The following is a 57671-nucleotide window of genomic DNA, read 5'->3' as shown; positions in this document are numbered from 1 at the left end:
AAAAGCCCTTGTGGTTCTGCGAAAGCGCGAGCGATCCGCTCCACGTGTATTCGAAATCGACATCGGGCAGCATCGGGAAGCGCCGGTCGAAGGACAGACGATGGCGGTCTGCGAAACGCGAGAGATTCTGTTCTTTCGGGCGGCCATCGGGATTGAACGAAAAGCTGTTGCGCACGAGGATGCGGTTGTCGTGCGTGCGGCGCAGCGTGCTGCCGAACGGATCGGCGGGAATCACGCCCCAGAACGGCTTGCCACCCAGTGCAAACTGCTCGGCGGCCGTGAGCGGGCGCGTGAGGCTTGCGTAGAGGAACACCGGCAGCATGGTGCGCTGGAGGAAGCCGAAGCGCATGCCGAAGGCGTTGTTGGCGAGCACCAGCTTATCGGCGACGATGCGGCCGTTGCGATGCGCCAGCACGATCTTGTCGCCGTATTCCACATCGGTAATCGGCGTGTGTTCATAGAGCGTGACGTTGGGCGGCAGGCAGTCGGCCAGACCCTTCACGAGCCCCGAAGGCTGCACGAGCACGGTGCCCGGCGTGAACAGCGCCTTGCGATAGAACGACGTGCCGATGTGGTCGGGCAGCGCCGCGCCGTCGATCACTTCATACGGTTGCCCCAGCTTGTCGAGCCCGCGCCGATAGGCGTCGAGCACCGCCACGCCGCGCTCTTCCACCGCCGCCTGATATTTGCCCGATGCCGTCATGTGGCAGTCGATGCCGTGCTCGTTCACCAGGTCGCGCAGGATCGTCTGGCCGAGCAGGTTGAGCTTGAGCGTGATCCTGGCCGTGTCGATATCGCCGATGTAATCGTCCGCGCCGATGTCGTGCGGCAGGTCGATCGCGAAACCGGCATTGCGGCCCGACGTGCCATAGCCCACTTCCTGGGCGTCGATCAGCACGACTTCATCGTCGGGGAAGTTCAGCGCGAGTTGCCGGGCGGCGGCGAGGCCGGTGAAGCCGGCGCCGATCACGGCCCAGCGGGCTTTCGATTCGCCCGTGTGGGCGGCTTTGGGCGTGCGTGCACGACTCGTGTGATACCAGCCGCACATCTTGTCGTCCGCGGGGAGCGAGGTAACCGTTTGCATTTCTAATTCCAATATCGCCTTGAAACCCACTGCACCTCCGGATGCGTGCGCACACCTTTCATGCGCCGCCCCTCGGGGCCGTACAGCACGACGGCGTCTTCCAGAGCGTCGATTGAAACAGCGTCTTCTGCCGTCCAATATCAATGTATACAAATTGTAGACTGAGTATAGGTTTGAATTAGACCGAGCAAAAATAAGGGTTTACGCTCTACGAATGGGCATGAGCAGCGCCGAATTTTTGTCGAAATTGGCTAAGGGTTTACCCTGGTGAAGTCCGCTGGACAAGGGCGCGGAGCCCGCTGGCTGGGGAAACAGGGGGAATGGCGCGCACGCGGGGCTGTCGCGACCGTTCTATGCGCGGTCGGAATGGTTCTATGCCCGCCGTTTTTTGCGCCGGGATGATGAATGCGAACGAAGGCCTTGCCTGACGTTGTCCCCGACAAAAACCACGGAGGAAGACATATGCGACAGATAGAACGGCCCGCCCGCATGTTTGATGCTGCGACTGGCGGCTACGCAGAACTGACTGTCGATGCGATCGATCAACGCGCGGATACCGGCCCGAACTCGCGGCGTCTTGCCGACGGACTCAAGCAGCGCCACGTGGTCATGCTCTCGATCGGCGGAAGTATTGGCGCGGGGCTGTTCGTCGGCTCGGGCCACGCGATCGCCGAAGCCGGGCCCGCTGCGCTGCTCGCCTATGTGTTCGGCAGCCTGCTGGTGGTGACGGTGATGCGCATGCTGGGCGAAATGGCCTGCGCGATGCCCGATTCCGGCTCGTTCTCCACTTACGCTGACAAGGCGATCGGCTCCTGGGCGGGCTTTACCATCGGCTGGATGTACTGGTGGTTCTGGGTGCTGGTGGTGCCGCTCGAAGCCACGGCGGCCGCCAACATCCTGAACAGCTGGTTGCCTGATGTGCCGGTCTGGCAGCTTTCCGTGCTGGTGACCGCGGCGCTCACCATCGCCAATCTCGCCAGCGTGAAGAATTACGGCGAGATGGAATTCTGGTTCGCCATTATCAAGGTCACGGGGATTCTGATTTTTATCGGCTGCGGTATTGCGGCTTTGTCGGGCTTCGTGCCGACGGTGCATCTCACGCCCTGGCAGACCGTCACCGGACACGGCGGATTTATTCCGCGCGGCATCGCGCCGATTATCGGTGCGTTATTGACGACGATGTTTACGTTTCTCGGCACCGAAGTCGTGACGATTGCGGCGGCCGAATCGGAAAATCCCGCGCGGGAAATTGGCCGTGCGATTACCTCGGTCGTCTGGCGCATTTCGCTTTTCTATATCGGATCGATTCTGGTCATCATCTGCACCGTGCCGTGGAACGATCCTGAATTGACGCGAATGGGCGCCTATCAGGCGGTGCTTCAGCGTTTCCATATTCCCTATGCCAAACTCATTACCGATGGACTCATCCTCGTTGCAGTCGGCAGTTGCCTGAATTCCGCGCTCTATACCGCATCGAGAATGATGTATTCGCTCGGCACGCGCAAACAGGCGCCGGGTTTTCTCACGCGCACGACGGGCAATGGCGTGCCGGCGCGCGCGGTGATGGCATCGAGTCTCGTAGCCTTCGTCGCGTGCGGCGCGAATTATCTGGCGCCCAAATATGTCTTCGATGCCTTGCTTTCCACTACCGGCGCGATTGCATTACTCGTTTATCTCGTGATTGCGGTCAGCCAGTTGCGCCTGCACAAGCGCCTTGTGGCAGCGGGGCCTTTGAAGGTGAAGATGTGGCTGCATCCCTTTCTTGGCGCGCTGGTTGTGTTGCTGATTGGCGGCGCGTTTGTGGTGATGGTGCTCAGCGAAGATCATCGGCGCGAAGTGGTGGCCACGCTCGGCTGTTGCGCGGCGCTGGCGGCGGTGGGCTATTGGCGGCAGCGGCAACTGAAGGCGAGGGCGACCCGCATGACGCGTTGAAGCGTAATATATCGCTCGATATATCGAAGGGCGCGGGGCAAACTCGCGCCCGCGACCCCGCAACCCGAGGTACGAGCGATGTTCATACGGCAACTCAACTACCTGGTGACGCTCGCCAAAGAGCAGCACTTCGCGCGCGCCGCCGAGCTGTGCAATGTCTCGCAACCGGCGCTTTCGTCGGCGATACGCAGTCTCGAAGCCGAACTCGGCCTCATGATCGTGCGGCGCGGCCGCCGCTTCCTGGGCTTCACCGAAGACGGCGAGCGCATTCTCGGCTGGGCGCGCGAGACGATTGCCGCGCTCGAACATATGCGCCAGGACGCGCTCGCTTCGCGCATGCTGACCGGCACGATCAGGATCGGCGTGATTCCCACCACCATGCCCATCGTCAATCTGCTGCTGGCGGCTTGCCGCGAGGCGCATCCGCTGCTGTGCTATTCGGTGCGCTCCTTGAGTTCGGCGGCGATCCTGCGCCAGCTCGACGATTACGATCTCGACATCGGCTTCACCTATCTCGACGATCACACCCAGGCGGGCTTCGACGTGCTTTCGCTTTACTGCGAACGCTACGTGCTGATGTCGCCGGCAGATTCCGGTGCGGGCGCGTGCAAGGGCGCCGGTCGCTGGGACGATGTGGGCGAATTGCAGTTCGCGCTGCTGGATTCGTCGATGCAGAACCGTCAGGTGATCAATGCCGCGTTCCGGCGCGCGGGCGTGGAGCCCAAAGTGATTCTGGAGGCGGATTCGCTGCTTGCCTTGATCGCCAACGTGCAGCATGCGCGCCTGCATACCGTGCTGCCGCATAGCGTGCTGAGCATTGCGGATAGCGCGCGCCAGATGAAAGCGACGCCGCTCGAACCCGAAGTCACGCGCGAAATCGGCCTGATTACCCGCAATCTGCCTTCGCGGCCGCGCCACGTTGCGGCGATGTGGGAGGCCGCGAAGCAACTCGATCTGCAGGACGAGTTCGACGCCTTGCTCGATCGCCCATGAATCGTTGCGGGCGCATGGTTGATAAGCCGCGCTTATCAGCCAATCCGTCGAATCGATTGGACCCGTGTGCGCCTCATCGACAACACTCTGTCTGTCGCTGGAACACAAGCAACGCGACCGGAAAGCCGGCTGCCACAGTGCACCGGTTCCTGTTCAATCAGAGTGGAGACAGATATCGTGGCAAAAATCATTTGTGTGCTGTACGACGATCCGGTCAACGGTATGCCGAAGCAGTATGCCCGTGACACGCTTCCCGAAATCACCCGTTATCCCGACGGTCAAACCACGCCCACGCCGCGCGGCATCGACTTCACGCCGGGGCATTTGCTGGGCTGCGTGTCGGGCGAACTGGGCTTGCGCCAGTATCTGGAATCGAACGGCCACCAACTGATCGTCACCTCGAGCAAGGACGGTTCGGACAGCGTGCTCGACCGCGAATTGCATGACGCCGAGATCGTGATTTCGCAGCCGTTCTGGCCGGCCTATATGACCGCCGAGCGCATTGCGAAAGCGCGCAAGCTCAAGATGATCGTGACCGCCGGTATCGGTTCGGATCACACCGATCTGCAGGCCGCGATGGATCGCGGCATCACCGTGGCGGAAGTCACGTATTGCAACAGCAACAGCGTGGCCGAACATGTGGTGATGACGACCCTCGCGCTGGTGCGTAACTACATTCCTTCGCAGAACATAGCAAATAAGGGCGGCTGGAATATCGCCGATTGCGTCGAGCGTTCGTATGACGTCGAAGGCATGCATGTGGGCACGGTTGCGGCGGGACGTATCGGCCTGCGCGTGCTGCGTCTGCTCAAGCCGTTCGATATGAAACTGCATTATCTCGATCGTCACCGTTTACCCGAATCGGTCGAAAAGGAACTGAACCTCACGTATCACACGAGCCTGGAAAGTCTGGCGAAGGCGTGCGATGTCGTGACGCTGAATTGCCCGCTGCACCCGGAAACCGAGCATATGATCAACGCGGCGACGCTCAAGCATTTCAAGCGCGGCGCCTACCTGATCAACACGGCGCGCGGCAAGCTCTGCGACCGCGACGCCGTTGTCGATGCGCTCAAGAGCGGCCAGCTTGCGGGCTACGGCGGCGACGTGTGGTTCCCGCAGCCCGCGCCGGCCGATCACCCGTGGCGCAGCATGCCGCATCAGGGCATGACGCCGCATATCTCCGGCACGAGTCTTTCGGCGCAGGCGCGCTACGCGGCCGGCACGCGCGAAATTCTCGAGTGCTATTTCGAAGGCCGCCCGATCCGCGATGAATATCTGATCGTGCAGGGCGGGGAACTCGCGGGCGTGGGCGCGCATTCCTATAGCGCCGGCAACGCGACGAAGGGCTCGGAAGAAGCGGCGCGCTTCAAGGTGGCCTGAGAACCATGACCTCCCCGTCCGCCGTTAGCGCCGGAACCAACGGGGCCGCAACGTGGCGCGTTCAGGCCGGCAGCATTGCGCTGGCCGGTCTGGGCGCGTTCGTTGCGCTGGCTCTCGTCGGTACGCTGGCACAAAAGAGCGCGCAACCCTGGATGCTCGGTTCGTTTGGCGCGACCTGCGTGCTGCTGTTCGGTTTTCCGGCCAGCCCGTTTTCACAGCCGCGTAACATCATCGGCGGTCATGTGCTGACGTCCTTGACCGGCTTGCTCTGCCTGCACCTGTTCGGCCCCGGCTACATGCCGATGGCATGCGCCGCCGCCTGCGCATTGATGCTGATGATGCTCACGCGGACCGTGCATCCGCCCGCAGGCAGCAATCCCGTCATCATTTTCATGGCGCAGCCGGGCTGGTCGTTTCTGCTGTTGCCCACGCTGCTCGGAGCCGTTGCGCTGGCCTTGACCGGTTGGGTTTACTGGTCGATCGTCAAACGCGGTTCGTGGCCCGCGCCGCGAAAGTGACTGCGTTACCGGGCATGCGCCCTCAAGGTGCGCATGCCCGTTTCACTATTGCGCTATTAACTAAATATCGACTGAGTTTCGCTTCTAAAGATTTAATGCTGTTTGCATAAATCACGTTCTACAATCGTTCAGATCGTCAGAAAGCCCCTAAAAAAGCGGTCATTTCTACGTATTCGCTCATGTTCGCTTTTGCGTGATTCGGGTTCTGCCTTGCTATTGCGCGCAAAGGTTTCTATGTATACTCGATGTGATTGTTAAGACGAAACGGACGCCCGGGGAAGTGGTACTCGCGTCCTGGCTCGAGCCTCGCACAACGCAGTTCACACGAGTTGAACGAACATGACCGGCTACTACGATCCCTCGCTTGTCGCGCTTTCCTGTCTGCTGGCGATCTTCGCATCGTTCACGGCATTGGATATTTCCGATCGTCTGGATGTGATCGGCAAACGTCCGCTGTTGCCGTGGATTGCATTCGGCGGCTGCATCATGGGGCTCGGCATCTGGTCGATGCACTTCATCGCGATGCTGGCGTTCCATCTGCCGATCGCGGTCGGCTACAACATTCCCGCTACGCTGGCTTCGCTCGCGATTGCAATCGTTGCGTCCGCCATCGGTTTTCTGCCGCTGTGCCGCTATGAATTGCGCTGGCCGCTGCTCGCGGGCGCCGCCGTCGCGATGGGTCTCGGCGTCGCCGGCATGCATTATCTCGGCATGTGGGCGATGGATATCTGTCCCGCCATTCACTACCAGACCTGGTTAGTGATCCTCTCCGTCATCATCGCGATCATTGCGAGCGGGGCGGCGTTGCTGCTGGCCTTCGATCTGCGCCGCCGCAGCGCGATGCGCCGCACGCGCCAGATCAGCTCGGCGGTCGTGATGGGCGTGGCGGTATGCGGGATGCACTACTGCGGCATGGCCGCGGCGCATTTCGAGGCGGGCAGCTATTCGGTATCCGACTTGCGCAATATGCCGGTGCCCTGGCTGGCCGGCATCGTCGTCACGTTCAGCCTGTTGATTTTCGCGGCATCGATTGTCATCGCCATGCTCGACGCCCGTTCCAGCAAACGCGCCCGCGCCATCGCCGATGCGATCCTGGACGAGCACATCAATCGCCGTAATCCGGCGCATTGATCGGCCTATTCCGGCGCGCATAAAAAAGGGCGGCTCGAGGCCGCCCTTCGTGTTTCCTGGGTCACTTGTTTCTTAGGTCACTTTCTTCGCGGCGCGCTACCGCTTACTGCCGCATCAAAGCCATCATCGCGCCGAAGCCGACAAAAACGCCACCGGTCACGCGATTGAATACCTTCGCCACGCGCTGGCTCTTGAGCGTGACACCGATGCGCGTGCCGAAGCTCGCATAAACCAGATACCAGCTCACTTCGCACACCGCGAACGTCGCCACCAGCACGCCGAATTGCGGCAGCGTGGGACGGCTCGCGTCGATGAACTGCGGCAGCAGCGCGGCGGCGAACAGAATCGCCTTCGGATTGCTGCTGGCCACCAGAAAACCGTTGCGGAACAGCGTGCCGGGCGAACGTGCCGGGCGGGCGGCGAGCGCTTGCGCGCTGGCGTCGGCGGCTTCGTTGCGCTCGACCGGCGCGCTCCAGGCCTTGATGCCCAGATACACCAGATAACCCGCGCCGACAAAACGCAGCACGTTGAACATCGTCGGCCATGCCTGCAGGAACACGCCCAGCCCGGCGGCGGAGACGGCCAGCATCAGCACGAGCGCGGACAGGCAGCCGCCCATGGTCGCGCTGGTGCGGCGCAGACCGTACTGCGCGCCGTGCGACATGATGAGCAGCATATTGGGGCCGGGGATGGCGCAGACGACGAAGACAGTGGCGAGGAACAGCCACCAGGTATGGAGGTTCATTGCAACGGCCTGGCAAGGGGGAAGAAAAAAGGAACCAGGATTATGCCAGCGCATGCGTGGGCGGGGCGAGGCACTCCGCTGCGATGCGTGCCGCGTAAAAGAAAAAAGCCCGCGGGGAGGCGGGCTTGAACCACGTCAAAGGAGACATGGAGGAGACGAAGAAAGTATAGGTAAGTCATTGATGCATCGCAATAAACATCCGAAGATTGAATCGTTAACCATTGTCAGAAACAGCGATTTATGATTGCTGAGCCTGTCGCGCTCGCCCACAATGCATCAACGTTAGCGCCTCGATTCAGGTCGCATGAGGCGCATGCGGTGGGAGAACGGTGCGCCGTCGTCAGCACGATGTCGGCGGCACCTCGACAGGCAAAAACGCAGGGATCGTAGTGGTGGCATCGGCGGCGCAGCGGGCGGATTTTTTCGCCGCCCACGCGCCAACTCGCATGAACCGGAGGGGTCAAATGGGCATTCTGGACAAGGTGGGCGAAATCGCCGGCGCAGTGGCGGCCGTCGAAGCGGCGGAGAAGGTTGATCCTGACGCCGGTTTTCTGACCAAGGCGGCCGCAGCGGTCGCCGGTTTCGAAGGCGCGGGGGCGCTCGAAAAGATGGTCGAGAAGAAAGAGGATGAAAAGCCCGCCGACGACGGCACGCAGCAAGCCGACGCTGGTGACGCATCGGCAGATCCGCAAACCTGATGCGGTTTCTGCATACGAACTGACACAGGACAAGCACGGGGTTCCCGCGCGCGCCGTTTGAGGGAGCGGCGCGCGGCGGATGAGAGTGGCAGGACTTGATGAGCCGCGGTGTTCGAGCCGCGGCTTTTTTTCGTCTGCGGGTTGTGTGCGAGTTGTGTGCGGTTTGTGTGCCAATGCCGGCGTGCGCTTATTGCTTCACGAACACGAAGTCGCATTGTCGCGTGGTCGTGCGCGAGCCGGTGCCCGAAGCCGCGTCGAAATGGGCGCTGATGTTGTCTCGTAAGGCGTGCGCGGATCGAGATGGCCGACCGAATAGCCGGGTGCGCTGGTCAGCCCCTGACCGAGCAAGGTGGCGGCGCCATCGGGTTCGATCTTGCCGTCGAGTGTGAACCAGCCGCCGCGGCCTTTATCGCCGCGTTCGCCGTGCATCACGCCATCGACGACGGTGGCCGGAAAATGGAAGGTATAGCTGTAAGCGCCGTCCGGGCCGGTCGCGCAGGTGAGCGTGACGCTCCAGGTGCCGTCGAATTTTCCGGCTGCCAGGGCGTTTTGCGCGTCGAATGCGAACAAGGCCAGCGCCGCTAGCCATGCCGCCAGGCGAGTGCGCTGCCGGTTTGGGTTTGCAGGCATCGTCGGTCCTCCCGGAAACGCGTGCCGCTGGCGGCGAACCGATGCCGGATCGCCGCCGAATCCACGCTGAAACCATTCTGGATGCAAGGTCCATACCCGCGTGTGCGGCGGCTCACCTTTCGCGTTCTTTCGCCCAGGGCCCGCGACTCAAACCGGCATGATTACGCTCAGGCCGCCTGCCTGCCGATCGCGTCGAGCTTCGCGAGCACGTCCGCGCTCAGCGCGAGCGACTCCGCCTGCATGTTCTCGCGCAGATGCGCAACTGACGACGTCCCCGGAATCAGCAGCACATTGGGCGCGCGATGCAGCAGCCAGGCGAGCGCGACGGTCATCGGCGTTGCGCCCAGCGACTGCGCGATATCCGACAGCGCCGACGATTGAATCGGCGTGAATCCGCCGAGCGGGAAGAACGGCACATAGGCGATGCCCTGGGCGGCGAGCGTGTCGATCAGCGCGTCGTCGGTGCGATTCACGAGGTTGTAGTGGTTCTGCACGCAGACGATCGGCGCGATGCGGCTGGCGTCGGCGATCTGCTTTGCCGTCGCGTTCGACAGGCCGATGTCGCGCACGAGGCCGCGCTGGCGCAGCGTCGCGAGCGCGTCCATCTGACGCTCGATCGGGCCTTCGGAGGGCTGGTGGACGTCGCCCATGACGCGCAGATTCACGATATCCAGCGTTTCCAGGCCGAGATTGCGCAGATTGTCGTGAACGGCACGTTCGAGATCGGCGGGGTCTTGCGCGGGCAGCCAGGCGCCCTGGTCGTCGCGCACCGCGCCCACCTTGGTTACGAGCGTGAGATCGGCGGGATACGGATGCAGCGCCTCGCGGATGATCTGGTTGGTCACGTGCGGGCCGTAAAAATCGCTGGTATCGATGTGATTCACGCCCAGCGCGATGGCTTCGCGCAGCACCGCGACGGCCTGCGCGCGGTCTTTCGGCGGCCCGAACACGCCAGGACCAGCGAGTTGCATGGCGCCATAGCCCATGCGGTTGACCGCGCGGCCAGCGAGATTGAAGCGGCGTGCGGGGGACTGAGTCTGCGTCTGCGTTGCTTGCGTCATGGCGTTCTCCTCGAAAAGGGATGGCGCCGGTATGGGCGCAGTTGCGCTGTTGGATAATCCCATCTGATCCGCACGGGTTGTGCAAAATTTTGCACAATGGCGATGTCTGTACTCACACGCCATCGCCATGAATCAGGAAACGCGTCTGCAGCCGAATCTCGCCTTCGAGATGAACGACCTTGCCGCATTCGCCGCTGTCGCGCGGGCGGGCGGTTTTCGCGATGCGGCGCGCACGGGCGGCGTGTCGGCGTCCAGTTTGAGCACTGCCGTGCGACGGCTCGAAACGAAGCTCGGGCTGCGCTTGCTCAATCGCACCACGCGCAGCGTCGCGCCGACCGAAGCGGGGCAACGTCTGCTCGAAACCATCACGCCGCTGTTCGCCGAAATGAAAGCGGCGCTCGACGTGCTCAACGGTTATCGCGACCGGCCCGCTGGCGTGCTGCGCCTGAATGTGCCGGCCAATGTCGCGCGCAGCGTGCTGCCGCCGATCCTCGCGCCGTTCGCGCAGGCCTATCCGGAAATCCGCGTGGAAGTGATGGTGGAGGACGGTTTCGTCGATGTGTTGCAGGCCGGTTGCGATGCGGGCATCCGCTACGACGAGCGGCTCGATCAGGACATGATCGCGCTGCCGATCGGCCCGCGCACGCAGCGCTTTGCCACCGCCGCTTCGCCCGCTTATCTCGCGGCGCGCGGCGTGCCTGAACATCCGCGCGATCTGCTCGATCATGCGTGCCTGCGCATCCGTTTTGCGGGCGGCGCGATGGCGATCTGGGAATATCAGCGCGATGGCGAAACCGTGCGGCTCGATCCGCCGGGGCAAGTGGTGGTGAAGCCCGCCGGGTCGCTCGATCTCGTGACGGAAATGGCGCTGCGCGGCGCGGGCGTGGTGGCGCTGTTCGAGGACATGCTTGCGCCGCATTTCGCCAGCGGTGCGCTGGTGCCGGTGCTGGCGGACTGGTGGCCGGAATTCTCCGGGCCATTTCTCTACTATCCTGGGCGGCGTCATGTGCCCGCGCCGCTCAGGGCGTTTATCGATTTTCTGAAATCGATGGATGATTCGTAATCCTGTCTTTTTGCTTCGTGCGTATCGATCGCGCAAGCGGCGTTCGCCACGTTTGCGCGAGCAACACACCCGCGAGCGCCGTCACGCCGCCCAACAGGTGATACGCATGCAATTGCTCGCCGAATACGCCCACGGCCAGCGCCGCCGTGAACACCGGCAGCAGGTTCATATACATGCTGCAGCGATTCGGGCCCAGATGCTTGACGCCCTGCATCCAGAAAAACGGCAGCACGACTGAAGCCAGCGATCCTGCATAGGCGATCAGCGGCAGGCTGGCGCGATTGGGCAACGCCCCGGCGATCGGCAGACGCGAAAGCGGCACGAGCATGAACAGCAGCGCGGCGATCGCCTGACAATACGTCGATTGCCACGACGGCAAACCCACGTGCCAGCGGCGCAACAGCACGCCATAAAGCGCATACGCGAGCGCCGCGACGAGCATCAGCAGATCGCCGCTATGGACGCCGCCCGCGAGCAGCGCTGCGGGCCGCCCGGCGGTGATCAGCCAGAGCAGTCCCGCGAACGAAATCACGCCGCCGCAAGTCATCCCGGCGGTAGGCGTTTCGCCGAGCAAGGCGACGGAGAGCAGCATTGTGAGCAAGGGCACCAGCGCCGTCATGATCGACATATTGGTGGCCGTGGTGGTTTTCGCCGCCGCGTAGGACAAACACTGGAACAGCGCCATGGCGAGCAGGCCGAGCAGCGCGAGCTTCGGCAATTGCGGCACGATGGCGGCGCGGTTGCGCCAGGCGGCGGCGGGCACGAACAGGCTCATCAGCGCGACGGCCAGCACGAGGCGCCAGAACGTGATGGCGTACGGGTCGATGGTGTGCGCGGAGAGCCGCGAAACCATCACGTTGCCCGACCAGAGCAGGATGGCGACGAGCGGAAAAAGCGCATGGCGCGGGGCGGCGGTGGACATCGGATGCAATCTCATGAGGGCCAGAAGAACCCCGATGATGCGTGCGATGCCTCATGCCTGTCGCGCGCTAGAATGGCAAAATCTATCGCGAAACTGCCAAACTTCCGCAAGCCCGCCAACGACTATCGTGACAATCGCCACTCCGCCCGCAGACGTCCACGTTCCGTTCGAAGACACGCCGATGCCGGTTGCGGCCATGGCCGCCGATTATCCGCACGGTGCGTTTATCGCCACGCATCGGCATCGGCGTGCGCAACTGCTCTATGCGATCGAAGGCGTGATGCTGATCGAGGCGCAGGCAGGTCGCTGGGTCGTGCCGCCCACGCGCGCGGTCTGGCTGGATGCGGGACTGGAGCACACGGTACGCATGAGCGGCAACGTGCGCATGCGTACCGTATTCATCGAGCCGGGCGCGGCCGAGGGCTTGCCGCGAGGCAGTTGTGTCGTGGATGTGCCGCCGCTGTTGCGCGAGCTGATTCTCGCGGCCGTCGATGTGCCGCTCGACTATGCGGCGGGAAGCCGCCATGACCTGCTGATGCGTTTGTTGCTGGCGGAACTCGCGGTGATTCCGCGCTTGCCGCTGTATCTGCCTTGGCCCGCCGATGCGCGCCTGCGGCGCTTATGCGATGCCATCGTGGCCGCGCCCGAGGCGGCGCATGAAGTGGCGCAGTGGGCCGCGCTGCTCGGTATGGCCGAGCGCACCTTGCATCGCGCATTCCAGCGCGAGACCGGCATGACGCTCGGGCGCTGGCGGCAGCACGCGCGGCTTTTCCTCGCGCTGGAGCGCCTCGCACACGGGGAGAAGATCGTGGCGGTTGCGCTCGATCACGGCTACACGAGCCAGAGCGCGTTTGCCGCCATGTTCCGGCGGCATTTTGGCGTCGCGCCTTCGGCGTTCTATCGCTGACGCAGGCTGCTCTTACGCAGTCTTCTTCCAGCCGAACTCGACGAACACGCGGCACAGCTCGGCCATGCCTTTGGCGTCTTCGTCGTCGAAGCGCGCGAGCAGCGGGCTGTCCACGTCCCACACGCCGATCAGCGAGCCGTCAGCCGCGACCAGCGGCACGACGATTTCCGATTGCGACGCCGAATCGCAGGCGATGTGGCCCGGGAAGGCGTGGACGTCGGGCACCAGCTGGATTTCGCGCGTCTGCGCTGCCGTGCCGCACACGCCCTTGCTCAGCGGAATGCGCACGCAGGCGGGCTTGCCCTGGAACGGACCGACCACCAGTTCCTTGCCGTCGAAGAAGTAGAAGCCGGCCCAGTTGAGCCCTTCGAGCGAGTTGTACACCAGCGACGAGAAGTTGGCCGCGTTGGCGATCGCATCGGTTTCGCCTTCGATCAGCGAGCGCGCCTGGGCGGCGAGCGTCGCGTAGAGGGCGGATTTTTCTGCGGGCAGGGCGTCGGAAAGCGAAAACATGTCTGTGATACCTGAAAACCGGGTTAAGCGGCAGCGTTTGGACCGCCGCGAAGTGCGAGGGCGCCAGTTTAGGCCACTTTGCGCGTTTTTGCCGAGGGGCGCGTTGTCCCGGGGCAGGCGCGACATGTTTCGGCGGGTTTCAAATGCCGTCTGCGATGGTTGATTACCGGCGCATCGATTTTCCCGTGAGCGCATTTTTTTAATGGAATCGCCATCGCCGCGCGCGATCGAATTACCGCGCATTTCAACGCACACGTTTGCGCGCTGCAGGGCTTTCCCGCACAGTAAATCTTGCTGATTTCGTCAGCATTTCAGGGACTCATTGCGCGCTCAGCGAATGGCCGCGCGGCTCCGAACATGCGTGCCGCATGACGTCGATAAAAATCGATTGCGTGGACTACGAAGCGATTGCGCGAAGTGCCCGTATAAAGCACGTCTTATCGCGGTAATGAGTCGAAGATATCTGCCTAGAATTCACTAAAAGACGGTGAAACCAGATTCGCATAAATGTCGCAGGGTAACTGCCTGGTTAAGAAGTCGTGCGTTTTCCTTCAGGAAAAAATTGCATACGCCGTAAACCCGGGTAGATGCGTCAGAAATCGTTGTGATTGCGAAATGATGCGTTGCAAACCGGACGGGATTCGCGGACCACCGCGACAAGAGACGGGGAAGTTTGAATACATAACGCGTCGCCAGAACGACGCGGATGCCTGAGAGAGGGCCGAAGCAATGAAACAGAAACTCCTGACGAGCGTCATCACGGTCGCGCTGATCGGCGGCCCCATCGCGGCAACTGCGGATGCCGCGACCTATTCGAACGGCACCGCCACGGCGACGTTCCTCGTTTCCCTGACGCTGCAGGCCAACTGCACGATCAGTGCGAATCCGCTGGCCTTCGGCACCAACGGCGTGCTGACGACGGCGCTGAACCAGCAGACCACGGTGGCCGTCGATTGCACCAACACCACGCCGTACAACGTCGGGCTCGACGCCGGCACGGTGAGCGGTTCGACCGTGACGAGCCGCCTGATGGCCGGCACGGCCAGCGGCAATACCTCGACCACGGTGGGCTTCCAGCTCTATCAGGATTCGGGCCACACGACGGTCTGGGGCAATACGCAGGGCACCAATACCGTTGGCGGCACGGGCTCGGGCAGCGTGCAGTCGATCAACGTCTACGGCCAGATTCCGGTCCAGACCACGCCGCGTCCGGACACCTATCAAACGACCGTCACCGCGACGGTCTACTTCTAGTCGCGGGGCACACCATGCGCGTGCTCCATCGTCTCCTGAACCTTGCGCTTGCCGGCGCTGCCGTGGCCGCGTGTCTGGGCAGCGCGCAGGCCGCCACCCTGCAGATTTCGCCCGTGATGGTCGATCTGGCCGCCGACGCCAACGCCTCGGGCCTCACGCTGCGCAATTCGGGCAGCAAGCCGATTTACGGCCAGGTCCGCGTCTATCGCTGGAGCCAGGCGGGCGGTGAAGATGCGCTCACGCCCACCCAGGACGTGGTCGCGAGCCCGCCGCTGATCGAAATCGGCGCGGGTGCCGAGCAACTCGTGCGGCTCGTGCGCACGGTGCCGGGCGCGAGCAGCGTCGAGCAGAGCTATCGCATCTTGATCGACGAACTGCCCGAGCCTGACGCGACGCCGTCCAGTGGCGTGGCGATCCGGCTGCGCTACTCGGTGCCGGTTTTTATCGATCCGGGCAGCGGTCCGGCGCGTCAGCCCAATCTAGCGTGGCGTCTGCGCCATGGCGAGGCGGGCTGGTTGCTCGAAGTCGCGAACACGGGCGGGCGACGCGCGCAGATCGCGGGCGTCGAGATCGTCGATGGCGCGGGGCATGCGTTCCCGATCAACCGTGGCCTGCTCGGTTATGCGCTGGCCGGTTCGATGCGCGAGTTTCCGCTCGCGCTGCCCACATCCGCCGACCTCAACGGTCCGCTCAAGGTCCGCGCCGCAGTCAACGCGCAGCAGACCGAGGCGGCCGTGCTGAGCCATTAGGCTGCTCTGTTCCTGCCGTGAATGGCGGTTTCGCCTGCGCCTGTGCGCGCCGCGGGAAGCGCGTCTGCGCGCGCGTGCGTCTGCCCGGCTGGCTGTGCAAACAGGGTTTGAGCCTCTTCCGCCGCCTGCGATGCGGTTTCCATCGGCTTGTTTCCTTCGACAAGGATTGCGAATCAATTGACGCGGCGCTTCAAGCGAGAGAAGGCTCATCCATTGAAGGCGATCTCGCTCGCTGCCGTGCTGTTCTTCGCCGCGCAAACGTGCGCGCGGGCGCAGGGCCCGGCAGTTTCATCGGGCGTGTTGCCCGAAGCCGTGCTCAATCCGCCCGCCGAACCGAACGCCACGCTCGCGGGCGCCGCGCGTGCGCGAGCGTTGCCGGCGCAAAGCGACCTCTATCTCGAAGTCACGCTCAATGGCGACCGCACCGCGCTGATCGCGCATTTCCGACAACGCGATGGACGGCTCTATGCCGATCCCGCCGATCTCGACACCATCGGCCTGCGCGTACCCGACATGCCGCTCGAAACGCGTAGCGGCGCGCTGGGCAAAGCCGGCGCCAGCGATATCGCGCTCGACAGTCTGCCGGGCCTGCATTACCACTACGACGAGACCACCCAGTCGATCGCCATCGAAGCGCCCGATGCCTTGCGCAAAGCCTATGTGTTCGACACGCGCGCGCTCGAAAAAGCCCCGCAGGCCAGCGCCTCGCGCGGCCTCGTGCTGAACTACGACGCCTATGTGGAAAATGCCGGCGACACGCAGGCGGCGCTATGGTCCGAAGAGCGCTACTTCGATCCGTATGGCGTGTTCAGCAATACCGGCACCGCGTATCTCTACCGCGATATGCATCGCTACGTGCGTTTCGATACTTCGTGGCAGACCTCGAATGCGACCACGCTCACGACCGCGCAGGTGGGCGACACGATTTCCTCGTCGCTGGACTGGAGCCGTTCGCTGCGGATTGGCGGCTTCCAGTGGCGCAGCAATTTCGCACTGCGCCCGGATCTGGTGACGTTTCCGGTGCCGTCGCTTTCCGGTTCGGCTGTGGTGCCGTCGTCGGTCGATCTCTATGTGAACAACGTCCGGCAGTTTTCCGGCTCGGTGCCGGGCGGTCCGTTCGTCATCAGCAACGTGCCGGGCATCACGGGCGCGGGCGAGGCGACGGTCATCACGCGCGATCCGCTCGGGCGCGCGGTGACGACCACGGTGCCGCTTTATATCGATACGCGTCTGCTGGCGGCGGGGCTGTCGAGCTATTCCGTCGAGGCGGGTTTTCTGCGCCGCGATTACGGCGTGGAGTCGTTCAACTACGATCCGCATCCGGTTGCGAGCGCATCGATGCGGCACGGCATCAGCGACCGCCTGACGGTCGAAGCGCACGCCGAAGTCACCGGCGGTCTCTACGATGCCGGCGCGGGCGCGCTGGTGCGCATCGGCCAACTGGGTGTGATCAACGGATCGCTGGCGGCGTCGACCGGGCATCTTTCGGGCGCACAGGTCGGCTTGGGGTATCAACTGATCACGCAGGCGTTTTCAGTCGAATTGAGCACGTTGCGCGCGACGCGTCATTACGGCGATCTGGCCGCGCGCGATGGTTCGCCTGTGCCGCTGGCGACCGATCGTGCCACCGTGAGCGTGCCGCTGCCGGGCGCGCAGACGATCGCGCTGAGCTACATCGGTTATCGGTATCCCGATGTGGTGGCGTCGCATATTGGTTCGGTATCCTATACGGTCAGTTTGCGAAATCTGGTTTCGCTGAGCGTGTCGGCGTATCGCGATTTTGCGTCGCGTGGCTCGTCGGGCGTGTTTCTCAGCGCCAGCATGGGGCTGGGCAATAACGCGTCGATCAACGCCAGCGGCGGGCGTCAGAACGGGCAGGGCACCTGGAACGTCAACGCGTCGCGCGCGCCCGACTACGACGGCGGCTGGGGCTGGATGGTGCAGGACGGCGGCAACAACGCCTCGCACTATCAGCAGGGCCAGGTGCAGTATCTCGGGCGCTACGGGCAGGTCACGGCGCTCGGTCAGGCGCTCGATGGACATATGGCCGGATCGCTCGACGTCACCGGCGCGCTGGTTGTGATGGACGGGTCGGCGCTGCCCGCGCGGCGTATCGACGATGGCTTCGCGCTGGTTTCCACCGACGGCATCGCGGGCGTGCCCGTGCTGCACGAAAACCGCGTGATCGGCACCACGGATTCGCGTGGCCACCTGCTGGTGCCCGACCTCAACGCCTATCAGAACAACCTCATCAGCGTGGACAGCATGGGCTTGCCCGCCGAAGCGCGTATCGCCACGACGCGCGCGAATGTCGTGCCGAAGTCGCAATCGGGCGTGCTCGCGAGCTTCAAGGTCACGCAGTATCGCGCGGCTTCCGTGATCCTGCGCGGACCCGACGGCGCGTTGATGCCGCCGGGCGCGCGCGTGCATCACGAAGAAAGCGGCTCGGACACGATCGTCGGCTACGACGGCCTGACCTTCATCGAAAACCTGCAGGCCGATAACCACCTGAGCGTGAGCGCGACGAGCGGCAAGGGCGCGATCCATTGCGCGGCTTCGTTCCGCTACGTGCGGCCGACCGACGGCTCGCTGCCGACCTACGGCCCGCTCACCTGCCAAACCGTTTCTGGAGATTCACCATGAGCCGTTCCCGCCATCGCCTCGTCATGCTGTGTGCCAGTGTGCTGCTGTGCGTGCTCGCCACGCTGATGCCGGGCCGCGCGCACGCGCAGACCTGCACGGCGACGGTGTCGTCGATCAGCTTCGGCACGGTGAGCCCGATCACGCGCGCGGCCGTGAACGGTTCCGGCACGATCAACGTGACCTGCAACTGGACCGTGGTGTCGCTCGCGCCGACCGCGCTCGTGTGCCTGAACCTCAACGCCACGCAGCCGCGCGTGCTCACGCAGACCGGCGGCACGGCGACGATGCAATACGATCTCTACAGCGATCAGGCGCATTCGATTTCGTGGGGCTCGACGGGCGCGGCGACCACGCCGATCTCGGTGACCTTGCAGCAGCCGTTGCTCGGCACCAGTACCACGGCCTCGATAACGTACTACGGTCAGATCGCCGCGAATCAGCCCACCGTGCCCACGGCGAACAATGGCGACACGGTCTATTCGCACAGCTTCAGCGGCGCCGAAACGTCGTTGATGTACGGTTATTACCTGCTGGGGATTCTCGGGCCGCCGGGCTGTTCGTCGCTGACCACGAGCGGCGGGTCGCTGGCCTTCACGGCGAGCGCCACGGTCACCAACAACTGCAATATCAGCGCGAGCAATATCGTGTTTCCGGCGGCCGGCGTGTTGAGCAGCGCGTTGTCGGCGACCGGCACGATCACCGCGCAATGCACCAGCGGCGACGCGTTCAAGATCAGCCTGAACGGCGGATCGAGCAATGCGGTGAACGCGCGCACGATGGTGTTGTCGGGCGGCAGCGCGACAGTCGGCTATCAGATCTATTCGGATGCGCAGCACGCGACACCCTGGGGCGATGGCAGCAATGGAACGAGCGCAGTCACTGGAACCGGTTCCGGCAACACGGCCTCTTTTACGATGTATGGCGTGGTTCCCGCGCAAAGCACGCCCCAGCCGGGGACTTACACGGATAGTGTTACCGCGACCATTAGTTTTTAAGGCTATTTCTGCACGCTGCCCTATTTGTTCTGATGTATCGGGTAATACCCTGGGAGCTATTTCCCGTCGGTGAGGACTCTGGTATAAATGCGCTCCCAAGCTGAGTACGTTTTAGCACAGTAAAAAATCACGGTCTGCGAAGTGATCGACAACAGTCGGTCGGCAAAGCGGATCGCACGCGGTGGAGGAAGTGCCATGGCACGCGTCGTAGTGGTGGGCAGCATCAATATGGACATGGTCGTCACGACCGACACGTTTCCGCGGCTTGGCGAAACGCTGTTCGGCTCGCGTTTCGCGACCTTTCCCGGCGGCAAGGGCGCGAACCAGGCGGTGGCCGCCGCGCGTCTGGGCGCCGATGTCACGATGGTCGGCTGCGTGGGCGACGACGCATTCGGCGCCGCGATGAAAGCGACGCTTGCGCGCGAAGGCATCGATGTGAGCCACATCCGCACCGGCAAGGAAGCGACCGGCGTGGCGTCGATCACGCTCTCGGGCGGCGACAACGCCATCATCGTCGTGCCAGGCGCGAACAACGAACTGTCGCCGGAAGACATCGACCGTGCGAGCGACGCGTTCGCCAACGCCGACGTGATCCTCGCGCAACTCGAAGTGCCGCTCGACACCGTGCTGCACGCCGCGCGCCGCGCCCGCGAACACGGCAAGCCGTCCTTCCTGAATCCCGCGCCCGCCGTTGCGCTGAGCGACGAACTGGTTTCGCTCACCACGCTTCTGACGCCGAACGAACACGAACTCGCCACGGCGCTGCAGACGCCGGCCGGCTGGTGGGCCGAAGTGCTCGCGCGCATGCCCGGCCGCATCGCGATGACGCATGGCAAGGAAGGCGCGTATTTCACCCAGGCCGACGGCACGCTCGTGCATCAACCGGGTTTTACGGTCGAGGCCGTCGATTCGACCGGCGCGGGCGATACCTTCAATGGCGCGATGGCGGCGTTCTGGCATCTGGGCATCGAAGCCGCCGTGCTGCGCGCGAATGCAGCCGGCGCGCTGTCCGTAACGCGCCCGGGCGCGCAGGGCGGCATGCCCACGCTCGCCGAACTCGAACAGTTTCTGGCCCAGCAATCGTAAATCGCGGTTATCCGCAGTTTGAAGCCGCGGTTTGACGCCGCCGTTTGAAGCAATAGAAAGTGCAATGAAAAAACAAGGACATCTGAACCGCGACATCGCGCGCGTGCTGGCCGGCATGGGCCATACCGACAGCATCGTGATCGCCGATTGCGGTCTGCCGATCCCGGCGGGCGTCGAATGTATCGACGTGTCGCTCACGCTGGGCGTGCCCGGTTTCTTCGACGTGCTCGACAGCCTCCTCGCCGATTTCAAGGCCGAGCGCGCCGTGTTCGCGAGCGAAGCGCAGACGCATAACGCCGCCGTGGTCGCCAGGAGCCGCGAGCTGGCCGCAGCGCAGATCGCCATCGAAGAAGTCCCGCACGAGGAATTCAAGCGCCGCTGCCGCGAGGCAAAAGCGGTGATCCGCACCGGCGAGTGCAGCCCTTACGCGAATGTGATCCTGCATTCGGGCGTGATCTTTTAAGAGGTCCAGGATGCAAGTGATGATGCAGGGCATCGGCAAGGCGTTCGGCCCGGTGCGTGTGCTCGAAGGCGTCGATTTTCATATCGGGGCGGGCGAGATCCACGCGCTGATGGGCGAGAACGGCGCCGGCAAATCGACGCTGATGAAAATTCTCAGCGGCGTCTATCAGGCCGACGCAGGCCAGATCCTGATCGACGGGCGCGCGGTGACGATCCGCAGCACCGTCGATGCCGAACGCGCGGGCATCGCCATCATCCACCAGGAACTCAATCTCATCCCGCAACTGACGGTGATGGAGAACCTGTTTCTCGGCCGCGAGCCGCATCGCTTCGGCATGGTCGATACCGCGACCATGCGCCGCGAAGCGCGCAAGTGGCTCGACAAGGTCGGCGCGCAGCGCATCGACCCGCAGACCGAGGCCGGTCATCTGTCGATCGGCCAGCAGCAACTCGTGGAAATCGCCAAGGCGCTGTCGCTGAACGCGCAGGTGCTGGTGATGGACGAGCCCACGGCAGCGCTCACGAACCGCGAAATCGACACGCTGTTCGAGATCATGCAGTCGCTCAAGGCGAGCGGCGTGGCGATCGTCTACGTCTCGCACCGCATGGAAGAAATCTTCCGCATCTGCGACAAGATCAGCGTGCTGCGCGATGGCCAGTTCGTCGGCGAGCGCGCGATTCCCGACACGAATTTCGATGAAATCGTCCGGCTGATGGTCGGGCGCGAACTGGGCGAGCGTTTCCCGAAGCGCAGCCACACGCCCGGCGACGTGCGTATGCGCGTCAAAGATCTCGCCGATGAAGGCCACGTCGCCGGTATCACGTTCGACGTGCGCGCCGGTGAAGTGCTCGGCATTGCGGGTTTGATGGGCGCAGGACGCAGCGAGATTCTGCGCACGCTGTTCGGCGCGAACCGCAAGACCGCGGGCACGGTCACGCTCGATGGCCAGCCGCTCGAAGTGCGCGATGCGTCGAGCGCGATTGCGGCGGGCATCGGCTTCGTCACGGAAGACCGCAAGCGCCAGGGCCTGGTGCTGGGCATGTCCGTGCGCGAGAACGCCACGCTCGTGCATCTGGACCGCTACGCGAAGCTGGGCTTCGTGAACGACAAGGCCGAGCGCAGTGCGGTCGACGGCCTCATCAAGCAGTTGCGCGTGCGTACGCGCGACGCGGAACTCGACGTGAAGTCGCTTTCGGGCGGCAACCAGCAGAAGGTCGTGTTCGCCAAGTGGCTGGCGAAGCCGCCGAAGGTGCTGCTGCTCGACGAACCGACGCGCGGCGTGGACGTGGGCGGCAAGGCCGAAATCTACACGATCATCAACCAGCTCGCGGAGCAGGGCGTGGCGATCGTGATGGTGTCGTCCGAACTGCCCGAAGTGCTGGCGATGAGCGACCGCATTCTCGTGATGCATCAGGGCCGCCAGGCCGGACTCTTCGAAGCGGCCACGGCCACCCAGGAACAGATCATGACCGCCGCAGCCGGCGCTCAGGCAGCGACGACGGCCGAAACGGCAGCAGCCTGAACCCATCAGGCTACGCCGCGCCGCGCGCTCACACCTCATTCCAGGCAACCAAGCGAGACATTCCATGTCGCAACTGACCATGACCCCCAGCAGCCGGGCGACGCTGCAAAAGCTCGGCCCCTTCATCGCATTGCTCATCATTGCGGTGGCGCTGTCGATCGTGAGTCCCAATTTCCTCACGCTCGACAACCTGCTCAACGTGATGCGCCAGGCGTCCATCAACGCGCTGATTGCCTTTGGCATGACGCTCGTGATCCTGCTCGGCGGTATCGATCTTTCGGCGGGTTCGGTGCTGGCGCTGTCTTCCGTCATCATCGCCACGCTGCTCAGCTCGGGCACGAACGCGATGGTCGCGACCATCGCGGGCCTCGCGGCCGGCGGCCTGATGGGCCTGGCCAACGGCATCGTCATCAGCAAGGGCAAGGTCGCGCCGTTTATCGCCACGCTCGGGTCGATGACCGTGCTGCGCGGCCTCGCGCTGGTCGTCTCGAACGGCAGCCCGATCAGCAGCTTCAGCAGCGACTTTTTCTCGCTGCTCGGCGGCGGTTATGTGGCGCGCCTCGTGCCGATTCCCGTCGTGCTGATGCTGGTGATGTTCGGCCTGTTCTGGGTGCTGCTGCGCAAGACCGTGTTTGGCCGCCATATCTACGCGACGGGCGGCAATGCGGAATCGGCGAAGCTCTCGGGCGTGAAGGTCGATCGCATTCAACTGTGGGTCTATACGATTTCGGGCGTGATGTCGGCGCTTGCGGGCGTGGTGCTGACCTCGCGTCTGAACTCGGCGCAACCGACGGCGGGCACGGGCTACGAGCTCGACGCGATCGCCGCCGTGGTGCTGGGCGGCACGAGCCTCACGGGCGGCCGCGGCTGGATCTTCGGCACGCTGGTGGGCGCGCTGCTGATTGGCGTGCTCAATAACGGCCTGAATCTGCTCGATGTCTCGTCGTTCTATCAGCAGGTCATCAAGGGCGGCGTGATTCTGCTCGCCGTGCTGATCGACCGCGGCAACAAGAAGTCGTAATTCTGCTGTAACCGCATCATCGCATTCCAGCTTGACCCTGTATTGCCCTCGCATCGCGCGTCGTTTTCGCGCGATGCGTCGAACCGAATCCAGTAGTAATCCTTAGCATTTTTCAATTCACACTCCACACATTAAAACGAGGAGGAAGACTATGCACAAGCCGTTCCAGCCGTCGCTCTCGAAACTTTTCTCGGCACTCGTCGCCGGTTCGCTGGTTCTGGGCCTTGCGGCCTGCTCGAAGGAAGGTCCGGGCAGCAGCTCGTCGGATGCGGGCGCAAGCGGCGCATCGGCCGCCGCTCCGGCATCGGGCGCGCTGACCGTCGGTCTGTCGATCTCGACGCTGAACAACCCGTTCTTCGTTTCGCTCAAGAAAGGCGCGGAAGACGAAGCGCAGAAAGACGGCGTGACGCTCATCACCGTCGATGCGCAGAACGACCCGGCGAAGCAGCAAGCCAGCGTCGAAGACCTGATCGAAAAGAAGGTCAACGTCATCCTGATCAACCCGACCGATTCGTCGGCGGTGGCGAACGTCGTCAAGGAAGCCACCAGCAAGGGCATCAAGGTGATTTCGCTGGACCGCAGCGTGAACGGCGCGGAAGTCAGCTCGCATATCGCCTCGGATAACAAGGCCGGCGGCAAGATGGCAGCCGACTTCCTGGCAGAGAAGCTCGGCGGCAAGGGCAATATCGTCGAACTGCAGGGCATTCCGGGTTCGTCGGCGGCCAACGAGCGCGGCGCAGGCTTCGACGACGAAATCGCGGCCAAGGGCGGCGTGAAGATCGCCACGAAGCAGCCGGCCGACTTCGACCGCGCCAAGGGCCTTTCGGTGATGGAAAACATCATCCAGGGCAACAAGGACATCCAGGGCGTGTTCGCGCAGAACGACGAAATGGCGCTGGGCGCAGTCAAGGCGCTGCAGGCTGCGGGCCTGAAGAACGTGGCCGTGGTGGGCTTCGACGCCACCGACGACGCGATCGCCGCCGTCAAGGCCGGCCAGATGGCCGCGACCGTGCAGCAGCAGCCGGAACTGATCGGCCAGTACGGCGTGCAGACCGCGAAGAAGCTCGCGGACGGCCAGAGCGTCGACAAGTTCATCCCGGTTCCGCTGAACCTCTACAAGCAGCAGTAACACCGCCCGCGCCCCGATTCTTCCGGGGCGCGGCATTCTGTTGTACGCTTTCACGCAGCCGCCGCGTCTAAGATCGCCGTTTGGGTTCCCCTTCGCCGGCGGCCTGCGACTCAAGAACACGATTCATCCCCCGATCCACCCTCCAGCCAGCAGGAAGACCGCGTGTCCCAGTTCGAGCGTTTGACCATCGACGACATTGCCCGCCTCGCGGAGGTTTCGCGCACGACGGCGAGCATGGTGCTCAACGGTAATGCCGAGCGCTACCGCATTTCGGCGGCGACGGTCGAGCGCGTGCTGCAGGTGGCGCGGGACAATCACTTCACGCCGTCGCAATCGGCGCGGTCGCTGCGCTCGCGGCGCAGCAACACGATCGGCCTCGTGATTCCCGATCTCACCAACTCGGCGCACGCAGCGCTCGCGCAGGCGATGGAAACGCAATGCCGCGAGCAGTATCGCTATCAACTGGTGATCGTGACGAGCGACGAAGACCCCGCGCGCGAGACCGAAGGCATCGCGCATCTGGTGTCGCATCAGGTGGATGGCGTGGTGGTGGTGCCGTGCACCGCCGACGCGCCGCGTTACGAGAAGTGGGTCAAGCGCCTGCCGCTGGTGTTCGCCGATCGCCGCGTGGACACGAGCGCGATTCCCTATGTGGTCACCGATGCCACCGAAACCGTCGCGACGCTGGTGGGCGAAACGCTGGCTCGCGGCGCGCGCGAAGTGGTGTATTTCGGCGGTCAGCCTGAGTTGTCGGCCAGCCGCGACCGTCTGGCGGGGTATCGGCTGGCGTTGCAGACGCATGGGGTTGCCGAGCAGCCTGACTGGGTATTCGAGCGCGATTTCCAGCGCGAATCGGGCTATGCACTCATGAAGGCATGGTTCGAGGCGCACGGCCGCTATCCCGAGGCGCTGTTCGCGGGCTCGATTACCTTGCTCGAAGGCGTGCTGCAGTTCGTCAACGAAGCGCTCGCGCAGGCGCCCGGCCGCGTGATGACCTTCGACGATCATCAACTGCTCGATTGCCTGCCGCTGCGTATCGACGCCATCGTGCAGGACAGTGCGCAACTGGCCGCGCATAGTCTGCGCTGTGTGTTTTCGCTACTCGAAGGCAACGCGCAACCGGAATCGCTGCAGGTGCCGGCGCAGATTCACTATCGGCACAAGCCGGCGTAAGCGCTGCGTTTTGTTTGGCATCCTGAGTGATTTCGGGCCGCTCAAACGTTGTCCAGGCCGCCGGTTTGATCGGCACTTTCCAGCGCCTTGCGTTCGCGGCGCTCCTCATTGCCGCGCCGCGCGCGCATCCGCTGGCGTGACAGCACGGTGATCACTTCTCCCGTGCTGGCGTGGGCGGGAATCTCGTTGCGGATCACCTTGGCCACCATCGGCAATCCCTGTTGCTGACGACGCAGCGCACGCGCAATGGCGGTGCGGCAGGTTTCGCCATGGCAATCCCACTCGTCGCGCATTTTTCCGCAGTATCGGCATGTGTCCATGGATTCAGTGTAACCGGATTCGTGTGGCTCCCTGGCGACCACATCTATCCGAGCGCGCTGTTCGGCGCGGTCAAGCCGGCGGCGCAGGCGTACCTCGGTTGCATCGGCAAGCCTGGCGCAACGCCCGCGCAAACATTATTCATCGACGCTAGCGAGACCAACGTGCAGGGCGCGCGCGATGCGGGCCTGCACGCGCGCGGCTTTACCGATATGGACACGCTGGAGCGCGATTTGCGCAGCTTCGGCGTGATCGGCGACTGACAACGCACCGGATAGATACGCCCGGTAGCCGCACAGTCAGGTGCGCGCCGGAATCTCCAACCCACGCTTCACCGCCGGACGCGCGACAAACGCATCGAGCACGCGCTTGACGTTGGGGAAATTGTCGAAGCCGACCAGATCGCCCGCTTCATAGAAGCCCACCAGATTGCGCACCCAGGGGAACGTGGCGATATCGGCGATCGTGTAGTCGTCGCCCATCAGCCACGCGCGGCCTTCGAGGCGCTGTTCCAGCACGCCCAGCAGACGGCGCGACTCGGCGACATAACGGTCGCGCGGACGCTTGTCCTCGTACTCCTTGCCCGCGAACTTGTGGAAGAAACCCAGCTGGCCGAACATCGGGCCGATGCCGCCCATCTGGAACATCAGCCACTGGATCGTTTCGTAGCGCGCGCGGCCTTCAGGCGCGAGGAACTGGCCGGATCGATCGGCGAGCCAGATCAGGATCGCACCCGATTCGAACAGCGCGAGCGGCTCGCCATCGGGGCCGTTCGGGTCGATGATCGCGGGGATCTTGTTGTTGGGATTCAGCGAGAGGAATTCGGGCGAGAGCTGATCGTTGGTGTCGAAGCGCACCAGATGCGGCTCGTAGGCGAGGCCGGTTTCCTCCAGCATGATCGAGACCTTCACGCCATTCGGCGTGGGCAGCGAGTAAAGCTGGATGCGTTCGGGATGTTGTGCGGGCCACTTGCCGGAAATGGGCAAGGCGTTCAGATCGCTCATGGGATGTCCTGTGACGAAGCGGGATGACGAAACAGCGGCTCAGTGTAGTGGAAATGGCGCAAATGCGCAGAAGGCGCACGGACTGTGCAGATGCACAGCGCGCGCGCCTTCTATTGCGGAATTTCGTGAAGGGCTTGCGCCGTCCCGACCCTAAGCTCAAGCCTGCGGAATCAGTCCTTCCGCCACCAGCGCGGCCTGCACGGCCGGACGCGCGCCCACGCGCTGCTGATGCGCGAGCACCGCCGGGAACGCAGACAGATCGAAGCCGACATGCGCGGCCCAGTTGGTCGCCGTGAAGAGATAGGCATCCGCTGCGGTGAACTGGTCGCCAACGAGCCATTCATGCGCGGCCAGGCGTTGATCGAGCAGGCCGTATTGGCGTTGCAGCGCGGCGATGGAATCGGCGCGCACGCTCTCGGGCGAAGCCGGATTGAAAAGCGGCGAATAGCGCTTGTGCAGTTCCGTGCTGATGAAGCCGAGCATTTCCTGCAGACGATAGCGCGCGAGCGTGCCGTTAGCGGGCGCAAGGCCGCTGGCCGGATTTTGATCGGCGAGATACTGCATGATCGCCGGGCCTTCCGTGAGGAGTTCGCCGTTGTCCAGTTCGAGCGCGGGCACGCAGCCCTTCGCATTGATCGCGCGAAAATCCTTGCCGCTGGCCGTGGATTTATCGGCGAGATTCACCTTGTCGAGATCGAGTGCGAGACCGGCTTCGCGAGCGACGATATGCGAAGCAAGTGAGCAGGCGCCCGGGTAGAAATAAAGTTTCATCGTGAGTCCAGGTTGAACGAACGTACCGTGCGCTGCGAGCGTGCGCACGGGAGCAACATGTTAGCGCGTCCATGTCGGTCAATACCATGGCGATGAACGGTATGACTGTTTCAACCAGGCGTTTGCATTGAGTGTTGAAGGCTCAGCAGATTGAGCGGCGAGACGCGAATCAGGCCGCCGCGCGGGCTGTCGATATCGGCGATCAGCGTAAGCGAAAGCGAGACTGTGATCGGCAATACGAACATCAGCACGCGCCTTCCGCTATTGCCGCGCGCGCCATAGCCCTGCATCAGATTGCTGAAGAACGCGATGATCAGCATCAGCACCCACGCCGCCACGGGAATGCGATTGAGCCAGGCCGCCTGCGTATAGCCTTGCGTGTTCAGCACGTCGTTCATGCCGGCCACGGCAAGCGCGGTGATCGGCGTTGGTTGCGTGGCCGCCGCCTGGCGCACGCTGTCCCAGAGTTGCGTTTGCAACGCGGCCGTCGTGCGACTGTTGCTGTCGAGCGCGCTGCCATCGTGGTCTTCGTAATACTCGATGCGCGCCTCCAGATAGCGCGCGAGCAGCGCCTTGGTTTTCGCGGCATCCGCGCCAATCAGATCCGCGCGCAGATATTCGGTGCCGATTGCGTTCGCTTCTTCTTCCTCGTAATTCTTGCGCTGATCGTAGCGGCTCACCGCCATCGACAAGGTAAAGCCGATCAACAGCGCCAGCAGCGTGAGCGTCGCGCCTTGCACGACGTTATAGTTTTCGCGCGCCTCATCCGAGAGCGGCACGCGCCGGTGCAATATCACGGCGCCCAGTGCGGACGCAAGCGGCAAGCAGACAATCAGGGTAATGAAAAGGAACGCAGGATGCTGAAGCAGTGGCGTCATGATGGCTCCGTTGGCAAAGACGCATGAACAGCGAAAAGAATAGCGGGGAGTGCGAACTATCGATTGTTTCTTGCCAAGCCGATTCTACGTTAAACGCATGCCAGACGATCTCGACGATGCCGCGCACTACACCGCGGCTTCCGGCGCCATCTCGTTCAGATGCACGGCGCGCAGATCGTCGATAAAGGCGCGCTGGATGTCGCCCGCATGCGGCGCGCGGCGCGTGACCATATGAAACGTCACGTCGTAACGCAGCGCCGCCGGATTCACGGCGCGCAACAATCCGCCATCGACATAAGGCTTGGCGAAATGCACAGGCAGATACCCCAGGTGATGTCCCGAGAGAATCAGTAGCGCAACCGCTTCCATATTGTCGGCGATGGCGGTGACGTTGCGTTCGTGGGTCGAGTGCTGCGCCTCCGGCAGCGGATAGCTGCGCCACGCCCATTCGCAGGCGGCGGCTTCCTCGGCGCCGATCGTCGCGGCTTCGCCCGCGCGCTCGAACAGCGGATGGCGCGCGCCGCAATACGCATACTGGCGCTCGATAAAGAGCGCGGTGTAATCGAGGCTAGGTACGCGGTGCCAGAAATAGCCGATCGCGATATCCACCTTGCCGTTGAGCACCTGTTCCTCCAGTTCGCCCGGCGAGCGGATCTGGATATTGAAACGCACGGCCTGGTCGCGCTGACGAAAGCGCGCAATGGCGTCGCTGATGCGCGCGTTCTGGCTGAACGGCGTATGGCCGATCAGGCCCAGATTCAGCTCGCCCACCAGCTGGCGGTCCATGTTCGCGGCTTCGGCGCAGAAGCTGTTGGCGGCCACCAGCAGCCGCCGCGCCGACATGGCAAAGCGCTCGCCCTTGGCCGTGAGCCTGAAGCCGCCGCGCCCGCGCTCGCATAGCCGGAAGCCCAGCCGCGTTTCCAGCGAAGACAACTGCGTGCTGATGGTGGACTGCCCCACATTGAGCGCCGCCTGGGCGGCCGTCAGCCCGCGCGCGTCGACCACGGCGAGGAAAACGCGGATCAGCCGCAGGTCGAAATCGGTCAGGTTGGCGAGCATGGGAACCTCTTACATTGATCCGGATAGATGTAAACATCATCAGCCCATCATTTTATCCAAAATTTTTTCCCTCTAGCATTGCCAGCATTGGGTTTGAACCCACTGCTCCGATCGATGTTTACAGGGTTTTTACGGATATGAACGATTCCCGCAACACCACGCTGAACCAGCCGCTCTCCGGCAACGCCATGCCCCGTTTTGGCGGCATCGCCTCGATGATGCGCCTGCCGATCGCCGAAACCAGCGCGGGGCTGGACGCCTGTTTCGTCGGCGTGCCGTTCGATCTGGGCACCTCCAACCGCAACGGCGCGCGCCTTGGCCCGCGCCAGATCCGCGCCGAATCGGTGCTGCTGCGTCCCTACAACATGGCCACGCGCGCCGCGCCGTTCGATTCGCTGCAGGTGGCCGATATCGGCGATGTGGCGATCAATCCCTTCGACATTCATAAGGCGATTGCCGATATCGAAGCAGCTTACGACGGCATCATCGCCGGCGGCTGCAAGCCGGTGACGCTGGGCGGCGATCACACGATCGCGCTGCCGATCCTGCGCGCGATGCACAAGAAGTACGGCAAGGTCGGCGTGGTTCACGTCGATGCGCACGCCGACGTCAACGACACCATGTACGGCGAGAAGATCGCCCACGGCACGCCGTTTCGCCGCGCGGTGGAAGAAGGTCTGCTCGATTGCGACCGTGTGGTGCAGATCGGTCTGCGCGGCACCGGCTATCACGCCGACGATTTCGACTGGTGCCGCGACCAGGGCTTCCGCGTGGTGCAGGCCGAAGCCTGCTGGAACCGCTCGCTCGAAACGCTGATGAAGGAAGTACGCGAGCAGATGGGCGATGGCCCGGTGTATCTGAGCTTCGATATCGACGGTCTCGATCCGGCGTTTGCGCCGGGTACGGGCACGCCGGAAATTGGCGGTCTGACCGTGCCGCAAGGGCTGGAAATCATTCGCGGCGTGCGCGGGCTGAATCTGGTGGGCGCGGATCTCGTGGAAGTGTCGCCGCCGTACGACCCGCAAGGCACGACGGCGCTGCTGGCCGCCAATCTCGCCTTCGAGATGCTGTGTGTGCTGCCGGGCGTCGCGTATCGCGCGTAAAAACCTATGAACGCGAGGCGAATCCCAAATGATTCGCCATCCGAACTAAAAAACATAATCAGACGAATTCCCCGGAGAGTGTTCATGAGCGAGACCGAACGCGACACAGAAACTCAGGTGCTGGCCGTTGCCGACGCCTTGATCGATGCCTTCGCGCGTCACGATCGCGATGCGTATTTCGCGGCCTTCGCGCCCGACGCGAGCTTTGTGTTCCATCACGTGAGCGAGCCGCTGCCCACGCGCGCCGCTTATGAAACGCTGTGGCGCCAGTGGGAGCGCGAAGACGGTTTTCGCGTGCTGGGCTGCGAATCGCGCTCGCGCAGCGTGCAATCGTTCGGCGATGTGGCGCTGTTCGTGCATAACGTGCGTACGCAGGTCGCAACGCACGCCGGCAGCGAAACGCTCGACGAACGCGAGACCATTGCATTCGCGCGTCGCGACGGCCAGTGGCTGGCGGTGCACGAGCATCTGTCTCCGCACGCCTGCGCGGCCGTGCATGATGCGGTGAACGAAGGCGAGGTGTGTGCATGAAGCGCGAATCGATTTCCGCCGTTGGCGAATTGACGCTGGCCGTCGAGCCGGGCGTGTTTATCGACGGCGAATGGCGGCAGGGTGCGGGCGCGCCGCTGGAACTCGTCGATCCTTGCAGCGCGCAGCCTTATGCGCGTGTCTCGGGTGCATCGGCGAATGACGTCGATGAAGCGGTGGCCGCGGCGGCGCGCGCGTTGCGCGGCTGGCGCACCACGCCGGTCGCACAGCGCGGCGAATGGCTCGAGCGCATCGCACAAGGTATCGAATCGCATACGCGCACGCTGGTCGATCTGCAGATGCGTTGCAATGGCAAACCGCGTTTCGAAGCCGAACTCGATGTGAGCGACGCCATCGCCACATTCCGCTACTACGCGCAGTTGTGTGTGGAAGGCGGCGTGGTGGAGCGCGCGCCGGTGGCATTGCCCGATGCCGCTTTCGAAGCCGATGTGCGCCACGAAGCCGTGGGCGTCTGCGCGCTGATCGTGCCGTGGAATTTCCCGCTCGTGACCGCGGCGTGGAAGCTGGCGCCTGCGCTGGCGGCGGGCTGCACGGTCGTCATCAAACCGTCGGAACTGACGCCGCTGGCCGAACGCGCGCTGGTGGATATCGTCACGGCGGCCGAGGTGCCTGCGGGCGTGGTGAATCTGGTCGCGGGCGGCCGCGAGGTGGGCGCGCAACTGGCTTCGCATCGCGGCGTGGCGAAGGTCTCGTTCACGGGCAGCACGGCGGCGGGCCAGGCCGTCATGCGCGCCGCCGCGGAACGGATGCAGCGCGTTTCGCTGGAACTGGGCGGCAAATCGGCGCTGATCGTATTCGACGATGCCGATCTCGACGAAGCCGTCGAACTCGCCTTCAATGGCGCGTTCTTCAACGCTGGCCAGATGTGTTCGGCCACCTCGCGCGTGCTGGTGGCGCGCGCCTTGCACGATGCGTTCGTGGACAAGCTGGTGGCGCTGGCGCGCAGCGCCGTGGTGGGCGCGCCCAATGACGCCGATGTGCGCGTCGGTCCGTTGATCAGCGCCGCGCAGCGCGAACGGGTGATCGGCATGCTTTCGCGCGGCAAGGAGCAGGGCGCGCGCATCGTCTGCGGCGCTACGACTGCCGCGCAGCAAAGCGCTGGATTTTTCGTCGCGCCGACGGTCTGCACGAACGTCGCGCCCGACAACCTGCTCTGGCGCGAGGAGATTTTCGGGCCGGTGGCGCTGGTGCGCGCATTCGATACGGAGTACGAAGCCATCGCGCTGGCCAACGATAGCGATTACGGTCTGGTCGCGACCGTGGTGACGGCGGACGCGGCGCGTGCCGCACGTGTATCGGACGCCTGCGAAGCGGGCACGGTCTGGGTGAACGCGCCGCAAGTGATTTTCCCGCAGACGGGTTGGGGCGGGCGCAAGCTGAGCGGTCTGGGCCGCGAACTCGGTCCCTGGGGCGTGCGCGCTTACCAGGAAATCAAACATGTCATTCGGGCGCGCGCAGGCGCTGCTCATCCGCCGCAGTCGTAACGCGCTGCGCCAATTGGAATCCACGGGAAGAGACAGATGAGCACCGATAACCTCAATGGCTGGGCATCGCCCGCCGCCGCGCCGCCTTCGCCGTCCGAAAGCGCCGATGCGCCCAACGCGAAGAGCGGCAAGTGGCGCAAGATCGAAGTGCGCTCGATCGATTATGTTCCCGCGCACGAACGTCACGGCAGCGTGGCAGGCCAGGGACCGTTCTGGTTCCTCGGCAATTTCCAGTTCTTCACGATCGCCATTGGTTTCGTGGGGCCGAGCATGGGACTGTCGCTCGGCTATACGATTCTCTCGGGCGTGCTCGGCATTCTGTTCGGCACGTTGTTTATGGCGTTTCACGCCTCGCAGGGCGCGCATCTGGGCCTGCCGCAGATGATCCAGTCGCGTGCGCAGTTCGGCTATCGCGGCGTGGTGCTGATCCTGATCGCCACCTTGTTCACGTTCATCGGCTTCAATGTGGTCGATACCGTGCTGATGGCGAGCGGCGTGAAAGGCATCTTCGGCTGGTCGCCGACGATCGTGACCGTTGTGACCGCCTTGATCGCGCTGGCGCTGGCGATCTACGGGCACGACTGGCTGCATCGCGTATTCAAGTGGCTGCTGGTGGCGAGCCTGCCGCTTTACGTGCTGCTTACGCTGTGGATCGTGTTCGGCGCCGAGGGCGTCAAGGCGGGCGTCGTGCACGCGGGAGGCTTCTCGCTGGTGGCGTTTGCCGCGCAGTTTGCCGCGAGCGCGAGCTACAACATCACGTATGCGCCGTATGTGTCGGATTACTCGCGCTATCTGCCGCGCGACACGAAACCGCGTGCGATTATCGCGGCCGTGTTTATCGGCGCATCGGCTTCGGCGATCTGGCTGATCGCGCTGGGTGCGTGGCTGGCGACGCGTCTGGGTGCCTCGGACGGTCTCGTGGCGCTCTACGATGCGGGCAACGCGATGTTCCGCGGCTTCGGCGTGCTGATCTCGCTGGCCTCGGTGGGCGCGATGGTCGCGACGATGGGCCTGAACGCGTATAGCGCGATGCTCACGGTGGTCACGGCGGTGGATTCGTTCAAACCCGTCAAGCCGACGTCGACGGTGCGCGTCATCACCGTGCTGACGCTCGGTCTCGTCTGGGTGGTGATCTCGCTGTCGCTTTCGGGTAACGCCATCGACATCCTGTTTGCGGCGCTCACGATCATGCTGTATCTGCTGGTGCCCTGGACGTCGGTGAACCTGGTCGACTTCTTCTTCGTGCGCCGCGGTCACTATGCCATCACGCAACTCTTCACGCCGAACGGTCTTTACGGTGCGTGGGGCGCGCGTGGCCTGATTGCCTACGCGGTGGGTTTCGCCTCGACGGTGCCGTTCTTCGTGCTGCCGGGGATTTATACCGGGCCGCTGGCGGCGCGCATCGGCGGCGTGGATGTGGCCTGGGCGGTGGGTCTGCTGGTCTCGGCGCTTGCGTATCTGATTCTCGCCCGTTCGATCGATGCGGAAGGCGAGCGCAAGGCGGTGCTGCAAAGCGAGCGTGAAATTGCGCTGCTCGATGGCGCGGCAGGGCGCACGCACTAGGCAGTCTGTCTGCGGATCAAGCCAACGCGGCGCACGCCTTCAAGACGTGCGCCGCGTTTTTTACATCGGCACGCTTTTACATCGACATTAACCGATGCGAGCAGCGTTTTAAACCTTAAGCCTGCTTCCAGAGCGTGCGGCCCCAGAACGTCAGCGTGCGGTCCCAGGCGAGCTGCGACCAGACCGGATCGAACTGCGTGTGCGCGATGCGGCCCGGGCCGACGGCCGTTTCGTTGGCGAACGCGTGGTACGCCAGGTAGCGGTGGAATTCGACATTCACGCCGCCGTCATGCAGCTTCTTTTCGAGTTCGTCGACGGTTTCGATCTTGAAGAAGCCGTCCTGCGTGCCCCAATGACCGAGCACCGGCACGGTGATCTTGCTTGCGTCGAGGTATTCGAGCGGAGGGAAGCCGTACCACACGACGGCACCCGACAGACCCGGAATCTGGTTGGCGGCCAGCAGCGTGAGCGCGCCGCCCATGCAGTAGCCGGTGATACCGACGCGGTCGGTCAGCGTCTTGAGGTGATCGACGGCGCCGCGGATGTCCTGCGAAGCGGCGTCGCCGAAATCGAGGCCGGTCATCAGGTGATGGGCTTCTTCTTCCTCGACGGTGTGCTTGCCGCGATAGAGGTCGGGCACGAGCGCGTAGTAGCCGGCCTGCGCGAGGCGGTCGGCCACGCCGCGAATCTGGTCGTTCAAGCCCCACCATTCCTGGATCACGACGATGGCAGGCGCGCCTTCGGTCTTTTCGGGCGTGGCGAGGTAGCCCTGCAGCGCTTTGCCGTCGGGGCGATTGAAGCTGATCATGGAGCCGGCGGACTGTTTCATGAATATTCCTCGATGGTTGGTCGGTTAAGGGTAATCGGTTGCAGGGAAAAGAGCAGACGCAAGCATAGCGCTTGCAAGGCCGCTTTGCTCGGAGCGGCTTGGTTTGTCACGGCTGCGCGGCTGACGCGCGTCATTCGCCAAGCAGGTGCAGCACGACTTCGCGCGTGTGCGCGTGCCGGCGATGCTCGAACAGGTAAATCCCTTGCCAGGTGCCGAGCAGCGGGGCGCCACGCTCGACCGGAATCGAAAGCTGCGTCTGCGTGAGCGCGGTGCGCAGATGCGCGGGCATATCGTCGGGGCCTTCGGTGTCGTGCTCGTAGCGCTGCGGGTCTTCGGGCGCGAGTTCGTCGAAATAGCGTTCGAGATCGCGGCGCACGGAGGAATCGGCGTTCTCCTGAATCAGCAGCGACGCCGAAGTATGCCGGCAGAACAGCGTCAGCAACCCCATGCCGATGCCGCTTTCGCGCACGAAAGCGCGGACTTCCTGCGTGAATTCGGTCAATCCGCGCGAGCGCGCGTTGACGTGCAGATGGTGGATGGCCTGGCGCATGGTGAAATCCTCAAGTATTGGTGCGGCCTGCGTGCGGGGAGCGTGGCGCGCCTGCACGCGAAATGGCCCAGGCTGGTAGGATACCGGCCTTGCCAGTTACCGCCTCATTTCAGGAGTTTGTCGTTGAATCTCACCCGCTTCGCCAAGGCCCGTCACGCCACCAAATCGTTCGATCCCGCCCGCAAGATTCCCGCCGCTGTTATCGATGAACTCAAGGAACTGATCCGTTTCAGCCCGTCGTCGGTGAACTCGCAGCCGTGGCATTTCGTGGTGGCGCAAAGCGACGCCGCCCGCGCCCGCGTCGCGAAGTCGATGCAGCCGGGTTATGCCTATAACGAAGCGAAGGTCACGCGCGCCTCGCACGTGCTGGTGCTGTGCGTGCGCAAGGATATGGACGAAGCGCACCTGAACGCCGTGCTGGAGCAGGAAGCCGCCGATGGCCGCTTTGCCAGCGACGAGGCGAAGACGGTCCAGCAGAACACGCGTGGCTTCTACGTCAATCTGCATCGCGAGCGCGATGATTTGTCGGCATGGATGGAAAAGCAGGCGTTTCTGGCGCTTGGCACGCTGCTGATCGGCGCATCGACGCTTGAAATCGACGCCTGCCCGATGGAAGGTTTCGACGCGAAAGCGCTGGACGAAGAACTGGGCCTGGCTGAGCGCGGCCTGACGTCGATCGTCGTCGTGGGTCTGGGCTACCGCAGTGCCGACGACTTCAACGCCAAACTGCCGAAGTCGCGTTTGAGTGCGGAAGCGGTATTTACCGAACTGGTTTAAGCATCGAATAGCGCGGTAAAGCGCCTGAAAACGCCGATAACCGCAGCCGCGCTGCGGTTATTCGCGCTCGTGTAGTATCGACGCTTCCATCCACTCACGCGTTACAGAACGGAGCGGGCCATGCAGGGCATCAAGCGCCGGGTCGTCTATCTCACGTTGTTCGAGGGACTCGGCATCCTCATTACGGGAACGAGTTTTGCCTCGGTTGCGGGGAGTGACGCAAGCCATGCGGGCGCGGCGGCGGTGTTGACATCGCTGGTCGCGGTGACGTGGAACGCTGTCTACAACTGGCTGTTCGAGCGCTGGGAAGCGCGACAAACCAAACGCGGGCGCAGCCCTTTGCGACGCATCATGCATGCGATCGGCTTTGAGGGCGGCCTGGTGATCTTTCTCGTGCCGATGATTGCGCTGACGCTGCGCGTCTCGCTGGCCGAGTCCTTTCTGATGGACATCGGCCTGACGGTGTTCTTTCTCGTCTACGCGTATATCTTCAATCTGATCTTCGACGCGATTTTTGGTTTGCCTGCTTCTGCCATGCCGTTGCCGCAGGACGCGCAGAATGCGCGCGTGGAGCCGTGTAACTGACTGTGGGTGCTACTGGGTCGTTGCGGCTTTTGCTGATTGCGTATATTGGCAATCCTGATTAATTCATTGTGTTGCGTGGCGGGAGAGGAAGCACTCCCGCCGAAACGCGCCGATGCTTACTGTGCGTTCTGAGCCTTGCGGCCGTGGGCCTTCTTCGCCTTGGACTTCGACTTTTCGTGCTTTTCGTGCTTTGCATTGTGGGCGTGCTTGCCCTTCGCATGTTGAGCCGGAGCGCGCGTGGAATCCGATGCTTCGTCGAATTGCATGGTCGAGGGTTGTGCCTGCACATTGCGGGCGTGTTCTTCGATCTGCGCGGCGCGTGCCGGGTCTGTGCTCATCTGAATGCCGTTTTCGGCGTTTTGCGCCGATGCGATGCCCGCGAACGCGGAGAGGGAAATCAAAACGGCGATCGACGATTTTTTCATGGTGTTCCTCTTGAGCGGAGTTGGCGTGTTTGATTGATGGACGCGAGGTGCGTCTGTCGTGCTAACGAGCAGGTGGTAAGAGGCGTTGACGGGGTCTCTGGGAATTGACGATTCTTTACAGAATCGGGAGCGTTAGGGCTTGGTTGAAGCGGCTGCGCGTGCGATTTGTTTGCGAGTCTTTGCGCGTTTCGGTGCCAGCGCGAAATCGGCCGGGCTGATGCGAAAACTACGGATACCTGTTGATTCGAACGATACTCACCTCTCTCAGATTCACGGCTTTGCGCACGATGCTCAAATCCCACGGACCTGTTTCCCGAAAGAGATCTGCCAGATAGTTGAAGCCTGCGTAGATGTCATAGGGAGAATTCTCTGGCATCAACTGGCTATACAAGAAGGAGACTGAATTGATGGGTAGGGCATTAGTCATCTCCAGCACACCAATCGGGGCAAAAAAATCTCGCTTCTCAACGTGATTTGCATCTATCCTCGCGCCACGCTGTACGCGATTCAAGCCAATGGTGTCGAAGGTTTCGTATGGGATATTTGTCTCAATTTTGTCATCGATCTTTATATTAAAATCCCCAAGGCTAGGTTCGTGAAGTTCATCTGAGTCGTTTCGATACCACATGAAAGTGATCCTCATGATGTTATCGGGGAAATAAAAATATCTGATCTTTCCGAGTTGATCCAATCGAAGTTCCGGCTCTCCCAGGTATCTTTCGACTTCGGAAAATTCGATATCACCTCTGACCCACTGAAGGCCTAACGCAGTCAACTGTAATAATCTCGATTGTTGTTCTTCCGTCATTTGCGTCCTTGGTATGTCATTGTTCTTTGTTTGCGCTGCTGCGAATATCGTAGGTAAAAGAGAGTTCATCAGCGTGACTGCACTGATCAACAAGATAAGTCTTGAGCAGCAGGTCAGTGCCTTCCTGCCAGTACGCAGTTGCCATGCCATTAGTTTTTCTATTTCCATTGCAAGGTGGGGAGCGCGAACGTCAACGAACTACCGATACCTGTCGAGCCGCGCAATACCCAATTCACGAAGATTCACGGCTTTGCGTACTATGCTCAAATCCCACGGACCCGTTTCGCGATACAGATCTGCCAGATAGTCGAAGCCTGCGTAGATATCATACGGAGAATCTTCTGGCATTAACTGGCTATACACGAAGGACACTGAATTGATGGGTAAAGCATTAGTCATCTCCAGCACACCAATCGGGGCAAAAAAATCTCGCTTCTCAACGTGACTTGCATCTATCCTCGCGCCACGCTGTACGCGATTCAAACCAATGGTGTCGAAGGTTTCGTATGGGATATTTGTATCAACATTTTCCTCGATTTTTATATTGAAATCCCCAATGCACGGTTCGTTAAGTTCATCTGAGTCGTTTCGATACCACGTAAAAGTGATGCTCATGATGTTGTCGATAAAATAATAATACTCGACCTTTCCGAGTTGATCCGATCGAAGTGTCGGCTCACCCAGGTATTTTTCAATTTTAGAGAATTCGATATCGCCCCTGACCCACTGAAGGCCTAACGCAGTCAAATGCAATAATTTCGATTGCTGCTCTTCTGTCATCTGTGTCCTTGGCATGTCACTGTTCTTTGTTTGCGCTGCTGCGCTTACCGTAGGTATAAGAGAGCTCATAAGCGTGACTGCACTGATCAGCAGGATAAGTCTTGAGCAGCAGGCCCATACCTTCCTGCCAGTACGCAGTCGCCATGCCATTAGTTTTTCTATTTCCATTGCGAGGTGGGGAGCGAGAACGTCAACGAACTACGGATACCTGTGGATTCGAACGATACTCACTTTTCGAAGATTCACGGCTTTGCGCACGATGCTCAAATCCCACGGACCTGTTTCCCGAAAGAGATCTGCCAGATAGTTGAAGCCTGCGTAGATGTCATAGGGAGAATTCTCTGGCATCAACTGGCTATACAAGAAGGATACTGAATTGATGGGTAGGGCATTAGTCATCTCCAGCACACCAATCGGGGCAAAAAAATCTCGCTTCTCAACGTGACTTGCATCTATCCTCGCGCCACGCTGTACGCGATTCAAACCAATGGTGTCGAAGGTTTCGTATGGGATATTTGTATCAACATATTTCTCGATTTTTATATTGAAATCTCCGAGGCTAGGTTCGTGAAGTTCATCTGAGTCGTTTCGGTACCACGTGAAAGTGATGCTCATGATGTTGTCGATAAAATAAAAGTATTCGACCTTTCCGAGTTGATCCGATCGAAGTGTCGGCTCACCCAGGTATTTTTCAATTTTGGAGAATTCGATATCGCCCCTGACCCATTGAAGTCCTAACGCAGTCAAATGTAATAACTTCGATTGCTGCTCTTCTGTCATCTGTGTTTTTTGCATGTCACTGTTCTTTGTTTGCGCTGCTGCGCTTATCGTAGGTATAAGAGAGCTCATAAGCGTGACTGCACTGATCAGCAGGATAAGTCTTGAGCAGCAGTCCCATACCTTCCTGCCAGTACGCCGTTGCCATATCGCCGCAAAAAAACGCATCATTTTCCCAAGGACGCTCGGTGTAGTCGGTACGGCAGTTCCACGGTTCTGTGATCATCGCGTCGACATCGATGGCCGTGCCTCCCAGACCGACGTTTTGCAAAAGATCGACTGCCATTGCTCGGGTTTTCTTGAACTCGCTATCGAATTCTTCCCGATTTTGAAAAAATGTTGGAATGTATGAAGTCCTTTGATAGGCCGCGAGGATTGAAAAATAGCTGCCAACCGCCATCCTCTTGAGGCTTATCAAGGCGGCAGTGTCATCGGGTAGCGATGCCTGTGATGCGAGGGTTACTACCAAGTCCACAATTTTGTTTTTAGCGCCATTCACACTGGCGTAGATATATGGCCATTCCTTTATGTGACTTATTGGATAAAAGGAGTCCGGGTGTTGCAGAACCAAGGCATACATCCAGAAAAACTGCTGGCAATGTCTTGATTCGTGATAAATCGTGTCTGCTAACTCCCTGATCCATCTAGTCTGTTCTTTTCTACCGGATAAATCTTTCGATACGGTTTGAATGTTGAAAGTATTTTCAAGTTTTCCAAAATTTAAATCCATCTCCCAAATATTGATCGAGAAACACCCTTGCTCGCCACTATCGTGGGGCGTGTATTGATTGATCAATGGAACCGCCGGGACCGGAATGCCAAATCCACCCTTCGGGCTGGACAAAGAAGCTGTCATGATGGGCTCGATTAGCCCAAATAGCTGCGTGCTCTGTATCTGGCTGACCGGCCATGTCAGCCGGACCAAGGGTGTTGCATCGGCCGGGCCAAAATACGCATTTCCCCATTGAACCTGATTGATGAAGAGATTCTGTATAGCTCTTGCATAGTCGCGCGCGACTGGATACATGAGTTGTCCGCGTCGATCGGGGTCGCGGTCTGAATAGCGCATACCCCATCGATCGGCCGTACATAGTGTGTAAGTGGGCTCAATTCCCGCAGAAGTTGGTCCTGGTTTTGCCTTTCGAAGAATGTAAGGACCAATCTTGTGTGTTGAATCAACGTCTGGGTTATTTTCGTCGATCACGTTTTATCCTCATTAGGGTTAAAAGCCGATTCTGTCGTTCTCACGAGCATTGGATAATGAATTGCCATAGCCGATCCATCCTTTCTCAAGTATTCAACTTCAGCAATCTGCATGCTGTCGCTCAACACTAAAGACGTCTCACCGTGGTCGTCGGAAATGCCTTCGATGACCTGGCCGTCGCCAAGTTTGATCCGGTAGCGTTGATTCGATATCAACAAGCCAGACCCGCTGTCGGGCAGTCTGTAGTGATCTACTACTTTCGCGTCGTGGATGCTGGTCATCGCCGCGCGCTCGGGAACCGACTGTGGCTTATCGGTAGAGTGATCGGCCGCGTGCACGAGAAACTTCCCGTTAGTGCGGCCAATAATTCCCGACGCGTCAATGACGATTTCGGAACTGCCGCCATTGAATACGATGCGCCTCGCCGTCAAGCGGATTTCGTCTTTCGCGCTCAGGATATTGATGACCCGATCGGCAATCAGGTCAAGGTTGTCGCTTTGCGATTCGATACGGATGCGACCAGGGCTGATAACCGTCACCGCCTTCTGCGCGTAAAAAGCGATCTTTTCCCGCACCGAGGCGAGCAAAGATTTTCCGGCAGCTATGGAAACGTGGCCGCCCGTCGTCAACGCCGTATGGTGCTCACTGGCAATATGCGTGCTACCCGCCGCACTGAAATGCAGGTTATCGGCGCTCGATATTGCAATGTCGGGACTTTCGAACTCCGGGAACGCATCGCGCTGATTCGTGGACTGACCTTTCAACCTGGCGTTGGCGCTCTTGATTGCCGCGGTCACTTCTGCCTGATCGGCGAGGGCGTCTTGCGCACCATGCCGTTGCGCCTCCCGCGCAGCGCTTTCATGAATATCGCGCGCCGCAGTCAGCTTGCCGATGGTTTCACCCATCTCCGCAACCTTGCCCGATGCCCGAGTGCGTCCCCACGTCGTCAGCAAAAGCCCAAGCGCAGCACGCATCGCGCCGTGTTTATCCGTGCGCAGTTCAAAACCTTCCCCGCGCGCATCCTGCCGACCCGCGTTTCCATCGATACGCGTGATATAGCCCAGACTCAAACTCGATTTGGCGTGATCGCTTGCGAGTTGCGCCTGCATGCGGTCCTGCGTGTCGTCGAGCGCGAGGTGATTGGTCTGCGCACCCAGCCCCAGGCTCTTGCTCACGATGCCCGTGAGCGCGTGATTCACGGGCATTTTCCAGGGCACCGGATTACATTCGTCGACCATAAAAGCGGCGACAACAGGACGATCGGGATCACCATTGACGTAGCTGATCAATACCTGCTGACCGCACCGGGCATGCGCCACCGTGCCCATCCCATTCCCATGCCATGACGTCGCGAGCCGCACCCAGATACACGATCTGCCGTCAAATTTTCCATCGCGATCCCAATCGAACTGCACCAGCGCGCGATTCATTTCATCGACGAAAATCTCGGCATTGTCAGGGCCGACAATGACCGCGTATTCGTACCCGCCAATCACCGGCCGGGGGGTGATCTGCGGCATACGATACGGCTCATCCAGCGGCTGAAGATCGAACGAATTCGTAATGACATACTCGCGCGCAGTACTGGAAGTCGTTCCGGTCGCGCAAATGTCCAATTCGCAACCCGTAACCAGATACTCGCGATTCGCCGCGGCATACGGATAGTGCGTCAGCGTGAAAGTCTTGCCAGCTTCGATCCCACGCAACGCACCACGCGCTTCTGCACGCAAACCCGTCGCGCGCAACGCTTCCAGCTTTACACGCGCGAGATACCGCGCATCGTCACGCCAACCGGTTTCGTCATAGTGCGCACAACGCCGGTTGTTCGGTTGCGCGAATTCGGCGCGCGTGAAGATTTCCTGAGCGGCATTCGCCGTATTACGCGGCTGCGCATAGGTTTCGCGAAACGCAATGGCATTCGGGCTCAGACGCGGCGTCTTATAGCTATGGTCCTGAACCGTGACCTTGCCCGCAGTAACCGTGCTGGAAAGCGTGAACGCATCGATATGTTCTTCGTCGATATGCCCACCGCCCGCGTGATAGCGCAGCGAAGCATACGCACGCTCGTGCCTGCGATACGCGCCAACGTGATCGGCGATAACCAGCACATGCGTTTTGTCGCGATGCTCGAACCAGACGACAAAGCCCCATTCTTCGCAGAGCCGCAAAAAGAAAACCCAATCGCTTTCCCACGCCTGGCGGATCATGTCGCGCTGCGGATGATGGAGTTCGCCGATACGCCATTCGATCGGCCCATACGGGCTGATAACGTCGTGAAGAATATCGATGATCGAGCCACTGAAAGCGCGCGAATTCACCTTCAGCGAAGCGAGCCAGAACACGGGCCGCACGACGAACTCATAGACGTTATCGTCGCCTTGCCGGCCCAGCACGCGTGCGGACGCCACAATGCCGTTAATCTCGCGCACACCCGCGCCGCTGCTCGACGTAACAATGCGCGTGGCGTCGCGCGAATCTTCAACGCGCTCAAGATCAATCGTCAGCCAGATCGGCGTCCCGGCAATCCGATCGAGATCGATCCGCGTGCGCTCGTCCTCGTCGAAAACCATCGGCAGGAAACTCGCGCGAGCCGTTGCCTCCACGCGATATTCAAACAGCTTGCCGATGCCTTCGCGCCCGACAATCCTTCGCGGAATCAATACGCTTTCATCATGCGGCCGCCCGCGCGAATTGACGGTTGGGCGTTCCGGCAGGGCGGGGCCGCGCATGCTCAGCATGTGCCATTGCAGCGCGGTCATGCGCGAGCCCAGACCGGGAACTGACTGCCCGAACACTTCGTATTGTTAAGGCGCAAGCGCACGCGCCAGGCTATACCGTCTCGCATCGTTCACTCCAACGAACCTCGGCAACAGGTGTTGTCGCCCAGATACGATAAAGTGATCTCGATTAAGTCCGATTCATATCCGAAAAGTCTTAATTACGTGTGCGGTCGTCGACAGTGCCTCGAAAACAGGCCTTCAATTGCGCACACTTTGACCTCAGACAGCAATGCACGGCTTGGCGAACGATCACCGCACCGGCGCTGCAGCATCGGTCACCGCACTCGCCGCCGGATCGACGCTGACCTTCTGCGGATGACTGGCATCATGCAACTGCCCAGTCCATCCGCCACCCAGATCTCCGATCAACGCTGCAGCGTCCAGCAATCTCGACTGCTGCACCGTCAACGCACTTTGTTGCGTGCTCAACTGAGTTGCCTGCGCCGTCGCAACCGTCGTGTAGTCGACCGTGCCCGCCTGATATTCGTTCTGCGCGATCTGCGCACCGCGGATCGCATCGCGCACTGCGGCATCCAGCGCATCGCTTTGCTGCGCCAGAATGCGCAGGCCCGAAAGATCGTTTTCCACGCTCTGGAACGCGCTCAACACAGTGCCGCGATAATTCGCCACCGTCGCGTTATAGCTCGCCCGCGCCGCCGCGACTTCTGCGCTGCGTTCGCCGCCATCGAAGAGGGTTTCCGTCGCGCTCGCGCCCAGCGACCAAACGTAATTGCTGATGTGCAGTAATCCCGAGAGCGGCGCCTGCGTAAAACCATCGAGCGCCGAAAGCGAAATCGTCGGGTAATAGGCGGAAATCGCCACGCCAATAGCCGCGTTCGCCGATGCCATCTGCCGCTCCGCCGTGGCGATGTCGGGACGTCGCTGCAGCAGCGTCGAGGGCACGCCTGCGGGAATCGCCGGCAGGATCGGCAACTTGCCGTTATGGGGAATCGACAAATCTTCGGGATTACGGCCGACCAGCACCGCAATCGCGTGCTCGTATTGCGCGCGCGAAACGCCCAGTGCGATCAGGCTTGCCTGGGCGTTCTCGAGCTGTGTGCGCGCGGTGATGAGGTCGGAGGGCGCGACGGTGCCCGCCGCATCCTGGTCGCTCACTACGCGCAGTGAGTTCTTATAGGCTTCGACGGTTTGCGTGAGCAGGTCGATATCGGCGTCGGTCACGCGCAGGTCGATAACGGCATTCGCCAAGGCAATCTGTTCGGATAACTGAGCATTCGCAAGCGTGGCTTCGCTTGCCTGTGCCGTGGCCGATTGTTCCTCGATCTGGCGGCGCACCTGCCCCCAGAAGTCAATCGTCCAGCTCACATTCGCTTCCAGCGAGCCCGAATTGACAATACGCGCGCCGCCGCTGCTGAGTGCGCTGGTCGTGCTGGTGGAGGAGCGCTCGCGCGTGGCCGATCCGGTCACGCCCAGCGTCGGGAACAGACTCGCGCGCGCCACGCGCACTTCGGCCAGCGCTTCCTGATAGTTCGCGTAGCTCTGCGCCACGGTCTGGTTCGAGACCGCCACCAGGGGTTCGAGTTCGTCGAGCAGCGGGTCCTGGAACGCGGTCCACCATTCGCCCTTAGGGCCTGCGGCGGCGGACGGATCGGCCTGGGTCCAGCCCGGCAGTTCTTTCCACTGCGCAGGCACGTTGACTTGCGGACGATGATAGTCCGGGCCAACCATGCAACCGCTCATCAGCAGCGCGAGGCTCAAAGGCAGCAGGCGAAGCGGGTGCAAGGCAGACCGTGCTTTCATGGGTATATCGGAATCGAAAGGATGAATCTTCATGATGCGCTCTCATCGGCCTGGCGGTTCCAGGGCAGGCGTGCGGCCCAACGGGCGAGGCGGGCGCGCAGGCGGTCGAGGAACAGATAAATCACGGGCGTGGTGTACAACGTAAAGACCTGGCTCAGGATCAGGCCGCCCATCACGGTCACGCCAAGCGGTTGGCGTAACGACGCACCCTGACCAATGCCGATTGCCAGCGGCACCGCGCCCAGCACCGCGGCAAACGTCGTCATCATGATCGGGCGCAGACGCACCACGGCGGCTTCGTGAATCGCATCGCGCGCGTTGCGGCCTTCTTTACGCTGCAATTGAATGGCGACGTCCACCATCATGATGCCGTTCTTCTTGACGATACCGATCAGCAGAATGATGCCGATCATCGCGATCACCGAAAACGGCGTGCCGAAGATCAGCATCGCCAGCGTCGCGCCAATGCCCGCCGAAGGCAGCGTCGAAAGAATCGTGAGCGGGTGAATCGTATTTTCATAGAGTACGCCCAGCACGATATACACCACGACCAGCGCCGCGAGAATCAGCAGCGGCACCGTGCCCATCGATTGCGCGTAAGCCTGGGCCGCGCCCGCGAACGCACCGTGAATCGACGCAGGCATGCCGATATCGCGTTGCGCTTTGGCGATGATGTCGCCGGCTTCCGAAAGCGAGCCGCCTTGCGGCAGATTGAACGAGATCGTGCCCGCGACTTCGCCGCTCTGGTGATTGACCTGGGTGGCGGTGTGGCCGGTGGTCCAGTTCATCAGCGCGGTGACGGGCACCATGGTTTCGGCGGCGGTACTGTCCGCGCTGCCGCTCGAACTACCGCCCTTGCTGTTGGCAATCGCGTTGTTCTGCTGGTTGGCCACGGCGTTCGCATTGCGCGAATTCGTGCTGCTCGTACTGCTGGTCGTGGTGCTTTGCGCCGTGTAGGCGGTCACGCCCGAGACCGTGCTGCTCGACATCTGCGTGGACGCCGATCCGCTTGCATTACCCGCCGCCGTACTTAACCAGATGTGGTTGAACGACTGCGGATACTGCCAGTATTGCGGTGCGACTTCCATCACCACGAAGTACTGGTTGATCGGGTTATAGATCGTCGATACCGTGCGCTGCCCGAAGGCATCGTAAAGCACGCTGTCCACCTGATTCGGATCGAAACCATAGCGCTTGGCCGTCGCGCGATTCACGGTCACATAGGCCTGCAGGCCGTTCTGTTGCAGGTCGGAATTGACGTCGGTGAGCGTGCCGCGATATTTATTCAGTTCGGCTATAAGCTTTGGTGTCCAGAGGAATAGTGCATCGGCGTCGTCGCTGGTGAGCGTGTATTGATACTCGGCCGCCGATTGCCGCCCGCCAATCTGCAAGTCCTGCTGGGCCTGCAAAAAGAGCCGTGCGCCCGACACCGCATTGAGTTTGGGCCGCAAGCGGTTGACCACTTCGGTAGCCGAAAGCTTGCGCTGCGCAAGCGGTTTCAATTCGATAAAGACATTAGCCGTATTGAGCGCGCGTCCGCCCGTGAAACCCGCAACCGAGGCCACGGCAGGATCTTTCTGCACGATGTCCTGCAACTGGGCGAGTTTCTTCTCCATCGCCGTAAAGGAAATACTCTGGTCCGCAATGATCTGGCCGATCAGAATGCCCGTGTCCTGTTCGGGAAAGAAAGTGCCGGACAGCAGGCGCGCGAGAAACACATTGCCAATCAGTAGCGCGAATAGCAGCACGATCACGAGTAGCGCGTGATCGAGCACCGCGTCGAGTGTGCTCGAATAAAACTGTTTGAAGCGCTCGAACTGCGCGTCGATCCACACGGCCACGCGCGACGGTTCGCGCTTTTCGCTTTCGCGCTTGAGTACGTACGCGCACATCGCGGGCGTGACAGTCAGCGAGACGATCAGCGAGATGATGATCGCGATGGAAAGCGTCATCGCGAACTCATGGAACAGCAGGCCGACGATGCCTGGCATCAGCAGGATCGGCAGAAATACGGCGATCAGCGAAAGGCTCATCGAAAGCACGGTGAAGCCAACTTCGCCCGCGCCGCGCAATGCCGCCTCTTTGGGATCGAGCCCGGCTTCCATGTGGCGCACGATGTTTTCCAGCACCACCACGGCATCGTCCACCACGAAGCCGGTGCCGATCGTGAGCGCCATCAGCGAAAGCGAATCGATACTGTAGCCAAGCAGATACATTGGCCCGAAGGTGCCGACGATGGAAAGCGGCAGCGCCACGGCGGGAATCAGCGTTGCGCGCGGCGACAGCAGGAATACGAACACCACGCCGATCACCAGCAGCACGGCGATAAAGAGCGTGCGTTCGGTATCGGCCACCGATGCGCGCACCGATTCCGATCGGTCGACGGCCACGTGCACCTTGATGGTCGCGGGCAGGGCGGCTTCGATATTGGGCAGGCGCGCCTGAATCTGCTGCACGGTCTTGACGACATTGCTGCCGGGCATCGGATAGACAATCACCAGCACGGCGGATTTGCCGTTATAAAGGCCCGCATTGCGGATGTTTTCGTTCGAGTCGCGCACCGTGCCCACGTCGCGCAGATACACCGGCGAGCCGTCGCGATACGCAATCACCACATCGCGATAGGGCGCGGCCGTGCTGATCTGGTCGTTCGATGTGACGACGAAGCGCTGATCGCCCTGATCGAGATGGCCTTTCGCACTGTTCGCATTCGCTGCGCCGATCGCCGCGCGCACGTCTTCCAGACCGATGCCGTAGCTATTGAGTTTGCCCGGCTGCAGTTCCACGCGCACCGAAGGCAGCGCGCCGCCGCCCAGCGTGATCTGGCCGACGCCGTCCACCTGCGAAAGCTGCTGCATGATCACCGAATCGGCGGAATCGTAGAGCTGGGCTTTCGTCAGCGTGTCCGAGGTCAGCGCGAGCACCATGATCGGCGCGCTTGCGGGGTTGTACTGGCGGTACGTCGGGTTGCTGCGCAGCGTCGTGGGCAAGTCGGCGCGCGCGGCCTGGATGGCGGCTTCCACGTCGCGCGCGGCGCCGTTGATGTCGCGGTTCAGGCCGAACACGATCACGATCAGCGACGACCCCACGTTGTTGATCGAAGTGAGCTGGCTGACATCGGCGATGGTGCCCAGGCGCCGCTCCAGCGGCTCGGCCACGGTCGAGGCCATGGTCTCGGGGCTCGCGCCCGCCATATTGGCCTGCACCACGATCACCGGATAGGCGATGTTGGGCAACGGCGCGACCGGCAAGCGGAAAAACGCCAGCGCGCCAGCAAGCAGGATCGCGATAGCCAGCAGCGAAGTGGCGACCGGCCGGCGGATGAAGAGCGCCGAGAGGTTCACGGCGTACCCTCGGGCGCGGGCGTGCGCGGAGGTGGGTTCGGGCCGCCCGGTTCGCCCGGGCCGTTGCTACCGTCCACATCGCCATCGTCTTCAGGCTGGCGCTTGCGGCCAAAGCGAATCGCCAGGCGGTCGAAGAACAGATAGATCACGGGCGTGGTGAACAGCGTGAGCATCTGCGAAAGCGTGAGCCCGCCGATAATCGCCAGACCCAGCGGGCGGCGCAATTCCGAACCCGTGCCGCTGCCCAGCAGCATTGGCAGTGCGCCGAGCATGGCCGCGAGCGTGGTCATCAGGATCGGACGGAAGCGCAGCAGCGAGGCCTCGAAAATCGCTTCGCGCGGCGGCTTGCCATGCACGCGTTCGGCTTCGAGCGCGAAGTCCACCATCATGATGGCGTTCTTCTTGACGATGCCGATCAGCAGCACGATACCGATAATGCCGATCACGTCCAGATCCTTACCCGCGATCATCAGCGCCAGCAGCGCGCCAATGCCCGCCGAAGGCAGCGTCGAAAGAATCGTTACCGGATGCACGTAGCTCTCGTAGAGCACGCCCAGCACGATATAAACGGCCACCAGCGCGGCGATCAGCAGATAGACTTCGGAAGAGAGTGAATCTTCGAATGCCTGCGCCGCGCCCTGGAACGACGAGGTAATCGACGGCGGCAGTTTCACGTCGGCCTCGGCCTTGCGGACGTCGCGCACGGCGGAGGAAAGCGACGCGCCATCGGCGAGATTGAACGAGATCGTCACCGAGGGGAATTGCGCGAGGTGGCTGATGCTCAGCGGCGAGCGCGTGATGTTGATCGTCGCGATGCCCTTGAGCGGCACCTGGCCTGAACTCGCGGTCTGGCTCGGCAGATAGATATCGCCGATCGAATCGACCGTGGGCAAAGACTCGGGTTTGGCCACCAGAATCACGCGGTATTGATCCGACTGCTGGAAGATGGTCGAGACAATGCGCTGGCCCAATGCGTCGTAAAGCGCGTTGTCGATGGTCGCGGCGGTGATGCCGTAACGCGCCGCGAGCTGGCGATTCACCTGCACATTGACGGAAAGACCGTCGGTGTTCAGGTCGCTCGTGACATCGGCAATCGACGGAATCTGCTTCATCTTCGCAATCAGCGCAGGCACGTATTGATTGAACGCTTCCTGATTCGGGCCGCGCAGCACGAAGTTGTATTGATTCGGCGAAACCGTGGTGTCCAGCGTCAGATCCTGCTCCGGTTGCAGATAAAGCCGGATGCCCGCCACCTTCGAAACCGACTGCTGAATGCGTCGCGCGATTTCCTCGGCGCTTTCGGAGCGGTCGTCGTGCGGTTTCAGGTTGATCAGGAAGCGCCCGTTATTGAGCGTGTTATTGATGCCGTCGATGCCCACGTAAGAGGTGAGCGAAACCACATCGGGGTCCTTAAGGATTTCCTCCGCGAGTGCGGATTGCCGGCGCACCATCGCCTGATACGAAACGGAGTTGTCCGCCACGCTGATCGCCTGGATCACGCCCACGTCCTGCACGGGGAAGAGACCCTTGGGAATGATCACGTACAGCAGTCCCGTGAGCGCGACGGTCACGACGAACACGATCAGCGTGAGTGTCTGATGATCGAGCACCCAGCGCAGACCGCGTTCGTAGGCGTTGAGCGTCTTGTCGAACAGGCCTTCGCTGATACGCTCGAAGCGGCTCGGGTGGCGCTCGGCCTGGGCGCGCAGAATGCGCGCGCACATCATCGGCACGACGGTGAGCGAAACCACGGCGGAAAGCACGATGGTCACTGCGAGCGTGACGGCGAATTCGCTGAAGAGCCGGCCGATCACGCCGCCCATGAAGAGCAGCGGAATCAGCACGGCAATCAGTGAAATCGTCAGCGAGAGAATCGTGAAGCCGATTTGTCCCGCGCCTTTTAGCGCTGCCTGCAAGGGCTTTTCGCCTTCTTCCAGATAACGCACGACGTTTTCGATCATCACGATCGAGTCGTCCACCACGAAGCCCGTGGCGATGATGAGCGCCATGAGCGAAAGGTTGTCGATGGAATAGCCGAGTTCGTACATCATCGCCAGCGTGCCGACCAGCGAGACCGGCACGGAAATGCTCGGGATGATCGTGGCGGGCAGGTTGCGCAGGAACACGAAAATCACCGCCACTACCAGCGCGACGGCGAGCACGAGTTCGAACGCGGCGTCGTGCACCGAAGCCTGAATCACGCCGACGCTGTTCGACACCACGGTGACCTTCATGCCGGCCGGCAGCGTCGCTTCGAGTTGCGGCAACTCGCGCATGATCTGGTTGACCGTGGCGATCACGTTTGCGCCCGGCTGGCGCTGCACGTTGAGCACGATCGCGGGTTGCTTGTTGTACCAGGCGCCGCGCTCGACGTCCTGCGCCGCCGTGGAGACGCGCGCGACGTCGCGCATGAAAACCGGCGAGCCGTTCTGATACGCGATAACCGTATCTTCGTAGTCCTTGGGATCGGAAATCTGGTCGTTGGAATTGATCGTGTAGTCGAGCTCGGGGCCGTCGAAATTGCCCTTTGGCGCGCTCACGTTCACATTGGCGAGCAGCGTGCGCAGATCGTCGAGATTCAGGCCATAGGCCGCGAGCTTTTGCGGATCGGCTTCCACGCGCACCGCAGGCACGTTGCCGCCCGCCGTGCTCACGAGACCCACGCCCGGCACTTCGGAAATCTTGGTGGCGAGGCGGTTGTTGGCCGCGTCCTGCAACTGCGTGAGCGACATCGATTTCGATGTGACCGCGAGTGTGAGGATCGGCTGGTCGGCGGGATTCACCTTGGCGTAGGTGGGCGGCGCGGGCAGGCCGCTCGGCAGGAAGCTGTTGGCGGCGTTGATGGCCTGCTGCACATTCTGCTCGGCCACGTCCAGGTTGAGCGAGAGGTCGAATTGCAGCGTGATGACCGAAGCGCCCTCGGAGCTATACGAAACCATCTGCTGCAGGCCCGGAATCTCGCCGAGCTGCACTTCGAGCGGCGCGGTCACCGTGGTGGCCATGACGCTCGGGCTTGCGCCGGGGTAGAAGGTCTGCACCTGGATCGTCGGGTAATCGACGGCGGGCAGCGACGACACGGGCAGGAACTTCATTGCCACGAGACCGACCAGCACCATCGCGATCATCAACAACGATGTCGCGACAGGCCGCAGAATGAAAATACGCGAGATATTCATCGGCGCTCAGGCGTGGGTCAGGAGGCCTGGGAGGCGGCGGACGCGCCCGACGCAGCGGGCGGCGCGGAGACCGCGCGTGCGTGCGAGGCGTTGCCCTTGCGCGCCGCGCTCGCGCCGGCGGCGGCCGCGGGCTTGCCGTTCGAGGGCTGGATTTTGGTGCCGTCGTTGAGGCGGTCGAGGCCGTCGGTCACCACGCGCTGGCCGGCGCTCAGGCCCGCTGTGATGACGGTGTGCTGCCCGTCGCCCGGGCCGAGCGTGACCTTGTGGACCGACACGGTGTTATCGGCGTTGACGAGGTACACATAGTCGCCAGGCGCGCCCGACTGGACGGCGGGCGTGGGTACGAGCACGGCGTTCTGCAAGGTGTCCACCAGCAGCCGCACGTTGACGAATTCGTTGGGGAAGAGGGCTTCATCGTCGTTAGGGACGCTCGCGCGCAGCGTGACCGTGCCGGTGGCGGTCGCCATCTGGTTGCTGATCGCGTAGAGCGTGCCGGTGGCGAGCTGTTTCGTGTTCTCGCTGTTGAAGATCGTGATCGGCAGTTTTGCGCCGGCATTGACGCGTTGCAGCACGTCGGACAGCGAATTCTGGGGCACGGTGAATTGCACGGTGGTGGGTTTCATCGTCGTGATCACGGCGATGCCCGTGGAACTGGAGGCCGTCACGTAATTGCCCGGATCGACGAGGCGCAGACCCACGCGGCCCGAAACCGGCGCGGTGATGTGGCAATAGATCAGGTCGAGTTCGTATTGCTTGATGCTGGCGAGATCGGATTTCACCGCCGCTTCGTCCTGGGCGACGAGGAACTTCTGGTCGCTATAGGTTTGTTCGGCGATCGACTTCTTTTCGTTGAGTTGCGTATAGCGTTCGAGATCGGCGCGTGCCTGCGCGAGCGAGGCGCGGTCTTTCGCGAGTTGCGCTTCGGCCTGCTCCTTGCTGATCTCGTACTGGCGCGGATCGATCTGCGCGAGGAACTGGCCTTTGACGACGTCCTGGCCTTCGCGATAAGCGACTTCAGTGAGATAGCCGCTCAGTTGCGGCAGCACGGTCACCGTGGCGACCGGCGTGACTGTGCCCAGCGCATCGAGCGTGACGGGCATCGAGCCGAGTGTCGCGGGCGCAACCGTCACCACTTGCGGCGCTGCACCACGCGCGGGTTTCTTGCCGTGCAGCACGTGGAAAATCACAGCGGCGATCAGCGCCACCAGGATCAGCACGAACACGATCAAGCCTGTGCGGCGTTTGCGCGGCGGCGTGGGGGCGGCAGGCGGTGTAGGCGTCGGTGGCGGAATGGCGGTGCCAGGCGTTGCGGGCGGGCGGTTGGGCGTATCGCTCATGCCAGTCTCCCGAGGTCGCCGACGAAGCGGAGCATGGCAGCGCGTTGGGCGGCATGCGGCGCATGCAGATGCCAGCCAGTGCCGTGAGGGGCGCGCAGCAGACGGGCCGCGCAGGCGCCGTGCCGGTTGTCGTCGGTTCGCATACGGATATCTCTTGGTTGTTGTGTTCAGCCACCCGATTCCGGCGCGCACGCCGGATTGCAAAGGCCTGAGACCTGCAGTCTAACCAACTCGAGCGCTAATTTCGAAACGTTGGTTAATTGAAAGGTTTTGGCGTATTACAAGCGTCGTTATAGGCGCTAATTTGTCGATTCGATGCATCGTAGATGGCGCGATCCCTGCCGGTGCTGAATGACAACTTTTCTCATCTAAATCGTCGCGTGAAATAGCTTGTAAGGATTTCCAATTGCTGCGCGTAGCTCGCGGCATCGCGCGCGCGCGTGATCGCTATGCTCTTGTCCTATTTGTCAGTAATGCGTCGTCTGGGACGGAGACAGGATCATGTCAAAAGAATCTTCATTTATTCCGCATCGGCTTAGACGCCCGATGCTGGGACTCGCGCTCGTGCTCGCCATGTCGCTGCAGGGTTGCTCGACGACGCTTGGAAACCTCGCGCTGGGCGCGGGCTTTGGCGTAGTGGGCACGGTGTCGGCGCTGGGCTGTCTGCTGGCCTGCCATGATCCCGGTCCGGGCTGGTAAACAAGGCTGCGATTTCATGCAGCCTGTGCTGCTGCGTTTGTCATATTCATCGATGAAACTAGAGGGTTAAGGGCACGTCGTAACGCACGGTAATCGTGCTGTGCCCGCGGAGCTAAGGTTCTCTTCAGGCTGCATCCGTACGCTGTAGCGCCAGAAGGCCGTTGTCTGTTGTAACGCATGGTCTTAATGGAAAGTGGATTGCATGCGGATTGAAACGCGTCTGGAAGATTTCGCTGCGGCTGTCCGAACTGGAACCCACCTTTAGGCGTAAGTCCGCGCATTGTCGCGGCAGTATCGACGACATGAAAACGCTGTTTTTGCAGGCCCCGTCCTATGACGGCTTCGACGGTGGCGCGGGTTCGCGCTATCAGGCGAAGCGCGAGATCCGCTCGTTCTGGTATCCCACGTGGCTCGCGCAGCCCGCGGCGCTCGTGCCGGATAGCCGCGTGCTCGATGCGCCCGCGGATGGCATCGGCGTCGAAGAGACGCTGAAGATCGCGCAGGACTATGACCTCGTCTTCATTCACACGAGCACGCCGTCGTTTCCCACCGATGCGCTCTTTGCCGAAGACCTGAAAAAGCGCAAGCCTTCGCTGCTGGTCGGCATGGTGGGCGCGAAGGTGATGGTCGATCCGCACAACTCGCTCACGGCCACCGAAGCAATCGATTTCGTGTGCCGCGAGGAATTCGATTTCACCTGCAAGGAAATCGCCGAGGGCAAGCCGTTTGCTGAAATCAAGGGCTTGAGCTGGCGCGCGAAAGACGGCTCGATCGAGCACAACGAGGCGCGTCCGATCCTCGAAAACATGGACGAATTGCCGTTCGTCGCGCCGATCTACAAGCGCGATCTGAAGATCGACAATTACTTTATCGGCTATCTGAACTACCCGTATGTATCGGTCTATACGGGCCGTGGCTGCAAGTCGCGCTGCACGTTCTGCCTGTGGCCGCAGACGGTCAGCGGGCATCGTTATCGCACGCGTTCGGTGGAGAACGTGATCGCGGAAGCGAAGTGGATTCGCGAGAACATGCCCGAAGTCAAGGAGCTGATGTTCGACGACGACACCTTCACCGACGATCTGCCGCGCGCCGAAGCGATTGCAATCGGCTTGGGCAAACTCGGCATGACGTGGTCGTGCAATGCGAAAGCCAACGTGCCGTACAAGACGCTCAAGGTCATGAAGGAAAACGGCCTGCGTCTGCTGCTGGTAGGTTTCGAATCCGGCGACGACCAGATTCTCGTGAACATCAAGAAGGGCGTACGCACGGATTTCGCCCGCCGTTTTAGCGCCGATTGCAAGAAGCTTGGCATCAAGATTCACGGCACGTTTATTCTGGGTCTGCCGGGCGAGACGCAGGACACGATTAAAAAGACCATCGAGTACGCGAAGGAAATCAATCCGCACACGATTCAGGTTTCCCTGGCTGCGCCGTATCCGGGCACGACGCTCTATAAGCAGGCCGTGGAAAACGGCTGGATGGAAGAGAACAAGGTCATCAATCTGGTGAGCAAGGAAGGCGTGCAACTGGCGGCGATCGGTTATCCGCATCTGTCGCGCGAGGAGATTTATCACCACCTCGAACAGTTTTATCGCCAGTTCTATTTCCGTCCGTCGAAGATCTGGGAAATCGTGCGCGAAATGCTCACGAGCTGGGACATGATGAAACGCCGTCTGCGCGAAGGCGTGGAGTTCTTCCGCTTCCTGCGCGCGCACGAGGCATGATGAAAGGCTCGCGCAAGGGTATTTTTCCCGCGAACCTACGAGCGCTTGCACTCGTTTTCCTCCTCGGCGCTGTGGTGGTCACGGCGCTGGGGGACCTGGCCTCACCTCAGGTCGAGCATGTATTCCTCGACACGATTGCTGCGCTGCTGGGCGCTGCGGCTTCGATCGGCATTGTCTATACGGTGGTGGCGAGTTTCCTGGTTGGCCGCTTCTTTTCGCGTAGCGTCAAGGTGCCGAAGCACTTTCCCGGCGTGACGCTGGTAAAGCCGCTGCATGGCGACGAGTGGGAATTGCGCGAACACATTGCATCGTTTTTCAATCAGGATTACGAAGGAGAAATCGAGTATCTCTTTGGCGTGCACGATGCGAACGACGCGGCGCTCAAGAGCGTCGAAGCGCTGCGTGCGCGTTATCCTGAAGCGAAAATCACCGTGGTCGCGGACGGCCGGCTTTATGGGCCGAACCGTAAGATCGCCAATCTCGTCAACATGCTCGAACACGCCAGCCACGATATTTTGTGCTTCGCGGATAGCGACGTGCGCGTCGACCGGTCGTATCTGCGGCAGATCGTGGGCACGCTCGACGAACCCGGCGTGGGTCTTGTGACCACGATTTATCGCGGTCTATGTGCGCCGGGTTTCTGGCCACGCGTTGGGGCGGCACTCACGAACTATCATTTTCTGCCTGGCGTGATTACGGGCGTGGCGATTGGCCGTGCGCGTCCCTGCTTTGGACAGACGATTGCGATGACGCGGCAGACGCTCAATGAAATTGGCGGCCTGCAGCAATTCGCCCATCATCTTGCCGAAGATCACGCGCTCGGTGAAGCGGTGCGCCGCAACGGCGCGACGGTGGCGATTCCGCCGATGGTGGTCCAGCACGCCTGCGTGGAAGACACGTTCGCCGCGTTCTTCAAGCATGAATTGCGCTGGAGTCGCACGATACGCGCGGCTGATCGCGCCGGTCATCTGGGCGCTGTGTTGATGCATCCGCTTCCTCTGGCTCTGCTGGCGATCGTGTTTTCAGGCGGGGCAGTGGCGGCATGCTGCATAGCGGCATCCGCGCTGCTGGCGCGTGTGCTGCTGGTCCTCAGAGTCGATCGCGCCACGCAGAACCGCACGCGCGGGTTGTGGAATCTGCCGCTCTGCGACATGCTGCAGTTTGTGGTGTATATCGCGAGTTTCTGTTCGTCCGCTGTGGTCTGGCGCGGCATTCGTTTCAGCGTGGATGGCAACGGCATGCTGTCGCCCGTCCATGACGAATAAGCGGAAGTGGCTATTTCACGCAAGAGAAAGTAACTGATGAAGCAGCTTGGTCGTATTGCGGCGCTGGCCGGTTTTGCCATCGCCGCGTTTCTTGTCTGGCGCGAACATCCGGAAACGACATGGCGCCTGATGCGCGATGCGGGTTTCGGGCTCGTGCTCGCCGCCTGTGTTCACGTCATGCCGATGTGGGCGAACGCGTGGGATTGGCGCACGCTGATCCGTCCCGCTGAGCGTCCGTCCTTGCTGACGATGCTCAAGATCGTGTGGATTCGCGAGTCGGTGAATGGATTGCTGCCGGTCGCGCGCGTGGGCGGCGAAATCGTCTCGTTTCGCTTGCTCAATCGTCTTGGCGTGCGTCCTGCGAGTGCGTTGGGAAGTCTCGTCGTCGATATTCAACTGACGTTGATCAGCCAGCTTCTGTTTGCATTCCTCGCGTGCGCGTATGTGCTCGACCAGTCGAATTCTGGCGCGGCGCATACGATCAGCACGCTGCTCTGGAGTATTAGCGC

The 57671-nt window shown here is 61.8% G+C and carries 51 protein-coding genes and 1 pseudogene (2 of these 52 cut by a window edge); 29 read left to right on the top strand and 23 right to left on the bottom strand.

Translation table 11 applies throughout. The annotated features are described in order from the left end of the window. On the bottom strand, positions 1-1084 hold the 5' portion of the coding sequence (locus tag G3N59_RS26325; protein ID WP_205985742.1) for an FAD-binding oxidoreductase. Its footprint begins 236 nt before the window's first position; only the first 1084 of its 1320 coding nucleotides appear in the window; its start codon is at positions 1082-1084; its stop codon lies beyond the left edge, outside the window. A gap of 489 nt (positions 1085-1573) precedes the next feature. On the opposite strand from G3N59_RS26325, the gene G3N59_RS26320 reads away from it, so the two are divergent. The 5 genes from G3N59_RS26320 (at position 1574) to G3N59_RS26300 (ending at position 7038) form a co-directional block, all read left to right on the top strand. Next, positions 1574-3016 (top strand): amino acid permease, encoded by a 1443-nt coding sequence (locus tag G3N59_RS26320; RefSeq protein WP_205985741.1) that lies wholly within the window; start codon positions 1574-1576, stop codon positions 3014-3016. Between the two features lie 78 nt (positions 3017-3094). Next, positions 3095-4009 carry a LysR family transcriptional regulator gene (locus G3N59_RS26315; protein WP_205985740.1) on the top strand — a complete coding sequence of 305 codons (915 nt, stop codon included), beginning with the start codon at positions 3095-3097 and terminating at the stop codon, positions 4007-4009. Positions 4010-4186: 177 nt separating this feature from the next. Continuing rightward, positions 4187-5389, top strand: a complete 1203-nt coding sequence (locus G3N59_RS26310) for an NAD-dependent formate dehydrogenase (protein ID WP_205985739.1) — start codon at positions 4187-4189, stop codon at positions 5387-5389. 5 nt (positions 5390-5394) lie between these two features. Beyond that, positions 5395-5907: an HPP family protein gene (locus tag G3N59_RS26305; RefSeq protein WP_205985738.1), complete on the top strand. Its 513-nt coding sequence runs from the start codon at positions 5395-5397 to the stop codon at positions 5905-5907. Between the two features lie 339 nt (positions 5908-6246). Then, the gene (locus G3N59_RS26300) at positions 6247-7038 is read left to right on the top strand and encodes an MHYT domain-containing protein (protein ID WP_205985737.1); all 792 of its coding nucleotides are present in this window, start codon (positions 6247-6249) and stop codon (positions 7036-7038) included. A gap of 103 nt (positions 7039-7141) precedes the next feature. Here the strand turns inward: G3N59_RS26300 and G3N59_RS26295 are convergent, their stop codons facing one another. Continuing rightward, complete coding sequence (locus G3N59_RS26295; RefSeq protein ID WP_205985736.1) at positions 7142-7783, bottom strand: LysE family translocator; 642 nt, start codon at positions 7781-7783, stop codon at positions 7142-7144. A 464-nt stretch (positions 7784-8247) separates the two neighbouring features. Here G3N59_RS26295 and G3N59_RS26290 point away from each other — a divergent pair, with 464 nt between their 5' ends. Next, positions 8248-8481: a hypothetical protein gene (locus G3N59_RS26290; RefSeq protein WP_205985756.1), complete on the top strand. Its 234-nt coding sequence runs from the start codon at positions 8248-8250 to the stop codon at positions 8479-8481. Between the two features lie 195 nt (positions 8482-8676). Here G3N59_RS26290 and G3N59_RS26285 read toward each other — a convergent pair whose 3' ends face one another. Continuing rightward, complete coding sequence (locus G3N59_RS26285) at positions 8677-9111, bottom strand: hypothetical protein (RefSeq protein WP_205985735.1); 435 nt, start codon at positions 9109-9111, stop codon at positions 8677-8679. A gap of 167 nt (positions 9112-9278) precedes the next feature. Further along, positions 9279-10172, bottom strand: a complete 894-nt coding sequence (locus G3N59_RS26280) for an aldo/keto reductase family oxidoreductase (RefSeq protein ID WP_205985734.1) — start codon at positions 10170-10172, stop codon at positions 9279-9281. Between the two features lie 127 nt (positions 10173-10299). Between G3N59_RS26280 and G3N59_RS26275 the strand changes: the two genes are divergently transcribed. Continuing rightward, entirely contained in the window at positions 10300-11235 is a 936-nt protein-coding gene (locus tag G3N59_RS26275; RefSeq protein WP_205985733.1) for a LysR family transcriptional regulator, read from the top strand. Here the strand turns inward: G3N59_RS26275 and G3N59_RS26270 are convergent. Then, the gene (locus tag G3N59_RS26270; protein ID WP_205985732.1) at positions 11201-12157 is read right to left on the bottom strand and encodes a DMT family transporter; all 957 of its coding nucleotides are present in this window, start codon (positions 12155-12157) and stop codon (positions 11201-11203) included. The genes G3N59_RS26275 and G3N59_RS26270 overlap by 35 nt on opposite strands. Before the next feature lie 181 nt (positions 12158-12338). Between G3N59_RS26270 and G3N59_RS26265 the strand changes: the two genes are divergently transcribed. Further along, a complete protein-coding gene (locus tag G3N59_RS26265) occupies positions 12339-13064 on the top strand; it encodes a helix-turn-helix transcriptional regulator (protein ID WP_205985755.1) in 726 nt (241 codons plus the stop codon). A 12-nt stretch (positions 13065-13076) separates the two neighbouring features. On the opposite strand, the gene G3N59_RS26260 is transcribed toward G3N59_RS26265, so the two are convergent. Continuing rightward, positions 13077-13577, bottom strand: coding sequence for a GAF domain-containing protein (locus G3N59_RS26260; RefSeq protein ID WP_205985731.1), 501 nt, complete (start codon positions 13575-13577; stop codon positions 13077-13079). A gap of 729 nt (positions 13578-14306) precedes the next feature. On the opposite strand from G3N59_RS26260, the gene G3N59_RS26255 reads away from it, so the two are divergent. The 10 genes from G3N59_RS26255 to G3N59_RS26210 all read left to right on the top strand — a co-directional run bounded on the left by G3N59_RS26255 (position 14307) and on the right by G3N59_RS26210 (position 25612). After that, positions 14307-14831 (top strand): spore coat U domain-containing protein, encoded by a 525-nt coding sequence (locus G3N59_RS26255; protein WP_205985730.1) that lies wholly within the window; start codon positions 14307-14309, stop codon positions 14829-14831. A gap of 20 nt (positions 14832-14851) precedes the next feature. Beyond that, positions 14852-15580, top strand: coding sequence for a fimbria/pilus periplasmic chaperone (locus tag G3N59_RS26250; RefSeq protein WP_346777936.1), 729 nt, complete (start codon positions 14852-14854; stop codon positions 15578-15580). A gap of 372 nt (positions 15581-15952) precedes the next feature. Further along, on the top strand, positions 15953-18223 hold the full coding sequence (locus tag G3N59_RS26245) for a fimbria/pilus outer membrane usher protein (protein ID WP_241024159.1): 2271 nt from the start codon (positions 15953-15955) through the stop codon (positions 18221-18223). Next, positions 18220-19218, top strand: coding sequence for a spore coat U domain-containing protein (locus G3N59_RS26240; RefSeq protein WP_241024127.1), 999 nt, complete (start codon positions 18220-18222; stop codon positions 19216-19218). The genes G3N59_RS26245 and G3N59_RS26240 overlap by 4 nt, the downstream gene beginning before the upstream one ends. Before the next feature lie 195 nt (positions 19219-19413). Next, positions 19414-20304 carry a ribokinase gene (rbsK, locus tag G3N59_RS26235; protein WP_205985728.1) on the top strand — a complete coding sequence of 297 codons (891 nt, stop codon included), beginning with the start codon at positions 19414-19416 and terminating at the stop codon, positions 20302-20304. Positions 20305-20368: 64 nt separating this feature from the next. Then, positions 20369-20767, top strand: a complete 399-nt coding sequence (gene rbsD, locus G3N59_RS26230; RefSeq protein WP_205985727.1) for a D-ribose pyranase — start codon at positions 20369-20371, stop codon at positions 20765-20767. A gap of 10 nt (positions 20768-20777) precedes the next feature. Further along, positions 20778-22289 carry a sugar ABC transporter ATP-binding protein gene (locus G3N59_RS26225; RefSeq protein ID WP_205985726.1) on the top strand — a complete coding sequence of 504 codons (1512 nt, stop codon included), beginning with the start codon at positions 20778-20780 and terminating at the stop codon, positions 22287-22289. A gap of 64 nt (positions 22290-22353) precedes the next feature. Next, the gene (gene rbsC, locus G3N59_RS26220) at positions 22354-23310 is read left to right on the top strand and encodes a ribose ABC transporter permease (protein ID WP_205985725.1); all 957 of its coding nucleotides are present in this window, start codon (positions 22354-22356) and stop codon (positions 23308-23310) included. A gap of 151 nt (positions 23311-23461) precedes the next feature. Continuing rightward, positions 23462-24439, top strand: a complete 978-nt coding sequence (gene rbsB / locus G3N59_RS26215) for a ribose ABC transporter substrate-binding protein RbsB (protein ID WP_205985724.1) — start codon at positions 23462-23464, stop codon at positions 24437-24439. A 162-nt stretch (positions 24440-24601) separates the two neighbouring features. After that, positions 24602-25612: a substrate-binding domain-containing protein gene (locus G3N59_RS26210; protein ID WP_205985723.1), complete on the top strand. Its 1011-nt coding sequence runs from the start codon at positions 24602-24604 to the stop codon at positions 25610-25612. A 41-nt stretch (positions 25613-25653) separates the two neighbouring features. On the opposite strand, the gene G3N59_RS26205 is transcribed toward G3N59_RS26210, so the two are convergent. Next, positions 25654-25932: a hypothetical protein gene (locus G3N59_RS26205; RefSeq protein WP_205985752.1), complete on the bottom strand. Its 279-nt coding sequence runs from the start codon at positions 25930-25932 to the stop codon at positions 25654-25656. Positions 25933-25965: 33 nt separating this feature from the next. Between G3N59_RS26205 and G3N59_RS26200 the strand changes: the two are divergent. Next, a pseudogene (locus G3N59_RS26200) lies at positions 25966-26193 on the top strand (HAD family phosphatase); the annotation flags it as partial. Between the two features lie 36 nt (positions 26194-26229). Here the strand turns inward: G3N59_RS26200 and G3N59_RS26195 are convergent. From G3N59_RS26195 to G3N59_RS26180, 4 genes are all read right to left on the bottom strand, one after another. Continuing rightward, the gene (locus G3N59_RS26195) at positions 26230-26934 is read right to left on the bottom strand and encodes a glutathione binding-like protein (RefSeq protein WP_205985721.1); all 705 of its coding nucleotides are present in this window, start codon (positions 26932-26934) and stop codon (positions 26230-26232) included. A gap of 156 nt (positions 26935-27090) precedes the next feature. Then, positions 27091-27705 (bottom strand): glutathione transferase GstA, encoded by a 615-nt coding sequence (gene gstA / locus G3N59_RS26190; protein ID WP_205985720.1) that lies wholly within the window; start codon positions 27703-27705, stop codon positions 27091-27093. A 110-nt stretch (positions 27706-27815) separates the two neighbouring features. Beyond that, complete coding sequence (locus tag G3N59_RS26185) at positions 27816-28583, bottom strand: hypothetical protein (RefSeq protein WP_205985719.1); 768 nt, start codon at positions 28581-28583, stop codon at positions 27816-27818. Positions 28584-28709: 126 nt separating this feature from the next. Continuing rightward, positions 28710-29642, bottom strand: a complete 933-nt coding sequence (locus G3N59_RS26180; protein WP_205985718.1) for a LysR family transcriptional regulator — start codon at positions 29640-29642, stop codon at positions 28710-28712. Between the two features lie 137 nt (positions 29643-29779). On the opposite strand from G3N59_RS26180, the gene speB reads away from it, so the two are divergent. From speB to G3N59_RS26160, 4 genes are all read left to right on the top strand, one after another. After that, a complete protein-coding gene (speB, locus tag G3N59_RS26175) occupies positions 29780-30745 on the top strand; it encodes an agmatinase (RefSeq protein ID WP_205985717.1) in 966 nt (321 codons plus the stop codon). Between the two features lie 84 nt (positions 30746-30829). After that, complete coding sequence (locus G3N59_RS26170; RefSeq protein WP_205985716.1) at positions 30830-31276, top strand: nuclear transport factor 2 family protein; 447 nt, start codon at positions 30830-30832, stop codon at positions 31274-31276. Then, complete coding sequence (locus G3N59_RS26165) at positions 31273-32778, top strand: aldehyde dehydrogenase family protein (protein ID WP_205985715.1); 1506 nt, start codon at positions 31273-31275, stop codon at positions 32776-32778. The genes G3N59_RS26170 and G3N59_RS26165 overlap by 4 nt, the downstream gene beginning before the upstream one ends. Before the next feature lie 36 nt (positions 32779-32814). Then, positions 32815-34341, top strand: a complete 1527-nt coding sequence (locus G3N59_RS26160; protein ID WP_205985714.1) for a cytosine permease — start codon at positions 32815-32817, stop codon at positions 34339-34341. 115 nt (positions 34342-34456) lie between these two features. On the opposite strand, the gene G3N59_RS26155 is transcribed toward G3N59_RS26160, so the two are convergent. Both G3N59_RS26155 and G3N59_RS26150 read right to left on the bottom strand, forming a co-directional pair. Then, positions 34457-35170: a dienelactone hydrolase family protein gene (locus tag G3N59_RS26155; RefSeq protein WP_205985713.1), complete on the bottom strand. Its 714-nt coding sequence runs from the start codon at positions 35168-35170 to the stop codon at positions 34457-34459. A 130-nt stretch (positions 35171-35300) separates the two neighbouring features. Next, positions 35301-35720 (bottom strand): secondary thiamine-phosphate synthase enzyme YjbQ, encoded by a 420-nt coding sequence (locus G3N59_RS26150; RefSeq protein ID WP_205985712.1) that lies wholly within the window; start codon positions 35718-35720, stop codon positions 35301-35303. Positions 35721-35843: 123 nt separating this feature from the next. On the opposite strand from G3N59_RS26150, the gene nfsB reads away from it, so the two are divergent. Then, complete coding sequence (nfsB, locus tag G3N59_RS26145) at positions 35844-36497, top strand: oxygen-insensitive NAD(P)H nitroreductase (protein WP_205985711.1); 654 nt, start codon at positions 35844-35846, stop codon at positions 36495-36497. 120 nt (positions 36498-36617) lie between these two features. Then, positions 36618-37082 (top strand): PACE efflux transporter, encoded by a 465-nt coding sequence (locus tag G3N59_RS26140; protein ID WP_205985710.1) that lies wholly within the window; start codon positions 36618-36620, stop codon positions 37080-37082. 116 nt (positions 37083-37198) lie between these two features. On the opposite strand, the gene G3N59_RS26135 is transcribed toward G3N59_RS26140, so the two are convergent. From G3N59_RS26135 to G3N59_RS26090, 10 genes are all read right to left on the bottom strand, one after another. Continuing rightward, positions 37199-37507 carry a hypothetical protein gene (locus tag G3N59_RS26135; protein ID WP_205985709.1) on the bottom strand — a complete coding sequence of 103 codons (309 nt, stop codon included), beginning with the start codon at positions 37505-37507 and terminating at the stop codon, positions 37199-37201. A 226-nt stretch (positions 37508-37733) separates the two neighbouring features. Further along, positions 37734-38465, bottom strand: coding sequence for a hypothetical protein (locus G3N59_RS26130; protein WP_205985708.1), 732 nt, complete (start codon positions 38463-38465; stop codon positions 37734-37736). Positions 38466-38513: 48 nt separating this feature from the next. Next, positions 38514-39095: a hypothetical protein gene (locus G3N59_RS26125; RefSeq protein WP_205985707.1), complete on the bottom strand. Its 582-nt coding sequence runs from the start codon at positions 39093-39095 to the stop codon at positions 38514-38516. A 198-nt stretch (positions 39096-39293) separates the two neighbouring features. After that, positions 39294-39890, bottom strand: a complete 597-nt coding sequence (locus G3N59_RS26120; RefSeq protein WP_205985706.1) for a hypothetical protein — start codon at positions 39888-39890, stop codon at positions 39294-39296. Between the two features lies 1 nt (position 39891). Next, complete coding sequence (locus tag G3N59_RS26115; RefSeq protein ID WP_205985705.1) at positions 39892-41076, bottom strand: hypothetical protein; 1185 nt, start codon at positions 41074-41076, stop codon at positions 39892-39894. Beyond that, a complete protein-coding gene (gene tssI, locus G3N59_RS26110; RefSeq protein ID WP_205985704.1) occupies positions 41073-43835 on the bottom strand; it encodes a type VI secretion system Vgr family protein in 2763 nt (920 codons plus the stop codon). The genes G3N59_RS26115 and tssI overlap by 4 nt, the downstream gene beginning before the upstream one ends. 270 nt (positions 43836-44105) lie before the next feature. After that, complete coding sequence (locus tag G3N59_RS26105) at positions 44106-45617, bottom strand: efflux transporter outer membrane subunit (protein WP_205985703.1); 1512 nt, start codon at positions 45615-45617, stop codon at positions 44106-44108. A gap of 29 nt (positions 45618-45646) precedes the next feature. Next, positions 45647-48961 (bottom strand): efflux RND transporter permease subunit, encoded by a 3315-nt coding sequence (locus G3N59_RS26100; RefSeq protein ID WP_205985702.1) that lies wholly within the window; start codon positions 48959-48961, stop codon positions 45647-45649. After that, positions 48958-52137, bottom strand: a complete 3180-nt coding sequence (locus tag G3N59_RS26095) for an efflux RND transporter permease subunit (RefSeq protein WP_205985701.1) — start codon at positions 52135-52137, stop codon at positions 48958-48960. The genes G3N59_RS26100 and G3N59_RS26095 overlap by 4 nt, the downstream gene beginning before the upstream one ends. Positions 52138-52154: 17 nt before the next feature. Next, positions 52155-53474 carry an efflux RND transporter periplasmic adaptor subunit gene (locus G3N59_RS26090; protein WP_205985700.1) on the bottom strand — a complete coding sequence of 440 codons (1320 nt, stop codon included), beginning with the start codon at positions 53472-53474 and terminating at the stop codon, positions 52155-52157. A 501-nt stretch (positions 53475-53975) separates the two neighbouring features. Between G3N59_RS26090 and G3N59_RS26085 the strand changes: the two genes are divergently transcribed. From G3N59_RS26085 to G3N59_RS26070, 4 genes are all read left to right on the top strand, one after another. Beyond that, positions 53976-54173 (top strand): hypothetical protein, encoded by a 198-nt coding sequence (locus tag G3N59_RS26085; RefSeq protein ID WP_205985699.1) that lies wholly within the window; start codon positions 53976-53978, stop codon positions 54171-54173. Positions 54174-54475: 302 nt separating this feature from the next. After that, a complete protein-coding gene (gene hpnJ, locus G3N59_RS26080; RefSeq protein WP_205985698.1) occupies positions 54476-55897 on the top strand; it encodes a hopanoid biosynthesis associated radical SAM protein HpnJ in 1422 nt (473 codons plus the stop codon). Further along, the gene (gene hpnI, locus G3N59_RS26075) at positions 55894-57162 is read left to right on the top strand and encodes a bacteriohopanetetrol glucosamine biosynthesis glycosyltransferase HpnI (protein WP_241024125.1); all 1269 of its coding nucleotides are present in this window, start codon (positions 55894-55896) and stop codon (positions 57160-57162) included. Before hpnJ ends, hpnI begins: the two co-directional genes overlap by 4 nt. Before the next feature lie 36 nt (positions 57163-57198). Beyond that, positions 57199-57671: the 5' end (the start) of a lysylphosphatidylglycerol synthase domain-containing protein gene (locus tag G3N59_RS26070; RefSeq protein ID WP_205985697.1), read on the top strand. 532 nt of this gene lie beyond the right edge of the window; 473 of the gene's 1005 nt are visible here — the first part of the coding sequence; its start codon is at positions 57199-57201; the stop codon falls past the right edge of the window.

It is taken from the genome of Paraburkholderia sp. Ac-20340, from assembly GCF_017104965.1.
Taxonomy (GTDB): domain Bacteria; phylum Pseudomonadota; class Gammaproteobacteria; order Burkholderiales; family Burkholderiaceae; genus Paraburkholderia.
The sequence above is the reverse complement of the archived record's forward strand: the minus strand, read 5'-3'. Positions and strand labels throughout refer to the sequence as shown.

What these genes read in the sequence shown, in the direction of transcription:
- G3N59_RS26320 (WP_205985741.1), top strand. Translation starts at nt 1,574, where the DNA reads ATGTTTGATGCTGCGACTGGCGGCTACGCAGAACTGACTGTCGATGCG.
- G3N59_RS26315 (WP_205985740.1), top strand. Translation starts at nt 3,095, where the DNA reads ATGTTCATACGGCAACTCAACTACCTGGTGACGCTCGCCAAAGAGCAG.
- G3N59_RS26305 (WP_205985738.1), top strand. Translation starts at nt 5,395, where the DNA reads ATGACCTCCCCGTCCGCCGTTAGCGCCGGAACCAACGGGGCCGCAACG.
- G3N59_RS26300 (WP_205985737.1), top strand. Translation starts at nt 6,247, where the DNA reads ATGACCGGCTACTACGATCCCTCGCTTGTCGCGCTTTCCTGTCTGCTG.
- G3N59_RS26295 (WP_205985736.1), bottom strand. Translation starts at nt 7,783, where the DNA reads ATGAACCTCCATACCTGGTGGCTGTTCCTCGCCACTGTCTTCGTCGTC.
- G3N59_RS26290 (WP_205985756.1), top strand. Translation starts at nt 8,248, where the DNA reads ATGGGCATTCTGGACAAGGTGGGCGAAATCGCCGGCGCAGTGGCGGCC.
- G3N59_RS26285 (WP_205985735.1), bottom strand. Translation starts at nt 9,111, where the DNA reads ATGCCTGCAAACCCAAACCGGCAGCGCACTCGCCTGGCGGCATGGCTA.
- G3N59_RS26280 (WP_205985734.1), bottom strand. Translation starts at nt 10,172, where the DNA reads ATGACGCAAGCAACGCAGACGCAGACTCAGTCCCCCGCACGCCGCTTC.
- G3N59_RS26275 (WP_205985733.1), top strand. Translation starts at nt 10,300, where the DNA reads ATGAATCAGGAAACGCGTCTGCAGCCGAATCTCGCCTTCGAGATGAAC.
- G3N59_RS26270 (WP_205985732.1), bottom strand. Translation starts at nt 12,157, where the DNA reads ATGTCCACCGCCGCCCCGCGCCATGCGCTTTTTCCGCTCGTCGCCATC.
- G3N59_RS26265 (WP_205985755.1), top strand. Translation starts at nt 12,339, where the DNA reads ATGCCGGTTGCGGCCATGGCCGCCGATTATCCGCACGGTGCGTTTATC.
- G3N59_RS26260 (WP_205985731.1), bottom strand. Translation starts at nt 13,577, where the DNA reads ATGTTTTCGCTTTCCGACGCCCTGCCCGCAGAAAAATCCGCCCTCTAC.
- G3N59_RS26255 (WP_205985730.1), top strand. Translation starts at nt 14,307, where the DNA reads ATGAAACAGAAACTCCTGACGAGCGTCATCACGGTCGCGCTGATCGGC.
- G3N59_RS26240 (WP_241024127.1), top strand. Translation starts at nt 18,220, where the DNA reads ATGAGCCGTTCCCGCCATCGCCTCGTCATGCTGTGTGCCAGTGTGCTG.
- rbsK (WP_205985728.1), top strand. Translation starts at nt 19,414, where the DNA reads ATGGCACGCGTCGTAGTGGTGGGCAGCATCAATATGGACATGGTCGTC.
- rbsD (WP_205985727.1), top strand. Translation starts at nt 20,369, where the DNA reads ATGAAAAAACAAGGACATCTGAACCGCGACATCGCGCGCGTGCTGGCC.
- G3N59_RS26225 (WP_205985726.1), top strand. Translation starts at nt 20,778, where the DNA reads ATGCAAGTGATGATGCAGGGCATCGGCAAGGCGTTCGGCCCGGTGCGT.
- rbsC (WP_205985725.1), top strand. Translation starts at nt 22,354, where the DNA reads ATGTCGCAACTGACCATGACCCCCAGCAGCCGGGCGACGCTGCAAAAG.
- rbsB (WP_205985724.1), top strand. Translation starts at nt 23,462, where the DNA reads ATGCACAAGCCGTTCCAGCCGTCGCTCTCGAAACTTTTCTCGGCACTC.
- G3N59_RS26205 (WP_205985752.1), bottom strand. Translation starts at nt 25,932, where the DNA reads ATGGACACATGCCGATACTGCGGAAAAATGCGCGACGAGTGGGATTGC.
- G3N59_RS26195 (WP_205985721.1), bottom strand. Translation starts at nt 26,934, where the DNA reads ATGAGCGATCTGAACGCCTTGCCCATTTCCGGCAAGTGGCCCGCACAA.
- gstA (WP_205985720.1), bottom strand. Translation starts at nt 27,705, where the DNA reads ATGAAACTTTATTTCTACCCGGGCGCCTGCTCACTTGCTTCGCATATC.
- G3N59_RS26185 (WP_205985719.1), bottom strand. Translation starts at nt 28,583, where the DNA reads ATGACGCCACTGCTTCAGCATCCTGCGTTCCTTTTCATTACCCTGATT.
- G3N59_RS26180 (WP_205985718.1), bottom strand. Translation starts at nt 29,642, where the DNA reads ATGCTCGCCAACCTGACCGATTTCGACCTGCGGCTGATCCGCGTTTTC.
- speB (WP_205985717.1), top strand. Translation starts at nt 29,780, where the DNA reads ATGAACGATTCCCGCAACACCACGCTGAACCAGCCGCTCTCCGGCAAC.
- G3N59_RS26170 (WP_205985716.1), top strand. Translation starts at nt 30,830, where the DNA reads ATGAGCGAGACCGAACGCGACACAGAAACTCAGGTGCTGGCCGTTGCC.
- G3N59_RS26165 (WP_205985715.1), top strand. Translation starts at nt 31,273, where the DNA reads ATGAAGCGCGAATCGATTTCCGCCGTTGGCGAATTGACGCTGGCCGTC.
- G3N59_RS26160 (WP_205985714.1), top strand. Translation starts at nt 32,815, where the DNA reads ATGAGCACCGATAACCTCAATGGCTGGGCATCGCCCGCCGCCGCGCCG.
- G3N59_RS26155 (WP_205985713.1), bottom strand. Translation starts at nt 35,170, where the DNA reads ATGAAACAGTCCGCCGGCTCCATGATCAGCTTCAATCGCCCCGACGGC.
- G3N59_RS26150 (WP_205985712.1), bottom strand. Translation starts at nt 35,720, where the DNA reads ATGCGCCAGGCCATCCACCATCTGCACGTCAACGCGCGCTCGCGCGGA.
- G3N59_RS26140 (WP_205985710.1), top strand. Translation starts at nt 36,618, where the DNA reads ATGCAGGGCATCAAGCGCCGGGTCGTCTATCTCACGTTGTTCGAGGGA.
- G3N59_RS26135 (WP_205985709.1), bottom strand. Translation starts at nt 37,507, where the DNA reads ATGAAAAAATCGTCGATCGCCGTTTTGATTTCCCTCTCCGCGTTCGCG.
- G3N59_RS26130 (WP_205985708.1), bottom strand. Translation starts at nt 38,465, where the DNA reads ATGGCATGGCAACTGCGTACTGGCAGGAAGGCACTGACCTGCTGCTCA.
- G3N59_RS26125 (WP_205985707.1), bottom strand. Translation starts at nt 39,095, where the DNA reads ATGACAGAAGAGCAGCAATCGAAATTATTGCATTTGACTGCGTTAGGC.
- G3N59_RS26120 (WP_205985706.1), bottom strand. Translation starts at nt 39,890, where the DNA reads ATGCAAAAAACACAGATGACAGAAGAGCAGCAATCGAAGTTATTACAT.
- tssI (WP_205985704.1), bottom strand. Translation starts at nt 43,835, where the DNA reads ATGACCGCGCTGCAATGGCACATGCTGAGCATGCGCGGCCCCGCCCTG.
- G3N59_RS26105 (WP_205985703.1), bottom strand. Translation starts at nt 45,617, where the DNA reads ATGAAAGCACGGTCTGCCTTGCACCCGCTTCGCCTGCTGCCTTTGAGC.
- G3N59_RS26095 (WP_205985701.1), bottom strand. Translation starts at nt 52,137, where the DNA reads ATGAATATCTCGCGTATTTTCATTCTGCGGCCTGTCGCGACATCGTTG.
- G3N59_RS26090 (WP_205985700.1), bottom strand. Translation starts at nt 53,474, where the DNA reads ATGAGCGATACGCCCAACCGCCCGCCCGCAACGCCTGGCACCGCCATT.
- G3N59_RS26085 (WP_205985699.1), top strand. Translation starts at nt 53,976, where the DNA reads ATGTCAAAAGAATCTTCATTTATTCCGCATCGGCTTAGACGCCCGATG.
- hpnJ (WP_205985698.1), top strand. Translation starts at nt 54,476, where the DNA reads ATGAAAACGCTGTTTTTGCAGGCCCCGTCCTATGACGGCTTCGACGGT.
- hpnI (WP_241024125.1), top strand. Translation starts at nt 55,894, where the DNA reads ATGATGAAAGGCTCGCGCAAGGGTATTTTTCCCGCGAACCTACGAGCG.